The sequence below is a fragment of the Stenotrophomonas sp. STEN240 genome, from assembly GCF_056756175.1.
Genome location: NZ_JBRRBO010000030.1, coordinates 1 through 52,418, shown reverse-complemented (window position 1 = coordinate 52,418; position 52,418 = coordinate 1). Strand labels below are relative to the sequence as shown.

The following is a 52,418-nucleotide window of genomic DNA, read 5'->3' as shown; positions in this document are numbered from 1 at the left end:
CCGGTAAGGCCCCTGCCGAGCATGGCTCGGCACTACAAAGGCGCTCTATCGGTAAGGCCCCTTGCCGAGCATGGCTCGGCACTACAAAGGCGCTCTGCTGGTAAGGCCCCTGCCGAGCATGGCTCGGCACTACAGGACGCCTGTTCAGCGATCCAGGGCTTCGCGCAGCGGCTTGAGGAACGTTGCGGCTGCAGCCACTGGATCGGCCGTCTCAGCCATTGCCGAGACCAGCGCACTCCCCACCACTACGCCGTCGGCGTCCACCGCCATTGCCGCCGCGCTGGCTGCGTCCTTGATGCCGAACCCGGCCACCACTGGCGCATTGGAACGGCTGCGCAGCAGTCGCAGGCGTTCGCCGGCCGCGCTGCTGTCCAGGCGCTCGGAGGCGCCTGTCACACCGGCAAAGCTGACGTAATACAGATAGCCCTGCGCGGCCTGGCACAGGCTGTCCAGGCGGGCATCACTGCTGGTCGGCGAGGCCAGCAGGATCAAGGCCAGCCCGGCGGCTGCAAACGCCGCGCGCGGCTCATCGGCCTCTTCCGGTGGCAGATCGACCAGCAGCACGCCGTCCACGCCCGCCGCCACGGCCTCTTCGGCAAAGCGCGCATAGCCACGGATCTCGACCGGGTTCAGATAGCCCATCAGCACCACCGGCGTGGTGGCATCGGTCTGCCGGAAACGCGCCACGGTATCCAGCACGTATTGCCGCCCTGCCCCGCGCGCCAAGGCCCGCTCGGAACTGCGCTGGATGGTCGGGCCATCGGCCATCGGGTCTGAAAACGGCACACCAAGCTCAATCACATCCGCGCCGGCCTGGACCAGGGCATGCATCACCGGCACGGTCGCCTCCAGCGACGGATCGCCTGCGGTGATGAAAGGAATCAGCGCCTTGCGGCCGGTGGCGCGCAGGCGTGCAAAACATTCGTCAATTCGGGCAACAGCCATCTCAGGCACATCCTTCAATCAGTTCGACTGCATCGGGCTGGCCCCAGTAAATGGAGGTGATCAGGCCGTCGAGTGTTTCCAGGCGCAAGGCCAGCTTGGCTGCCTTGTCCGTCCAGGTCAGGTATTCGCCATTGGGCGAGTTGTAGGCATGCGGACTGGTGACCACGCCGGCCGGCAGGCGTTGCTTGGCCTCGTCGACCGTCATACCCACCCACAGGCCATACGGCAATGCGGCGGCACCGGCCGGCGGTGCGGTGACGCGAACACCGGGGTCGCCGGCGACATCCACCTCGAAACGGGCAATGCGGTCGGCGATCACCATCATCGCCATGCCGTCGGGCAGGCTGCCCTTGTCGTAGTACTCGCAATCACCTTCCATCGCCTCGCGCATGCCGGCCGAGACGAAGGCCTTGTCGCCCGGTGCCTTGCCGAATGGCGCGCCGATGCGCAGCGTGCCGACCTGGCTCAGGTCGGTGCCGGTACTGGCAACCGCTGCAGGGACAGGCGTCGCGGCTGGCGCAACGACGGCCAATTCCGGTGCCGCCTGCGGGGCAGCGACGGGGGCGGGAGCCGTTGTTTCCGGTGCAGGCGCAGATGGCGCACATGCCGACAACGCCGCCACCAGACCCAGTAGAACAGGGATACGCAGCCGGCCGGTCATTACAGCACCAGCCCTTCGCGCGCGGCGATGGTGTGCACGTCCTTGTCGCCACGACCGGACAGATTGCACAGCACCAGCGCGTCCTTGGGCAGCTCGCGCGCCAGCTTGATCGCATGGGCGACCGCGTGGCTGGATTCCAGCGCCGGCAGGATGCCCTCGATGCGGGTCAGGCGGTGGAAGGCCGCCAATGCCTCCTCATCGGTGATGCCCACGTACTGGGCGCGGCCGCTATCGGACAGGAAGGAATGCTCCGGGCCGACACCGGGGTAGTCCAGACCGGCGGAAATGGAATGGGTTTCAGTGATCTGGCCGTCGTCATCGCACAGCACATAGGTGCGGTTGCCATGCAGCACACCCGGGCGTCCGGCTGAGATCGAGGCGGCGTGGCGTCCGGTATGGATGCCCTCGCCTGCTGCTTCGGCGCCGTAGATCTTGACCTGGCGGTCATTGAGGAAGGCGTGGAACAAGCCGATCGCATTGGAGCCGCCGCCGACGCAGGCAGTGATCGCATCCGGCAGCCGGCCGTAGTCCTCCAGCATCTGTGCACGCGCTTCGCGACCGACGATGGCATTGAAGTCACGCACCATGCGCGGATACGGATCCGGGCCGGCAACGGTGCCGATGATGTAGAAGGTGTCGCGCACATTGGTGACCCAGTCACGCATCGCCTCGTTGAGCGCGTCCTTGAGCGTGGCCGAGCCACTGTTGACCGGCACCACGGTGGCACCAAGCAACTTCATCCGGTAGACATTGATTTTCTGCCGCTCGATGTCGGTGGCGCCCATGTACACCACGCACTCCAGGCCCAAGCGCGCCGCCACCGTGGCCGAGGCCACGCCGTGCTGGCCGGCACCGGTCTCGGCGATGATGCGGGTCTTGCCCATGCGCGCGGCCAGCAGGGCCTGGCCGATGGTGTTGTTCACCTTGTGCGCGCCGGTGTGGTTCAGGTCCTCGCGCTTGAGCAGGATCTGCGCACCGCCCACGTCCTTGCTCAGGCGCTCGGCGTGGTAGATCGGGCTGGGGCGGCCGACGTAATGTTTCAGGTCTTTGTCGTAGGCGGCGATGAAGGACGGATCGATGCGTGCCTGATCGTAGGCAGCTGCCAGTTCCTGCAAGGGCCCGACCAGGGTCTCAGCGACAAAGCTGCCACCAAAGCGGCCAAAGTGGCCCCGCGCATCGGGATAGGCATGGAAATCGGAGATCGACGGGTCAGTCATGGGGGTAACAGCCACAAGGAACAGGCCATCACTCTAACGCAGGGCTGATGACTAAAAAATGGATAATTCAGCGGCAACATGTTAGAAAAACTCACATGATCCCCCGCCAGCCCCTGCCTTCACTCAATGCCCTGCGTGCGTTTGAAGCCGCTGCGCGTCTGCGCAGCGTCAGCCAGGCTGCGGCCGAACTGCATGTCACCCACGGCGCGGTGAGCCGGCAGCTGCGTGCACTGGAGGAGGAACTGGGGCTGAGCCTGTTTGAACGCGATGGGCGCGGCATCCGCCCCACCGCCGCCGGCCACCGCCTGCTGGAAGCAACTTCCGGAGCGTTCTCGCAACTGCGCGATTGCATTTCTGCCCTGCGCCGCCCGCAGCGCGATGACGCCTTCGTGCTGGGCTGCCCGGGCAGCCTGCTGGCCCGCTGGATGATCCCGCGCCTGCAGGACCTGCAACGCGATCTGCCCGGCCTGACCCTGCACCTGGCCGCACAGGATGGCGATTTCGCCCCGCGCCTGGACGGCATGGATGCGGCGCTGATGCTGGGCCAGGCACCGTGGCCGGTCGGCTGGCAGGTACACACGCTTGCTGCTGAGCGGATCGGACCGGTGTTCAGCCCCTCGATGCATGGCGCGCACGTATTGGCCCATCAACCGATCACTGCCGTGCTTGGACATGCACTGCTGCATACGCGCTCACGCCCACAGGCGTGGCCGGCCTGGGCCGCGCGCAATGACATCGATGCCGACAAGCTGAGCTACGGCACCGGCTTGGAACATCTGTATTACATGCTGGAAGCCGCAGTTGCCGGCCTGGGCATTGCAATTGCCCCGGAACCGCTGGTCGCCGATGATCTGGTCAACGGCCGCCTGATCGCGCCGTGGGGTTTTGTTGAAACCGATGGCTGCTGGGCGCTGTGCACTGCGGGTGATCAGCAGGACCCGCGTGTGACTGCATTGGCGGATTGGCTGCGCAAGCAGCTGTTGTGAGGCTTTGCAGGCTTTTGTGGGAGCGGCGTTAGCCGCGAAGCTGGCAAAGCTTGAAAGGCCTAAGAGCCTAACCCCCTCTCCAAGCCTCCCCTTGCCTTCGGCAAAGGGAGGGGGCTATAGCGCTGGATCCTGCTGCATCTGCAGTTTCGCGGCTCACGCCGCTCCTACAACTGTGCCGCTCCTAGGCTGCGCTTCCCTGCGTCGGCTGCGCCAAGCGCTGCTGCACGTCTTCGCGCAGGCGGGCGAGCTCGACCTCGGCCTGCTGGCGCTGCTGCATGCCTTCGCGATGGATGCTGCGCACTTCTTCCACCGTGGCGATCAACTGCTCATGCACATGGCGCAGGGTTGCGACGTCGATCACCGCACGCTGGTTGGCCTTCGCCGTTTCCACCGAGGTCTGGCGCATCAAGTCGGCATTGCGACGCATCAGCTCATTGGTAGCGTCATCGATAGCATTGGACAGATCCACCGCGTTCTTCTGCTCACCCAGCGACAGCTGGATGGCGAACTGGCGCTTCCACGACGGGATGGTGATGTCGCGTACGGCGTTGAATTTCTCGATCAGCTGGATCGCATTGGCCTGGATCAAACGGATCATCGGCAGCGACTGGTCGGCCGCATGCTGCATCACCGTCAGGTCACCCACGCGCTTGTCGAGCAGGCGGATCGCGTTGTCGATCTCGCCACGGCGGATGCGCGATTGCGGGTCTTCCAATCCAACCAGCGCATGCAGTTCGTTGTTGAGCTCGGCCAAGCGCTGCTTGCCCGCCGCAATGTGCAGACCAAGACTCTGGCGCTCGTCACGAACGATGGCATGCATGCGATCAAACTCGCCGACACGCTGGCCCATCTGCGCCTGCTGAGTGCCAACATCCCGTAGCAAGCTCTCGATCTGTTGATTGGTGTCGCTGAACTTCTGCACCAGCTCGCCCTTGGAGGCGCGCATGCGATCTATGAGCCCGCCGATCACCGGCATCTTGGAGCGCTCGTTCAAGCCATCGAGCTTCAGCGAGCGGGCGATACGCACCACTTCGCCCAGCTTTTCGCCGGAGGCATCCAGGTCGCGGTTCCGCACATGGTCGAGCAACTGGCTGGAGAACGCCGCACTCTTGCCCGCAGCCTCGCGACCAAACACGTGCAGGTTGCCCGGGCTGATGTCGTCCAGCGTACGTACGATCTGTGCGATCTGCGGGCGGTCCGCTTCGCTCAAACCGAGCGCAACCAGGGTGGTGCCATCAACATCGGCAGAAGGGCCGGCCGGCAGCGGCAACGAATCCTGGGTCATCAGCAGTTCTCCTTGAGCAAGAGGCGCGCCGTGGCGCGCGAGCAATCATGTGCAGGGTGGTTTCAGCGCAGTCTAGCCTGCATGGCCGTCACCTCGTCGAGGATCCGCGCCTGGGCATCGGCAGCCTGCGCCAGCGTAGCCGGCATCCGCGCCGCCTGGTTCGCCAGCAACTGCTGCCGCCACAGCGGCAACAGCACGTCGCGGATGCGCTGGTAACGCTCGATCAGTTCCACGGCCTGGGCGTGCAACAGGCGCAACTGCCCAGCCTCGGTCTGGCGCAGCCGCGCAAGCCCGCGCAGATGCTGCAGCCGCCGCTGCAGGGCCGCCTGCGCCAACGTATCGGCGGGTGCCGGGACCGCTTCGCCGGCTGCGGCCCAGTCATCGATGGCCGCTACTGCCGCTTCCACCCGCACGAGTTGCAGCAGATGTTGGGCAAGCTCGTGTTGCAGCTCCTGCAGGCTGCCATCGGCGCGCAGCAGGCAGATATCCAGCTGGCGTGCCAGTTGCTCTGCCTGCAGCTGCGCCTCGACATCGCGGCCAAGCAAGCGGCCGAACAGGCCGGCCGAACGACGAATCTGCCGCGCATCGCGCGCCGACATCGCCTGGCGGATATTGTCCATCTCCGCCACCAGCCGCTGCGCAGCGCCTGTGGCCGCTGGCGCGGCGAGCAGGCGTTCCACCGCCAGCAGCAGCGGCGCACCGTAGCCGGCAACAGCCAAGGCATCGTCAGCCTGCAGCGCGGGCTGCGGCGGTGCCGGCAACAACGATGGCGTCGTATCAGGCATCGTCGGCAACGTCATTCCCACGACTACCCTGCTGCCCAGGCACCACCACATTGCCGCCGTAGAAATGGCGCATCAAGGCTTCATCCAGCGCCTTTTCTTCGGGCGTGCGCGCGCGTCGCACGCGTGGTGCCGGCTTGCTGCTGCCACTGTCCTTGGACAGCCAGTCCTGCAACTGCGCAGCCAAACCCGCCAGCGCGTCACCAATCTGCCCTTCGCGCTGATGCCCCGCCGCCAAGGCCTGCAACAACGGTGTCAGGTCCTGTGCCGGCGCTGCCGCTGCTGGCGCGGCAGCCGGCGGCGCTGGCGGCGTCATCACGGCGGCAGGGCGGTCAGCCAGCGCCTGCAACAAGGCAAGAATCTGTTCCCACGGCGCCTGCGCCTGCTCGGCCACCGGCGCAACCGGTGCGGGCTCGTCAGCGCGCAAGCCCTGCAGCCCGCTGGCGATATCGGCCAACTGCGCCACCATCCGCGCACCGGTATCGGCGTCGTCGCCGCCCATGGCCTTGTCGCGCATGAAATCGCGCTTGATCTGCTCCCAGCGCGCCAGCTGCGGTGCATCCAGCGCCTCACGCAACTCACCGAGCTTGAGCAGGTTTTCTTCCGAACCGCTGGTCAGCAGCTGCGATTCGCCCAGATAGTGATCGGTTACCAGCTGCTGCAGCTCGGCGGCATTCATCACCGGCGAAATCTTTTCCGACAGCTTGTTCATGTTGCGGTAGCTGCCCTGCAGCCGGAACGGCGGTTCGACGCGGTATTTGTCGGCCTGCGCGGCACTAGCGATGTACTGCTGGTTGACCCGGTAGACCACATCGCGGACCTGCATCAAGCGCTGCAAAGTTGCGACGATCTCGTTGATCTCCGCGCCACTGTAAGCATGGCTGAGTGTATTGGTGGACACCTCCTTGCCTGCGGCCTTGTCGACCAACAGGTAGAGATCGGCCAGGTCGCGGGTCGCCATCGGCGCCAGCACCTGGCTGGAGGTCAGGCTGTTCTCGATGTAGCTGAGCTTGAAGGCCTCGTCCATGCCACCCAGCACATCGCCCAGGTTGTAGATGTCGGCACGGTTGGCCAGCATGTCCGGCACCTTGAAGACTTCGCCGGATTCGGTGTACGGGTTGCCCGCCATCACCACGCAGAACTTCTTGCCGCGCAGGTCATAGGTCTTGGTGCGCCCCTTCCAGACACCTTCAATGCGGCGGGTGCCATCGCACAGCGAGATGAACTTCTGCAGGAACTCGGGATGGGTGTGCTGGATGTCATCGACATACAGCATGGTGTTGTTGCCCATCTCCAGCGCCAGGTTGAGCTTGTGCAGCTCCTGCCGCGAGGTGGCGTCCGGCGCCTGCTCCGGGTCCAGCGAGCGCACCTCATGGCCGAGCGCCGGGCCGTTGATCTTCATGAAGACCAGGCCCAGACGATTGGCCACGTATTCCATCAAGGTGGTTTTGCCGTAGCCGGGCGGGCTGATCATCATCAGCAGACCCATCAGGTCGCTGCGCTTGTTCTCGCCCACCGTGCCCATCTGCTTGGCGAGGTTGTCACCGATGATGGGCAGGTAGACATCATTGATCAGCTTGTTGCGCACGAACGAACTGAGCGGACGGGCCTGGAATTCACTCAGCCGCAGGGCGTCGCGCTCGCGCGCACTGATGCGGTGGCGCAAGGCCTGGTAGCGTTCGAAGCCGGGTTGGAACTGGCGACGATGCGACTGCCAGCGCTGCAGGAAATCATCTACCGCCAGCTGCAGGTGACCCCGGGCGATGCGCGGGTGTTCACCGAGCAGGCCGCCGATGTCGGCAATCAAGGTCACCTCGCGTACCTGGCTGCGCAGCGCACGCTCGCCCAGCAACATCGCCGCCGCTTCGGGTACGTAACCGCACATGGCAGCGAACTTCGGCTGCCCACACATGGCCTGCAGCCATTGCACGGCCTGCCCCCATTGCAGGGCCAAGCGCGTATTCAAACGCTGCATGCTGCGATCAAAGGCATCGGCCTGGCCGGCGGCCTGCAGCTGTTCGCGCAGGGCTGTCAGCAACTGCCGGGCGTAACCACTGAAGGCGAAGGTCGGTTCGCCGTTGGCCAGCTCGGCCAACAGATATTCGGCCGCCAATGCCGGCATGCCGGTGTCGAACGGGAGCGTGTTTTCCTGCTGGAACGCCGCCAAGGCGAGCGCGATTTCAGCGCGCAAGGCTTCAAGACCGTCGCGCACATTGAACAGCCGGGCGATGGCGAACGCACCGGCAGCGCGCTCGATCCACTGGCTCACGTCCTCGCGCTTGCCTTCGCGTGCCCAGAACAGCAGCGCCAGCGCACGCGGGCCTGCGCCATGCACCAGCGAACCGCCAGCCTGGTACAGCGGCAACAGCGCCTGCAGGATCAGACTGGCGTCGTGATCGTGGATGCCCTTTTCATAGCCTTCGCGATAACGCGGTGCGGCGAAGTCGCTGACCCGCTTGCCGAGTACCTCGGCCTGTGCCGCATCGCGCAGCAGTACGTCCAGGCTCAGCCCATCACGCCCGTTGATTGCCGCGTCCAGGATCAAGCCTGCCAGGTATTCGCCGCGATACAGCGCCGGCGCTTCCGAATCCAGCGTCACCGGCCAGTAGTCACGCAGTTCCTCCAGCTCCGGGTCGACGATGGACTCGTAGTAGTCGGTGCCGGTCAGATGCACCGCCAAGCCATCGCCGCGCGGCAGGATGGTCAGGTCCAGCGGCTGGGTGTTGACACTGAAACGATGCCGGCCCAGGCGGATGATGTTGCCACCGCCCTCGAACAGATCACTGCGATCGCGCAGCGCCCGCACGGCCTGGTCACGCACGCCCTTGAGCCGCGCTTCCACATCATCGGCCTTGACGCTGTCCTTGTAGTCGCGCAGACGATCAGCCAGCTCACGCAGCTTCAGGATCAGCGGGTCACCAGCGAAGAAAGCATTGAGTTCATCGACGGTGGTGAAGCGTTCTGTACGTTTGGCCAGACCATCAAGAATGCGATTGGCCGCATCCAGCACCGACTGCGCCTTGCGCTGGCGGGCATCCAGCAACGTCTGCTTGTGCGACTCGAAGGTATCGAGCAGCTCCTCGCGCTTGTTGAGGATGTCGCCGAGAAACTGTTCGTGTTCGCCGAACTGGCTCTCCAGCTCTTCCAGCTGCACCATCAGCCGCGACAGCTGCTCGTCGGCCCGCTCCGGATCGGTGGCCAGGCCCAGGGCGCTGGTGATGGCCTGGCTGAACAAGGAAAACTGCGCGCCGAACTGCGCCACGGCTTCGGCCGAGCCCAGCGAACGGCGACGCTGATCTGCCCGTGCACGCGCCTGGTTGAGCTTGGCATATATCGTGGAAATGGCCTCTACCACGCGCGTGCGCTGCGCGGCATCGTCGACCTTGAGGCTGGCCATCAGCTCGGACAGCATGTCCAGATCGCCCGACATCACCTGCATCTGCGCGATCTGCTCGGACAGCTGCTTGGCGGTCTGCGCGACCTGGGCGGCCGCGTCCAGCTCCTGCAGACGTTCTGCGAAGGGTTGCAGCGACTTGTCGCTGCCCAGGAATTCGCCCGCCGCCGAACCGACGCGGTCGTGCGCCTCCTGCAGCGATACATTCATCGTATCGATGGCGGCGATGTCCACATAGCGGAAATCGCGCACGGTCAGCAGGCGGCCACGCAGCTTGCCGATGTCACCGAGTGATTCGACGAATTCGCCGATCTTCGTCCAGTTCTGCGGCTGCAGCCGCCCCAACAAAAGTTTGTGCGCGCTGGTGACATCGGCCATCGCCTGCGCCGACTGCTTGCGGATGCTCTCCACTTTCTCGTATTCGTCGAGCATCGACTCGCCGGTCGCACTGATCTCGCGCAGCAGCGTGGCGGCACCATCACAGTTGGCATCGTCCAACCAGTGGTGTGCGTCGAACAGGCGACGCGCGTTGTGGGTCAGCAACTCGTAACGCGGCAGCGACACCTCACGACTGTCAATCTCGCGACCAAGATCAAGCAGGTTGGAAATACCACGCACCAGCTCGGCATTGCCGATACGGGCCATGAAACTGGTGCCCGTGGGCGTGTGTGCGGCGAATTCGTCGCTGCTGAACGGCGTCTGCCAGACCTGCATCGGATGGACGCGGGTGGGCTCTTCGTTCTCGGCATTGAACAGCACCATGCGGCCATCGCGCATGAAGGCGTAGCCCAGGCCGAACACCGGATTCTGCAGCACCCGCTGGATGCTGTTGTAGACAAACAGCGCCGACTTGCCGGCCTCGCGTTCGTAGAAGATGTACAGCATGTCTTCGCCGTTGGGCGAGCGGATCGAGCGCTTGTAGCGCATGCCCTGCATCGAGGCGTCGAAGGCCTTGTGTTCGCCATTCTGCAGGTAATAGCCACCGGGGAAGATGACGCCATGGTCATCGGGCAGCTGCACGCAGGCCTGGACGATGGCGTCATTGCGCACCACCTTGCCGGTCAGCGTGTTGTAGATCAGGCCGCGCCAGGTGCTCTCCTGATACGGCAGAATCTTCAGCAGGATCAGCGAGCCCACCTTGGCAAAATCGATGGTGGCATCGTCCACCGACTGGGTACTGTCCTCGACTGGCTCGCTGTATACCCCTTGGCCGGTCTCGGTGTTGTTCTCGACCTTGATGGTCAGGTCGCCACCGGTGGTCTCCACGAAGATCGTATCGAGGATGTTCAGGTGCGGGAAACGCCCGCTGATCATCATGTCGCGACCGGCGCGGGTCCATTCGAAGTCGAACGGCGGTGGCAGCGCGATATCGCGCTCACCGCGCGCATCGATATAGGTCAGCTCGCCACTGGGCGCCATGGCCCAGCGGAACACGCGTACGTCGCTGCTGCGCTCGCCTATCTGGAACGCCGCCAGCAACTTGCCGTCGCGCACGATCAGCTGCAGCAGGCGTGCATTCTTGTAATAGGCGTACAGCTCACCGAAATCATGGACGAAGCCGGGCTGGGCGAGGAAGCTGGTCTTCAGGTCGACCGGGTTGACGTCGTAGCCCTCGGCACCTTCCACCAGCCGGTACAGCCCGAACACATCCTCCACCCGGGTCTGCGTTTTCAGGCCGATGAAGACGTTGTAGCCAAACAGCAGCAGGTCATCACCCACCTGCACCACGTCGCGGCCGACGCAGTTGTTTTCACTGCGGATACGGAAACGCCCGATCACTTCCATCCGGCTGTCGCCGAATTCCTGCAGGCGGCGCTGGTTGAGTGCGTCCACCACCTGCCGCAGGCGTACGCCCTGATCGCTCAGCCGCTTGCGCAGCACCTCATAGGCGCCACCCTGCGCGACCGCCTGGTCGGCGAGAGTGCCGGCCTGCGCGGCAGCAGCTGCGTCCTGGTTCATATCGGCCATCGCTTGTTCCCTGCTCCGACATCGGCAGGCATCGCCCCAGGGACGATGCCGCTGACGCCTTCATCTTCGTATGCCGCTGGCTCCCGGCCATGCGGCGCGCCCACACCCTGCGCGGTGCTACCGCACAGGGTGCGTTTTCGCTCAGCCTGCGTCCGACTGCACCGCCGGCACATCGGCGGCGCGACGCGACGGCAGGCCACGCGCGGACATGTCCACGCCCAGATAGCGCTGCATCAGGTCCTGCACGATCGGGCTCTTGTCAGTCAGGCCTTCAATCGACTTGCCCAGCGATACCGCCTTGACCAGGTTCTCGAACATGCCACCGTCGCCGCCGACCATGTCGATCTTGGCGTTGCGCAGTGCGCTGGCAATCATCTCGGCATTGTCCTTGGTCACTTCCTTGCCGGCGTCGATTGCCGCCAAGGCCTGGCGCAGACCTGTTTCCAGCGTCATGCGGAACTCTTCGTGGCCGCGTGCGGTATCGCCCAGCGAATCGATCGCCTGGAACTTGCGGGTCAGACCATCGGCCTCGGCAAACAGCTTCTTCTCGATGACGGTGGCTTCGGCCACGCCCAGCGTTTCGGTGGCGGTAGCCTTGGCGCGGCCCATCTGTTCCTCGCCCTGGGCGCGCGCAGCCAGCTGTTCGGCCAGCACCTTGGCTTCCGCAGTGCCCTGCTTCAGGTTGGCATCGGCCATCGCATCAACTACGCGGGCTTCGGCAATGCCTACCTTTTCAATGGCCAGCGCACCGGCTTCCTTGACCTGCGCATCGGCCAGACCCGGTGCCGCGCGCTCGGCACGCAGACCTTCTGCCAGTGCTTTCTTCGCTTCGGCCTGCTTGCTGGCCGCATCAAACTCGGCCTGTGCCAACGTGGTGATCTCCACCGCGCGGTGCTTGGCCGCTGCCTCGCTGGCCTCGGCTTCCTTGACCTGCTTGAGCATGGCTTCCTGCGCCTCAGCCTCGGCTTCCAGGATGGCGACCTGCTTCAAGCGATCAGCCTCGGACACCTGCCGCACTTCCTTGATGCGTTCTTCTTCCTGCGCCACGGTCTTGTCGATGGAAATACGCTCGCGGGTGATGTTGGCCACATCCATCAGGCCCTGCTCGACCACCTTGTCGCGCTCCACGCCCTGCAGCTGCACTTCGCGATCAGTGGTGACCTGCTCCAGCTGGCGCGCACGTGTGACCCGCTCGATTTCGATGGCAACGGCGCGCTGACGGTTCTGCTCGGCCACTTCCACTTCACGCAGACGGTTCTGGTCGCGGATGTCGATCAGCTGCTGCGCTTCGATGCGCGCGTTCTCGGACAGCTGGCGCTGTTCTTCCTGCACCTTCAGGGTTTCAGCCTGTTCGCGGGCACGGATGGTTTCCACCTCGCGGCGCTGGCGTGCTTCCGCCTCGGCCTGCTGGCGTTCCAGCGCCAGCGTGGCTTCCTTGGCTTCAACGTTCTTCTTGGTGATGGCCAGGCGCTCGTTCTGCGCCAATTCGTTGGTGATCACGTTCTGCGCGGCGGTCAGCTCGGTGATCTTGCGGATGCCTTCGGCATCGAGAATATTGCTTGGATCCAGCAGCGACTTGGGCGTCTGTTCCAGGTAATCGATGGCCACGTCTTCCAGCGCATAGCCATTGAGGTCATTGCCGATCACCGCAATGATTTCGTCGCGGAATTCCTGGCGCTTTTCGAACAGCTGGGTGAAATCGAACTTCTTGCCAACGGTCTTCAGTGCTTCGGAGAACTTGGCATTGAACAGATCATCCACCGCGTTCTTGTCCGAGGCACGGTCGGCGCCGATGGCCTTGGCCACGCGCAGCACGTCAGCCTGGGTTTCATTGACCCGCAGATAGAAGGCCACGGTGATGTCGGCACGCATGTTGTCGCGGCAGATCAGGCCTTCCTTGCCACGGCGATCCACCTGCAGGGTGATCAGGCTGATCTTCATATGCTCGGCGCGGTACAGCACCGGGATGATCAACGCACCGGTGAAGTGGACCTTGGGCTGCGCACTCATGTCGTTGACGATCAGTGCGGTGCCCTGATCGACCTTTTTATAGAACGCCTTGAACAAACCGGCCAGGCCAAGGAAAAAAACCAGCAGGGCAACTACCCCGATAATAAAAGGGGCCAGAGCAGCAGTACTCATCAGTGGATCTCCTTGTCGCCTGATACATCAGAAGGGAAAACGTCCAGACCCGGCAGGTCGTTGTCGGCGACCACCAGGTAATGATTCTTGTCGTGCAGGTATTCCACCAGCCTTACCCGCTGGCCGCGCGCGAGCCGGCTGCCATCACGCATGCGCACATGCAGGATCAAGCCAGCGCCGCCGTCATCAAAGCTTGCATAGCCCTGCTCGGCAGTGACCTCCGGCGAGGTGATCAGTGCAACCCTGCCGAGAATGGATTCCTGCGCCACCGGGCGCAGTTTGAGCAACAGCCTACGGATCGGCCGCAATACCCAGGCCGAGACCACCGCACCGGGAATCAACGCCGCAACCGCCACCGCAGTGCCGATGCCCCAACGCAACACGGCCGGCAAGGACTGCAGGAAAAAGAGCTGTACCAGATAGGTGATGGTCCAGCCGAAGAAGGCCAGCAGCAGCACCACCAGCATGGTCGGTGCACCGCCGAGCCCGAGCCGGGCAAACATCGCGGAAATACCGCTGGCACCGTGCTCGCCACCATGGGAATGAAAATCCGCCCCATCGCCGCTACCGATGCCACCGTCGTCGTCAACAATGCCAGTGGCGGCAAGCATCCAGTAGATGACCGCAAAGCAAAGCACGACGCTGTAAGGCAACGTCGGAAACGATAGCGCTACTTCCAGAAACTCCGCCATGCACACTTTCCTTGTGGCGCCCAGCTGCCTTTGCGGGATCCGCCCCAGCCCTGAGGCCGGTGCAGTTACATCCCCGACCCGCAGGCATCCGTGCTTGTCGCCGAGATCCCCATCATAAGGGAATCAACCCTGACATGACCGGCCGGCAACGTCCCAAATGTGCCGCACGTCGCCCTGATAGCGGCTGCAACACGCAAATACGTGCGGCAGGCGTATTCAGTCCTGCTCGGGCTGGGTGTCGGCGCGGCGCACCTCTTCCACGAACTGGCGCATCTTGTAGCCGTCCTTGAGCCCGGGCGCGGCCTCGATGCCACTGGACACATCCACGCCCCAGGGCTGGGTGGCCAGAATGGCGTCGTGCACGTTTTCCGGGCGGATACCACCGGCCAAGAGATAGGGGCGGTGCACGCCGGGTGGAATCTGCGCCCAGTCGAACGCAACACCGGTGCCGCCGCTGCCCCCGGCCACATGGCTGTCGAATAGAAAGCCGGCGGCATGCGGGTACATCTGCTGCAAGCCACGGGCGGTGACCTCGGTGCGCCCGCCCATCGCGATCGCCTTCAGATAAGGCATGTTGAAACTGCGGCAGAACGCATCGTCCTCGTCGCCATGGAACTGCAGCAGGGTTGGCCGTACCGCGCGCAACACCTCGCGCACTTCCTCGCGATTGTTCTGCTGGAACAAGGCCACAACCTCGACCATGGGTGGAATTGCCTGGCGCATGGCACGCGCCTCGGAGGGCGCCACCCGGCGCGCACTGCCCTTGGCAAAGATGAAACCAATGGCGTCCACGCCCAGCTCGCTGGCAAGACGGATGTCACCGGCACGGGTCATGCCGCAGAACTTGATGCGGGTACGAAACAGCGTACGGCTCACAGTGTCACCTCGTCCGGCAGTTTCCAGCTGCCAGCATACAGCGGACCGACGAATACCAGCCCCTGCGGCGGCGCAGTTGGACCGGCCAGATTGCGATCACGCCCTGCCAGCAACTCCCCGATCCAGCTTTCAGGCTTCTCCCCTGCTCCCACCATCAGCAGCGAGCCAACGATGTTGCGCACCATGTGATGCAGGAAGGCATTGGCCTGGACCTCGACCTCAACCACTTCGCCCTGCCGATGGATGGCAATGGACTGCAGCTCGCGGCGTGCATGCAGGGCCTGGCACTGCGCACTGCGGAAGGCGCCGAAATCGTTCTCGCCCCGCAGGGCCTGCGCGGCCCGGTGCATCGCATCGGCGTCCAGCGGACGCCTGTCCCAGCTCAGGATCTGCCGGTACAACGCCGGCCGCACCTGGCGGTTGAGGATGCGATAACGATAGCGCCGTGCCCTGGCCGAAAAGCGCGCATGGAAATCGTCCGCCACCGGCACACACCAACGCACGCAGACCGAGGCTGGCAACCGCGTGGTGGTGCCCAGCACCCAGCTGCGCGGGCTGCGCTCGACATCACTGTCAAAGTGCACCACCTGGCATTCGCCATGCACACCGGCGTCGGTACGCCCGGCGCAGACCACGCTGATCGGGGTGTCAGCTACCGAGGACAATGCGTCCTGCAAGGTGGCCTGGACACTGGCGCAGCCGCTTTCACCGAGCTGCTGCCAGCCCTTGAACTCGCTGCCGTCGTATTCCACGCCCAGCGCGTAACGCATGTTTGAACCTCTTGATTTGTTGGGCCGCCGGGTCCGGCAACCACTCAGTCGTGGTCGCGCTCGGACCACACGGCCAGTTCATTGCCACCGGGCTCGATGAACTGGAAGCGGCGGCCACCCGGGAAGGTGAAGATCGGCTTGACCACGTCGCCGCCGTGCGCGGCAACCACGGCCAACACGGGCTCCAGCTGTGCGGCATACAGCACGATCAACGGCGCGCCGGCACTTGCGGTCAGCGGGGTCCCACGGAAAAACCCACCCTGCAGCTCGCCATCGTCAAACGCGGTGTAGTCGGGGCCGTAGTCTTCGAACTGCCAGCCAAATACCTGCTCGAAGAACCCGCGGCTGGCCGCCGGGTCACGCGAGGCGAATTCCACATAGTCAATCCGGCGCTCGCGCTTCATCTTTGCCGTCTCCCTCAAGCCATGCGGCCAAGTAGTTCCAATGCTTCGTTGCGCGCCAGCGGATCTGCGCTGGCGGCCACTTCATTGAGCAGGGTGCGCGCGGTTTCGGCATCACCCAGGTCCAGATAGGCGATGGCCAGCTCCAGCCGCTCGCGGCCGGCAGGCGCCGGATTCAAGGGCGTCACCGCTGCCATGTCACCGGCCAACCAGCTGGCCTCGTCCGCTGCCGCAGGCTCAGGCCGAGTCGCGGCCGGCTCGGGCAGCACATCGTTCTGACGCGAGGCTTCGAACAACAGCACCGGCTTGTGCTCGACCTTGGGGGCGACAACCGGGACGACCGGTTCGACACGTGCCGGTGGGCTGGATTTGAGCCAGGCCGGCATCGGCTCTTCGTAGGCTTGCGGCTGTGCCGCTGGCATGGTGTCTTCAGCCAGGGCATGTGGCTCGGCCAGGTCGCTGGTTTCCTCGGCGGCCTCCGTCTCCCACGGCCCCTGCACGGCCGCAACGCCCATCACCGGCATCGTCGCGGCAAGATTTTCCGCCACCGAATCACTGCGCGGTGCCGGCGGCAACGGCTTGCGGCGGCGGCTCAGCCACCAACCAAGCGCACCCAGCAGCACCAGCGCCAAACCCAACCACACCCAGCCGAACGAGCCTGCGCCATCACGCTTGGCGGCCTCGCCCAGACGCTGCTGGGCGGCAGCCAGGTCCGAATCCTTCATCGCAATCAGCGTCTGCTGTTGCTTCTGCAGATTTTCCAGTTCGCCAACGCGATCGCGCAGCTCCTGCAGCTCCGCATCACGCGTGGCCAGTTCTTCCTTGGCTTGCTGCAGCTGTTCGTTGGCCAACATGTCACCCTCGCCACCGGCATCGAGGCCGGTCGTCATTCCTGCGGTCTGTTGCGCACCGGCCACGGCCGGGGCGATTTCCAAGCGTGCGCCACTTGCGCCGGCCGCAGTTGCAGCCGGGCGTGCGGCCGCGGCAGGCGCAGCTGCCGCCGCATCCGCCACCGCCGGCTGTGGAATCGGCGCGCGTGCCTGCCGCCACTGTGCAGTCTGGTCACGCACGATGGCGCGCGCCTCGGCGGCATCTACCCGTGCCAGCTCTTCCTGTGCCGGGGTACGCAGCACCGCCCCTTGCTTGAGCAGGTTGATGTTGCCGCGGATGAAGGCTTCCGGATTGGCGCGCATCAGCGCGACCATGGTCTGGTTCAACGAGGCGCCGCTGTCACGCGACAGCTCGCGGGCAATCTGCGACAGGCTCTGCCCGCGCTGTACCGGCGCCAGCTGGCCATCAGCCTGCATCACTGGCGCGGACCGCGGCGCCGACGCTACCGGCGCCGGCTGTGCCGCTGCCGGCGCTGCACGGGGAGCAGCGGCTGGCGGCGCCTCCGGAAGCTGTTCGGGCTGCTGTTGCGGTTCGCGTACGATCAGATTGGACTGTGCCGCTGCCGGCGCTTCGATCATCGGCTCGGCGACCACGGTTGCGGCCTCCGGCGCGGCAACCAAGGCGGAATATTCACGCACCAGGCGGCCCTGGCCCCAATCCACTTCGATCAGGAAGCCTACCGATGCCACCTGCACCGGCTGTGCGCTGGTGACGCGGATCACTGCGCGCCCATCGCGGTCCTGCACGAACTGGAACTGCAGCTCACCGACCAGGCCGGTGGGGGCCGCCAGCCCAACACGTTCGAACGTGGCCGCGGAGGCCAGGCCGGCCTTGGCGTTGTCCAGTTCGCCAGGATCACTGGTGATGACCGGGATTTCAGCCACCAACGGCTGCCCCGGCTTGGACAGGACGCGGATATTGCCCAGCCCCAATGCCATCGCTGCGCTACTGAACAGCGCCAGGCCGAGGACCAGCACGCCTTGTAATGAGCGCATCGCGCCCCTGCCCCATAGTTTCATGGCGGCCAATATAACGGCTGGCCCGGCTTTCGAATACCGCTGTACCGCCCAGATACGACGACGCCGGCATCAAGCCGGCGTCGTTGGGACCATCAGCCGCCGTTGGCGACCAGTTCGGCGACCTGCACGGCGTTCAGTGCGGCGCCCTTGCGGATGTTGTCAGCCACCACCCACATGTTCAGGCCACGCGGGTGCGAGATGTCCTCGCGGATGCGGCCGACGTAGACCGGGTCGGTGCCCGAGGCATGGGTGACCGGGGTCGGATAGCCACCGGCCTTGCGCTCGTCCACCACCTTCACACCCGGCGACGCAGCCAGCAGCTCGCGCGCCTGTTCGGTGGTGATCTTCTTCTTGGTCTCGATGTTGACCGCCTCGGAGTGGCCGTAGAACACCGGCACGCGCACCGCGGTGGGGTTCACCAGGATGCTGTCGTCGCCGAGGATCTTGCGGGTTTCCCAGACCAGCTTCATTTCTTCCTTGGTGAAACCGTTGTCGAGGAACTCATCGATATGCGGGATCAGGTTGAAGGCAATCTGCACCGGGAACTTGGTCGGCTCGATCTCCTGGAAGCCCAGCAGCTGCGCGGTCTGCTTGCCAAGCTCTTCCATGCCGGTCTGGCCAGCGCCGGACACCGACTGGTAGGTGGCGATGTTGATGCGCTCGATGCCGTACTCGCGGTGGATCGGCGCCAGCACCGGCATCAGCTGCATGGTCGAGCAGTTCGGGTTGGCGATGATGCCGCGCGGACGGTTCCTGGCGGCTTCCGGGTTGACCTCGGACACCACCAGCGGCACGTCATCGTCGTAACGGAAGGTGGACGAGTTATCGATCACCACCGCGCCGGCAGCGGCGAACTTGGGCGCGAACTCCTTCGAAATACCGCCGCCTGCCGAGAACAGTGCAATCTCGACACCGGCCGGATCGAACGTGGCCAGCTCCTGGATGGTGATCTTCTGGCCTTCGAAATCAACCTGCTGGCCGGCCGAACGCTCGGAGGCGAGCAGGGTCAGCTTGCTGATCGGGAACTTGCGCTCGGCCAGGATGGACAGCATGGTCTGGCCGACAGCGCCGGTGGCGCCAACAACGGCTACATGGAAACGACGGGCTTCATTGCTCATGGAGATACTCGAAAGAATAAGAGGGGGGAGACACACATCGATCCAGGTTCGGGGAACCTCCAGCACACGGCCTGGGAGGCTCCCTATCGTTTTTTGTCGTCGATTTTCTTGCCGGCCGCGGCAATGCGCGCGGCGCCATCGCCGAGCAGCTCGGCATTGATGGCATTGGCTGGCTTGCCTGCATCCGGGCCGATGCCCAGGCCAGCCAGCAGGTTGTCCACCGCCACCTGCACCATCGCCCGGCGCGTGGCCAGCGACGCGCTGCCGATATGCGGGGTCAGCACGATGTTGCGCAGGGCCAGCAGCTCCGGGCGCACGTTCGGCTCGTTCTCGTATACGTCCAGTGCCGCCGATGCCAGCCGGCCATGGGCCAGCGCGTCGGCCAGCGCCAGCTCATCGACGATGCCGCCACGGGCGATGTTCACCAGCGTGGCGGTCGGCTTCATCCGTGCCAGTGCAGCGGCGTTGATGATGTGATGGTTCTGCGCGGTATACGGCAACACCAGAATCAGGTGATCGACGCCGGCCAGCAGCTCGTCGAAGCCGACATAACGGGCACCCACCGCCTGCTCCTGCTCCGCAGGCAGCTGTGATCGATTGTGGTACAGCACCTTCATGCCGAAGCCATGGTGGCCGCGCCGCGCGATGGCTTGGCCGATGCGGCCCATGCCCAGGATGCCCAGGGTGCTGCCGTGCAGATCGGCACCGAGCATGGTGGTAAAAGACCACTGCCCCCAGTTGCCGTCGCGCAGCCAACGATCAGATTCGACGATGCGACGCGCGGCTGCCATCAACAACGAGAAGCCGAGGTCGGCGGTGGTTTCGGTCAATACGTCCGGGGTATTGCTGGCAACGATACCGGCCGCGCTCAGCGCGCCGATATCCAGATTGTTATAGCCGACGCCGACATTGGCGATCATCTTCAACGCCAGCGCGTTGGTGATTTCCGCAGCGCCGATACGGTCGTTGAGGGTGACCAGCGCGCCATCGACCTCGGCCAGCTGCGCGGCAAGCTCGGCCGCACTGTGGGCGCTGACCTGTTCGGTGGCAACCACGTCGCAGTACGCCGCCAGCTGCGCGACGGTATCGTCGAACAGGGGCTGCGATATCCAGACGCGGGGCCGCCGATCAGCCATCGAGCTGACCGGGAATGCGCGGGCTCATGTCGCCGACATCACCGCACTGGCCGCGATGGCGCATGGCCTGGTCCATCAGCACCAGTGCCAGCATCGCCTCGGCGATGGGAGTGGCGCGGATGCCGACACAGGGATCGTGACGCCCGGTGGTGATCACATCCACCGCGTTGCCCGCCGTATCCACCGTGGCGCCCGGCAGGCGCAGGCTGGAGGTGGGCTTGAGCACCATCGCCGCGACGATCTGCTGACCGGTGGAGATACCACCGAGGATGCCGCCGGCGTGGTTGGACTGGAAGCCTTGCGGCGTGATCAGGTCACGGTGCTCGGTGCCCTTCTGTGCAGCGCTGGCAAAGCCATCACCAATTTCAACGCCCTTGACCGCGTTGATGCTCATCAGCGCGGCGGCGATGTCGCCATCGAGCTTGCCGTAGATCGGCTCACCCCAGCCCGGCGGCACGCCATCGGCCACCACGGTCACGCGCGCACCGACCGAATCACCGGACTTGCGCAGCGCATCCATATACGTTTCCAGCGCCGGCACCTGGGCGGCATCGGGCCAGAAGAAGGGGTTCTCTTCGACCGCGCTCCAGTCGAAACCGGCCGGGGTGATTTCGCCCAGCTGCGACAGGTAACCGCGCACGCTGACGCCGTGGCGCTGCTGCAGCCACTTCTTGGCGACGACGCCAGCGGCCACGCGCATGGTGGTTTCACGCGCCGAGGAACGGCCACCGCCGCGCGGATCGCGGATGCCGTACTTCTGCCAGTAGCTGTAGTCGGCATGGCCCGGCCGGAACTGCTGGGCGATGTTGCTGTAATCCTTGCTGCGCTGATCGGTGTTGCGGATCAGCAGTGCGATCGGCGTGCCGGTGGTACGGCCTTCGTACACACCGGACAGGATCTCGACCTCGTCGGCCTCACGACGGGCCGAGGTATGGCGGCTCTTGCCGGTGGCGCGGCGCTGCAGGTCGTGGGCGAATTCTTCGGGCGAGATTTCCAGGCCGGGCGGGCACCCATCGATCACGCAGCCGATGGCCGGCCCGTGGGATTCACCGAAGGTGGTGACGCGAAGAAGTTGTCCGAATGTATTCAATGCCGTTGTGCTCTTGCAGTTGCGCTGGCCGTTGCCGTCACCCTGCCTGGGCGGAGTGACGGCGTAAGCATGAGTCAGGGACGTGCGGCAGCCAGCTCGGCGATGCGTGCATGGTGTGCACGCAGCTCGGCCGCTTCGACAGCGAAGATACCCATCTGCCCGACCTTGAACTCGACCCAGGACATGTAGACCTCCGGCAGCAGCTTCTCCAGGTGCTGCTGGGAATCGCCTACTTCGCAGATCAGCAGGCCGTCTTCGCTCAGATGGTCCGGCGCGTCGCGCAGGATTTTCAGCACCAGGTCCAGGCCGTCGTCGCCGGCACGCAGCGCCAGGTCCGGCTCGTGCTGGTATTCCTTCGGCAGCGCGTCGGTCTCGTCATTGGTGACGTAAGGCGGATTGGTCACGATCAGGTCGTAGACGCGGCCCTGCAGCCCGGTGAACAGGTCACTCTTGACCAGCTCGACGTTGTGGGCGAGCAGGCGCTCCTTGTTCTCGACCGCCAGCGACAGCGCGGCGTCATTGACGTCGCTGCCATCCACCTGCCAGTTCGGGTAGTAATGGCCCATGGCGATGGCGATGCAGCCCGAGCCGGTGCACAGGTCCAGCGCGTGGGTGACGTCGCGACCGGCCAGCCACGGCTCGAAGCCATTGAGGATCAGCTCGGCAATCGGCGAACGCGGCACCAGCGCGCGCGCGTCGCTCTTGAAGCTCAAGCCCGCGAACCAGGCCTCACCGGTCAGGTAGGCAGCCGGCTGACGCTCGTCGATGCGGCGCTGGAACAGCGCCAGCACCTGCTGCCGTTCTTCCAGCAGCACCCGCGCCGTGCCATAGGCCGGGCCCAGGTCCGGTGGCAGGTGCAGGCTGTGCAGGGTCAGCTGGGTCGCCTCGTCCAGGGCATTGTCATAGCTGTGGCCAAAGCTCAGGCCAGCAGCATTGAAACGGCTTGCGCCGTAGCGGATCAGATCGACGATCGTTTTGAGTTCAGCGGCCGCTTCGGCAGTCATGGCAATACGGAAATACTTGAAAGGTCTGCGATTATAGGCACCTGACCGGTATATTGATTGTCCAGTTGCAGCCGAAACTTCGGCAATGGCCCGCAAACGGCGGCCAAACACCGGCCAGTTGGCGGGGTATACGCCTGCAATCCCCTACACTCCCGTATCCCGCCCACGGCTGACGCCCCGTCCAGCCGCAGTACCCGAACGGAAGCCCGCGCTCATGTTCAATCGAAATACCGGCATCATCCTGGCCATCGCCCTGGCCGCCGGCCTGGGCCTGTTGTTGGCGCAGAAGGTCTTCGGGCCGTCCGCCAAGGGCAGCCAGGAGGCCAGCAGCATCCTGTTCTACGGCACCCCGCGCACCCTGCCTGAGTTCGATCTGGCCCAGTCCGACGGCACCCGCCTGATCCCCGGTGAGCTGCGCGGCCACTGGACCCTGGTATTCCTGGGTTTCACCTCCTGCCCGGACGTCTGCCCCACCACCCTGACCGAGCTGGCCCAGGCCCAGAAGCAGTGGGAAGCCATCCCCGACAGCCTGCGCCCGCGCGTGGTACTGGTGTCGGTGGACCCCGAGCGTGACACCCCGAACCGCCTGGGCGAGTACGCCCATGCCTTCCACAAGGACACCCTCGCCGCCACCGCCGATGTGCCGTCGCTGGAGCGTTTTGCCACCTCGCTGGGCATGGTGTTCCAGAAAGCCCCCGGCAAGCACTTCGAGCAGAACCCCGACGACTACAGCATGGATCACTCCGCCAGCATCGCCGTGCTCGACCCGCAGGGGCGCCTGGCCGGCCTGATGCGTCCCCCGTTCAACCCGCAGGCAATTGCCAGCGACCTGATCAAGCTGACCGAGAAATCCGCACCATGAGTCTGGTTACACGCCTCACCTACGTATTGCCGCACCGCCTGCTGTCGTCGATGGCCCGCTCGCTGGCCTATTCGCAGAACCCGCGCATCTCGCGCTGGCTGATCGACACCGTGTCGCGCAAGTTCAATGTCAATCTTGGCGAAGCGGCCAACCCGGACCCGCGCAGCTACCCCAGCTTCAATGCCTTCTTCACCCGCGCCTTGAAGCCGGGCGCGCGCGTACCCGCCGCCGATCCGCGCACCCTGACCATGCCGGCCGATGGCCGCATCAGCCAGTTGGGGCCGATTGAAGATGGCCGCATCTTCCAGGCCAAGGGCCAGTCATTCACCGCCGCCGAGCTGCTCGGCGATGCTGCCGATGCACTGCCGTTCAACGACGGCCTGTTCGCCACCGTCTACCTGTCACCGCGCGACTATCACCGCGTGCACATGGCCTGGACCGGCACCCTGCGCGAAACCGTGCATGTACCCGGCCGCCTGTTCAGCGTAGGCACCGATGCGGTGGCCAACGTCCCGCGCCTGTTCGCCCGCAACGAACGCCTGGTCTGCCATTTCGACACCGATTTCGGGCCGATGGTGCAGGTGATGGTCGGCGCGCTGCTGGTCAGCGGCGTGGAGACGGTGTGGAGTGGCGAGGAAATCCCGGCGTACGGCGACCGCATCACCCGCAAGGACTGGCGCGGCAAGGGCATCACCCTGGAACGCTTTGCCGAGATGGCGCGTTTCAACTACGGCTCCACGGTGATCGTGCTGCTGCCGCCGGGGGTGGCCGATTTTGATCCGTCATTGAAGGCCGAAAGCCCGGTGCAACTGGGCCAGCCGCTGGCGAAGCTGCGCTGAGAAGCAGGACTGATCGCAGGAGCGGCGCCCTCCTGTAGGAGCGGCGTAAGCCGCGAAGCCCGGATCGCACCAGCGCCCCGGGCTTGTGCAATCTGATGACCCATCTGCTTCGCGGCTAACGCCGCTCCCACAGGCAACCCGGCTTTTGTAGGAGCGACGTCAGTCGCGAAGCTGGTATTTCCTCCGCGAGCGACAACGCTGCGATCTGGCGATCCATCTGCTTCGCGGCTTACGCTGCTCCCACAAGCAACCCGGCTTTTGTGGGAGCGACGTCAGTCGCGAAGCTGGGGTTTCTTCTGCGAGCGGCAGTGCTGGGATCTGATGACCCCACTGCTTCGCGGCTCACGCCGCTCCCACAGGCAACCTGGCTTTTGTAGGAGCGACGGCAGTCGCGAAGCTGGTGTTTCTTCCGCTAGCGACAACGTTGGGGTCTGATGCTCCATCTGCTTCGCGGCTTACGCCGCTCCTACAGGCAACCTGGCTTTTGTGGGAGCGACGTGAGCCGCGAAGCTGGTATTTCCTCCGCGAGCGGCAGTGTTGGGATCTGATGACCCCTCTACTTCGCGGCTCACGCCGCTCCCACAGGCAACCTGGGTTTTGTAGGAGCGACGTCAGTCGCGAAGCTGGCATTTCCTCCGCGAGCGGCAGCGTTGGGATCTGGCGATCCATCTGCTTCGCGGCTTACGCCGCTCCTACAAGGCGGGTGCTATTGCTGGGATCTGGCGATCCACCTGCTTCGCGGCTTACGCCGCTCCCACAAAAAACACAGCGCGCGCATACAAGAAGGGCGCCTTGCGGCGCCCTTCTTGTTCAACGGCCGCAGCCTTCCAGCTTCAGGCTTTGCCCGGGCTTGAGTGCATACGCGGGTGCACGCAGACCATTGGCGCGCGCCAACGCCGGCAGTTCGCATTGGAAGCGGTTGGCGATGCCGCCGAGGGTGTCGCCTCTGGCAACCTTGTAGCTGCGCGCGGCACGTCGTGCAGGCGTCGCCGGCCGCGGCGCAGCCACCGGAGCGGTTACCGGCGCGACGGCCTGCGCAGCCTGCATCGCCTGCACATCACCCACCGCCACGCTGCCGGTAAAGCTCGCCGCCGAGGGCCGCTTGATCGCGGCATTCAGGTCGGCGGTGATCAACGCACGCGCCAGATCGGCACGCGGGCCGCTCACGCAGTAGCGGTTGTACAGGCCGGCAATGCGGGTGGTGGCATTGATGGTGGTGCCCGACGGGATCCAACCATCGGCTTCATAGCGCGGGTTGAGGTTGCGCAGCGCGCGCATGTAACCGTCGCGGGTGCCGGTGCTGCCCAGGCAGATGGTCAGCTCATAGATGGTGGTGGATTTGGCCAGGCGGATCGTCGCCGGTTGCGCGTTGATCTTCGGGAACTCCACGCCGTACTGCTGCGGGTGCAGGAAGATCCACGCCGCGGCGATCACCATCGGCACGTAGTCCTTGGTTTCGCCTGGGAATTGGTTGTACGAGGTGTCGGTCCAGAAGCTCTGGCCGCCGGTCTCGCGGTAGATGCGCGCGGCGCGACCTTCGCCCCCGTTATAGGCGGCCAAGGCGTACTCGATGTTCTTGTTCAGCCCGCGCATGCGCTCGTTCATGTAATCGGCGCTGGCACTGGCGGCACTGCGCGGATCAAAGCGAGTGTCGAAGCCGGTACCATCCGGGCCCAGCCCGAAGCGGCGGCCGGTGGCCGGCATGAACTGCATCAGGCCCGCTGCCCCCACCCGCGACGACGCATGGACGCGGCCGTTGGATTCCTTGGCCATGATGCCGAACAACAACGCCTCAGGCAGCGCGTCCTTTTCCCACTCCGGCCACATCACCGCGCGCAGGTTCATGTAGTTCTCGTAGCTGGTCAGCAGCGAGGGACGCATGTCGGTGAGCCAACGGCGGATGCCGGCCTGGATGGCCGGGTTGTACTCGACCATCTCATCGAAGGCGTGGCGGTGATCATTGAGCAGGGCCGCCGCGCGTGCCGCTTCAGGCACATCGGCTACCAGTGGTGCGATATGGTCGGGATCGGCTTCCAGCGGACCACCATCGTCGCCCTCGGCGCTGTTGCTGGCGTCGGCGCGCTGCTTGAGCAGGCGCTTGTAGGTGGCCAGCAGATTGCTGACCTGGCAACCCTTCTGCGCGATACAGGCGCTGATCACGTCTTCCATGTCTTCCAGCGCGGCATCGCCCTCGCTGGCGCCCTTGGGGTCGGCGTTGGCAACCAGCACCAGCGCGTCGCTGTAACGTTTTTCCGCCACCGTCATCCGCGCCTCGATGGCATCCACCTTGACCTTGTCCCGGGCCGAGATCGCATGGGCGGCCGGAACCACGGTCAACAACGAGGTCGCCAGCAACAACGACCAAGGACGAGCGGATAACAGGGATACGGGCATCAGCAGCACTGCATGACAAAGGTGAGGCAGGGTAGCTGGCAGACAGACCCGGGGGCAACATTGCCACCGCAGCGATACAGTCGGCCGTTAGAATCCCCCCTTCATTCATCAATGAGTGCCTCCATGGACCCGATCCTGCTCGGCAAAGGCGTCACCGACGACATCGCCGTCACCCTGCTCCCGCGCTTCGGCAACCGCCATGGCCTGGTGGCCGGCGCTACCGGCACTGGCAAGACGGTGACGCTGATGACGCTGGCCGAGGGGTTTTCACGGCTGGGCGTGCCGGTATTCATGGCCGATGTGAAGGGCGACGTGGCTGGCCTTGCGGTCGCTGGCGAGGGCGGCGAAAAGCTGGCCCAGCGCGCGGCCGAGATCGGCGTCGATGGTTTTGCGCCAGCGGCCAGCCCGGTGGTGTTCTGGGACCTGTACGGCAAGCTCGGCCACCCGGTGCGCACCACCGTCAGCGAAATGGGCCCTACCCTGCTCGCGCGCATCCTGGAGCTCAATGACACCCAGTCCGGCGTGCTCGACATCGTCTTCAAGCTGGCCGATGACCGTGGCCTGCTGCTGCTCGACCTGGACGACCTGCGCGCCCTGCTCGGCCTGGTGGCCGAGGAGCGCAAGGACATCTCCACCGAATACGGCCTGGTCAGCGCGCAGTCGGTGGCCGCCATCCAGCGCTCGCTGCTGCGCCTGTCGCAGGACGGCGGCGAAGCCTTCTTCGGCGAGCCGGCGCTGGAACTGGCCGACATCATGTGGGTCAATCACGACGGCCGCGGCGTGATCGGCATCCTTGCCGCCGCCCAGCTGATCCTCAAGCCGCGCCTGTATTCCACCTTCCTGTTGTGGCTGCTGTCCGAGCTGTTCGAGCAGCTGCCGGAAGTGGGAGACCTGGAAAAGCCCAAGCTGGTCTTCATTTTCGACGAGGCCCACCTGTTGTTCGACGATGCACCGCCAGCGCTGGTGCAGCGCATCGAGCAGGTAGTGCGATTGATCCGCTCCAAGGGCGTGGGCGTGTACTTCTGCTCGCAGTTCCCGGATGACGTGCCCGGCAACATCCTTGGCCAGCTCGGCAACCGCGTGCAGCACGCCCTGCGTGCCTTCACCCCGCGCGACCAGAAGGCGGTCAAGACGGCGGCAGAGACCTTCGTGCAGAACCCCAAGCTCGATGTAGTCGCCACCCTGTCGCAGCTCGGCACCGGCGAGGCGCTGGTGTCCACGCTGCAGGACAAGGGCATTCCCGCACCGGTGCAGAAGACCCTGATCGCCCCACCGCGCTGCCGCATGGGCTCGATCACCGATGCCGAACGCGCCCAGGTGCGTGCCGGCAGCCCGGTGGGTACCCGCTATGACAACGCCGTGAACCGTGAATCGGCCGCCGAACTGCTGGCGCAGCGTGCGGAGAAGGTCGTCGAGCAGGCAAAAGCGCCTGCCGCTCGCACCCGTCAGCAGGACGAGGAGCAGGAGGGCGGCTTCGGCCAGAGCATCAAGGATGCGATCTTCGGCACCAAGCGCCGTCAGGGCATGATCGAAACCATGGCCAAACAGACCACCCGCACCGTGGGCACCAAGCTGGGCAACCAGATCGTGCGCGGCATCCTCGGCAGCATTTTCGGCGGCAAGCGCTGACTGCCACGCCAGGGCCGGCCCATTGCCGGCCCTGCATCGCAGGCGCCACAATTGGCACCTGACTCTCGGGGGAATGTCATGGAAGACCGCAAGCGCGGCGCGAATGCGCAACGCCCACAACCGTTCTGGCAACGACTGCCGGCCATCACGCTCTATCCGGTACGGGGCTCGGCGCTGTATTCGCTGATCGCGCTCACCCTGTGCACGTTGCTGACCTGGTTGCCGGCCATAGGCTGGCTGCTCGGCATCATCATCTGGGTGGCGATCTACCGCTATTCGTTCGAGATCCTGCGCGAAACCGCCAACGGCCGCATGGCCTCGCCCGAAAACACCCTCAGCAGCAGCGACGGCACCGTCATCCGCTTGCTCGGCCTGATGATCCTGATGGGCGTCTTCGTGGTGACGGTGGCGATCTTCCTCGGCCCGGTGATTGGCCTGCTGACGCTCGGCGCGGTGGTGCTGCTGCAGCCCGGCTGTGTGATCTCGCTGGCGATGGACGGCAGCCTGCGCCATGCCGCCAACCCCGCTACCTCGATCACCATTGCGCTGCGGATTGGCTGGCCCTACCTGGCCGCCTTCCTGCTGCTGTTCGTCATCCAGGCCAGCGCCTTGACCGCCGGCCAGTGGCTGCACACCTTCATGCCGCCGGTGGTAGGCGAGCTGGTGCTCAATTTCTTCAGCATCTGGGGCCTGTTCAGCACCTTCCATCTGCTGGGCTATCTGGTTTATCAGTACCACGAGGCACTGGGCTTTGAACCGGAAGGCGCCTACGACGCGCTGCTGCGGCATGACCCGGACCAGAAGCTGCTCGATGAGGCCGAACATTTCGTCCGCGAAGGCCAGCTTGATGCCGCTTTGGATGCCCTGCGCGGCTCGGTGCGCTCCCGCGCGGTGAGCCTGCAGGTACATGAGCTGTATCAACGCCTGCTTCGGCGCAAGGGTGCATCCGATGCCCTGCGCGAGCACGCCCGCCAGTACATCAACCGCCTGCTGATCGAAAAGCAGGAACGCGAAGCGATGAACGTCCTGCGCGACATGCTGGAAGTGGATGCGGACTTCACCCCCTCCGAACCGCAGCAGGCCGCGCAGCTTGCCGAACGCGCACGTCTGGGCGGCCAGTTGCAGCTGCAGATGGACACCCTGCGAGCGATGTTCAAGGCCTGGCCGCGCGACCCGCAGGCGCCGCAGTGGGCATTGCAGGCAGCTCTGCTGCTGGGCGAGCGCTACAACCGCGACGCCGAAGCACTGCAACTGATCGACGAGGCGCTGCAGCGTTGCGAAGACGAAGAGCAGCGCCGCAAGCTTGAGGCGGCCAAGAACGCACTGCAGGTCAGCCCGGCCTGAGATCCGGCGCGCTTGAGCGGAACCGTATCGTCAACGTAGCCCGGGTAAGCGCAGCGCACCCGGGGCTGTTGGCGAACACTTGAGATTTCCCGTAGATCCCTGCTTCCCGGGTGCGCTGCGCTTACCCGGGCTACGGATAAAAGTCGGCTCTGCAGATTCGATGCGGCACAAAACATGGGCCAATCCGCCCCGGACCTTCGTCTACGCCGAGGTAGACCCCTCAGTCGTTCTCCAGCAGGAACCGCGCCTTGCCGGCCTGCGGGGTCGCCGCAAAACGCTGCTGCAGCAATTCAAGCAGGCGCCGGCGCTGCGCATGGGCATGCGCCTCGCCATGCCGCAAGGCCAGACGAAGCCAGCCCTGCGCCTGCGCTTCACCGGGCAATTTGGTGGCCTGTTCCCAGACCGCCTCGGCTTCCTGCAGCCAGCCGGCTTTGAGGCAGCGCTCAAACGCAGCAGGCGCCAACTCGGCGATTGTGTCCTCCGCAAGCAGCTGTTTGATGATGGCCTGCTGCGCGGCTAGCCCGGCAGTATCGTCGGCCTCCAATCGCAGCACATCGGCAGCGCGCGCACGCATGTCGGCTGACCGGCCTGCGTTGGCGGCAACCCGATAGCGCGCCAGTGCAACATCCAGACGTTGCGGTTGTTCGGTCGCCAACTCCGCCAGCACGCGCTCGGCGGCGGAATTATCCAGGCGCCCCATGTATTGCTGGGCCTGCTGCCAACGCTGATCGTTGACGGCCACTTCGGTTTCATCGGCCATATAGTCATCGCGGGTCTGCCGGGTAAGCACCAGCACGCCACCCAGCACGGCGCCGCAGATCAGGCCACCGGCATGCGCATCAAAACCAATGCCGGCTTCGTCGTTGGTCAGCAGGTTGAATACCTCCCACCCCAACCACAACGGCAACAAGCAGATTGCCGGCGCCCGTACATAGTCGAAGATCACCCCGAACCAATAGAAAAACCGCACCGGGCGCATTCCCCACACCACGCAGAACGCTCCCATCACCGCCGCTATCGCACCGGACGCGCCCAACCCACCGCCCGCTTCGCCCCAGCGCCACAACACACTGGCAACACTGGAGCCAACCGCGCCCAACAGGTACAGCCCCAGGAAACGCCAACCACCCAGCGCCCCTTCCAGCAGCAGACCCAAGACCACCAGGAACAGCATATTGCCCAGCAGATGCATCACGCTGCCGTGCAGGAAGGCCGCCGACAACAGCCGCCACGGCGACCATTCCGAGCTGCGCAGGATATGCCGCAGGGTGAATACCTGGTCCAGCTGCGCCTGGTACTCACGCCGCAAGGGTGCCCACTCTGCCTGCTGTTCTTCCGACTCGAACAGGCCGCCCTGTTGCAGCGCCTTTTGGAAGCTGACATCGCTCAAGGTCGCCATCCCCACATAGCTGCCACGCTCCTCCCCCGGCAGCGCTTCCAACTCGGCCAGCGCATCGCGCTGCGCAGTCAATCGCAGATGTTTTTCGTAGGCCGGCAGCTCGTAGCCGGCCAGACCCGACTGCTGGTACCAGGCCTGCGTCGCCTGCACCTTGTGTTCGTCGTCCACCTGCCAGCCGAAGAATACATAGACATTGACCAGCACCAGCAACATCGTCACCAGCGGCAAGGTGCTCAGGTTCAGCGGCTTGTGCAGCGGCAGGATCAACATCGGCCAAACTTCCTTGTCGGTGAACGCGAAGCTTCAGCCATTGATTGGCCTTGCGCAAGCAAGCCCGGCTACCATGCCGCATCCACGCAATGCATGACCGCAATGAGCCGCTGGCGTCCCCCTGCAGAAAAAAGCACCGCCCTGATCACCGCGCAGGGCCACGCCCGGCTCAAGGCCGAGTTGGATGAGCTGTGGCGGCAGCGGCGGCCGGAAGTGGTCAAGGCGTTGGCGGCGGCAGCTGCCGAAGGCGACCGCTCGGAGAATGCCGAATACACCTACCGCAAGAAGCAGCTGGGCGAGATCGACCGTCGCGTGCGTTACCTGAGCAAACGCCTGGAAGCACTGCGCGTGGTCGACACCACGCCCAGCGACCCGGAAGCGGTGTTCTTTGGCGCGACGGTGGAACTGGAAAACATCGACTCGGGCCAGACCGTCGTCTACCGGATTGTTGGCCCCGACGAAACCGACGCACCGGCCGGCTGGATCAGTATCGATTCGCCGTTGGCGCGGGCGCTGTTGAAGAAGCGCATCGACGATGAGTTCGCGGTGGAGCTGCCCAGCGGCCTGACCCGCTTCGCCATCCTCGACGTCAGCTACGAAGGCTGAGCGCGGCCGGGTACGTTCGGCCCTCGCGCAGCGGGCGGAAGTAGTCGCACGACTGATAGAAGGCCGCATCCTGCGGCGCGTGCCAACCGGGAATGCCGGCCAGCGGCAATGGCCGCAGCTCGGAGGGTTCGGCCAGCAGCTGAGCTTCACCGATTGCCGCAGCGACGCGGGCAACGCAGGCCGCGTCATCCTCGCCAAGCACCACGATGCTTTTGCCCACCAGCAGGCGCCCGGGCAACAAGGCCTGCTCCAGCAAGGCATGGCCGATGAGCGCGCAGATGGCGATATCGCCGCGCTGCCACGAGCGCGGATCGAACAGCGTCGCCCAGTCGTGCCGATCCCATGCCGACAGCAAGTCCGCATCGCGGACACGCACGATCACGCCGGTTTCGTCGAACTGGGTCAGCGCAGCCTGCGCACGGTTGCGCTGCGCAGTTCCCATCGCTGCGATATGCAGACATTGCTGCGCATTGAGCGCGCACTTGATCGCCGGATAGCGCGCCCAGACCAGCGCATTGAACAAGTCATGCCAGTTCTGCGCACGGGTGGCGATGCGCCCTTGGGCGATGCGTTGTTCGTAGTGCAGTCCGTCGCCAAGCAAGGCCTCGTCCTGGATGACGAACTGCTTGCCCTGCACGGCCAGCTGCGCGTTGAGCGCAGCAATACCCGGCCAGTCGGCGCCCTCCAACAGATCGGTGTAGTTGGCAAAGTCGCCAAATATGGGCTGTTCAAAACACTGATGCGCCACCTGCTCGCGCGGTGGCGCCAGAAAACGACGCCGGCCTGAGCCGGCGTCATCAGCGGCAAGTGCGCAGGTCACAGCACCTTGAGATCAAACGGCGCGGCCGCCTTGGCATCGACGATGGCATCGCCAAACAGATCGTGCTCATCGCTGTCGGTGATCTCGACATCGACGAACTGGCCGACCCGCAGCTTGGCCTCATCGGCGTTCTGGATATGCACCAGGCCATCGATTTCCGGCGCATCGGCCTTGGAACGGGCCACCGCGATGCCGTCTTCAATGCCGTCGATCAGGCACTGCTGCACGCTGCCGATCTTGGCTTCGAGCTTCGCGGCGGAAATGGCGGCCTGCTTTTCCATGAAACGGGCCAGACGCTCCTGCTTCACTTCTTCGGGAACCGGGTCCGGCAGCTGGTTGGCGGTGGCACCGTCTACCGGCGAATAGGCGAAGGCGCCAACGCGGTCGAGCTGGGCGGTATCCAGGAAGTCGAGCAGCTGCTCGAACTCGGCATCGGTTTCGCCCGGGAAGCCGACGATGAAGGTGGAACGCACGGTGATGTCCGGCGCGATCTCGCGCCAGCGCAACACGCGCTCCAGGGTTTTGTCGACCGCACCCGGGCGCTTCATCAGCTTGAGGATGCGCGGGCTTGCGTGCTGGAACGGGATGTCCAGGTACGGCAGGATCTTGCCCTCGGCCATCAGCGGCACCACGTCATCGACGTGCGGGTACGGATAGACATAGTGCAGACGGGTCCAGGCATCGAGCTCGGACAGCCCCTCGCACAGCGCCTTCATGCGCGTTGCGTACTCCTTGCCGCGCCAGGTGCCCGGCGCGTACTTGCGGTCCACGCCGTAGGCCGAGGTGTCCTGCGATACCACCAGCAACTCACGCACACCACCCTTCACCAAGCGCTCGGCCTCACGCAGCACTTCATCGACCGGGCGCGACACCAGATCGCCACGCATCGAGGGAATGATGCAGAAGCTGCAACGGTGGTTGCAGCCTTCGGAAATCTTCAGATAGGCGTAGTGGCGCGGGGTCAGCTTGATGCCGTAATCCGGCACCAGGTCCACGAATGGATTGTGCTTGGGCGGTAGCGCTGCGTGCACCGCTTCCATCACCGTGGTGTAGTCCTGCGGGCCGGACACCGATAGCACATCCGGGTAATGCTCGCGGATCATGTCGCCCTTCTTGCCCAGGCAGCCGGTGACGATGACCTTGCCGTTCTCGTTCATCGCCTCGCCGATGGCGTCCAGCGATTCGGCAACGGCCGAGTCGATGAAGCCGCAGGTATTGACCACCACCACGTCGGCCGAGTCGTAGGACGGCACGATGTCGTAGCCTTCCACCCGCAGCTGGGTGAGGATGCGCTCGGAATCGACAAGGGCTTTCGGGCAGCCAAGGCTGACGAAGCCGACTTTGGGGTTCAGCTGGGACATGATCTGGAAATCCTGGGGCCGGGCCGGAATGGCAGCAGGGCCGGAAAGCCGGCCAGTATACCGGGCCTGCGCAGCCTCGCCCTGCGGCTGGCTTAATACGTGAGAGAGCTGATAATCAGTCTCATCGCGGGAATGACTGACTAGAGCCCCTCTCCCGTTTACGGGAGAGGGGTTGGGGTGAGGGGAGGCTCTAGCAAGCAAAACCCTTCGCTCCAAAAGCTCCCCCCATCCGCCCTTCGGGCACCTTCCCCCGCAAGCGGGAGAAGGAACACCGCTTTTCGCCCTTCAATCCGGAGCCCACCATGCCCAACTGGATCACCCTCCCCACCCCACTCGGCGCCGTCCGCGCCTGGCAGGCCCTGCCTGCAGGCACCCCTCGCGCCGGGCTGGTGGTGATACAGGAAATCTTCGGCGCCAACGCGCATATCCGCCATGTCGCCGAACAGTACGCTGCCGAGGGCTACGCGGTGCTGGCGCCGTCCTTCTTCGACCTGATCGAGCCGGACCTGCAGCTGGACTACGACACTGCCGGCGTCAGTCGCGGCAAGGCACTGGTCGACGAACTGGGCGTGGACCGCGCGGTTACCGTTGTGGAAAGCGCCGCCGCGACCCTGGCGCAATACGGCATGGTCGGCACCGTCGGCTATTGCTGGGGCGGCACCATCGCCATGCTGGCCGCGCAGCGCCTGGGCCTGCCGTCGGCCAGCTACTACGGCGCGCGCAATGTGTCGTTCCTGGATACACCGTTCAAGGCGCCGGCGATCTTCCACTTCGGCGACCAGGACGCCTCCATCCCGGCCGCCGCCGTTGCAGCGCACCGTGAAAAGCAACCCGACTTGCCTGTATATGTGTATCCAGCCGATCACGCGTTCAACCGCGAGGTCGGCATGCACTACCACGCACCCAGCGCCGACTTGGCGCGCGAACGCACCTTGGCCTTCTTCAGCGAGAACCTGCGATGACCGAAGTTGTGACGTCCGATTTCGTACTTGATACCCGCCTTGCCGCCGACAGCGTTCTGATCGCCGACGGCCCCCTGTCGCAGATCCGCCTGATGAATGACGACCGCTTTCCGTGGGTTGTACTGGTGCCGCGCGTGCCTGAGGCCAGCGAGTGGATCGACCTGGACGGGGCCCAGCAACGGCTGCTGCTGGCCGAAATCAACCAGATCTCCCAGCACCTGAAGCACAAGCCCAATGTCAGCAAGATCAATATCGGCGCCCTGGGCAATATCGTGCGCCAGCTGCATGTGCATCTGATTGGCCGCAACGAAAACGATGCCGCATGGCCCGGCCCGGTCTGGGGCAATGGCAAGGCCCAGCGCTTCGACCCGGAGGTGCTGGCCGAACGTGTCGAAATCTGGCGCCAGCGGCTACGATAAGCACCTTCTCCCCTTACGGACTCCGCAAGCCGATGCGCTCCAATCTGATCGCCGCCCTGATCCTGATCATCGTTGGCCTGTTCTTCCTGGCCAAGAACCTTGGCTGGATCAACGGCAACATCGGCACCATGCTCGCCACCTGGTGGCCGGCCATTCTGGTTGCCGTCGGTATCGGCATGTTGTTCGGGCGCGGCAAGTAAGCCGCTGCGCCGGATCCTGCATAAAGAAAAGGCGCCTGACGGCGCCTTTTTCATTCCAGCCCGCAGCACTCAGGTACGCGGCAAGGTAACGCCGGTCTGGCCCTGGTACTTGCCACCGCGATCCTTGTACGAGGTTTCGCAGACATCGTCCTTGTCGGCCTGGAAGAACAGCATCTGCGCCACGCCTTCGTTGGCATAGATGCGGGCCGGCAGTGGCGTGGTGTTGGAGAACTCCAGCGTCACATGACCTTCCCACTCCGGCTCCAGCGGGGTGACGTTGACGATGATGCCGCACCGCGCATAGGTACTCTTGCCCAGGCACACCACCAGGGTGTCACGCGGGATGCGGAAGAACTCCACCGTGCGCGCCAGTGCGAACGAATTCGGCGGGATGATGCACTCATCGGCCTCGATATCGACAAAGCTCTTCGGGTCGAAGTGCTTGGGGTCGACAATGGTCGAGTTGATGTTGGTGAACACCTTGAATTCACGCGAGCAACGCACGTCGTAGCCATAGCTGGAAGTGCCGTAACTGACGATGCGCTGGCCGTCCACCTGCTTGACCTGGCCGGCTTCGTACGGCGAGATCATGCCGTGCTGTTCGGACATTTGGCGGATCCAACGGTCGCTCTTGATGCTCATTCAATGGTCCTGTTCACGTTGTGCCGCAGCATGCCTGCGGCCGGGGGTGGTCGATTCTAGCTTAGAGCCGGCGCCGGGCCGTAGCCAATCCTCGCCGCCCACACCTTTCCCACGCCTATATATAAGAAGGGCCCGCATTCGCGGGCCCCATCCCGGCACCTGCCGGTGCCAGATTCACGTCAGCGAGGACAGGATCGGAATGCTGGCGCGTGGGCGCTTGGCCAATTCCTCGGTCATCCGCTGCGCCGCTGCCAGATAGGCCTTCGCAGCTGCCGACTCAGGCTGGGCAACGACGATCGGTGCGCCAACATCGCCCTGCTCACGGATGCCGATGTCCAGCGGCAACGAGCCCAGCAACGGCACCCCGTACTGCTCGGCCATCCGCTGACCGCCGCCTTCGCCGAACAGATGCTCGACATGGCCGCAGTTGCTGCAGGTATGCACCGCCATGTTCTCGATGATTCCCAACACCGGCACTTCAACCTTCTCGAACATATTCAATGCCTTGCGCGCATCCAGCGTGGCAATGTCCTGCGGCGTGGTGACGATCACCGCACCGGCGACCGGGATCTTCTGCGACAGCGTCAGCTGGATGTCGCCCGTACCGGGCGGCAGGTCGATCAACAGGAAATCCAGGTCATCCCACAGCGTGTCGTTGAACAGCTGGGTCAGCGCCGAGGTAGCCATCGGCCCACGCCAGATCATCGGTGAGTCCGGCTCGATCAGGAAACCGATCGACATCGCCTCGACCCCGAATGCCCGCAGCGGCTCGATGGATTTGTTGTCCGGGCTCTCCGGCCGCCCACTCAAACCCAGCATGGCCGGCACGCTGGGCCCATAGATATCGGCATCCAGCACACCCACCCGGGCACCCAACGCTTTCAGCGCCAGGGCCAAATTCACCGCCGTGGTGGACTTGCCCACCCCGCCCTTGCCAGAGCCCACCGCAATGACATTGCGGATACGTGAATGGGGGGATAGCCCCTTCTGCACTTTGTGGGCACCGCCCAATGTGATCGAACCGCCCACCATGACTCCCGCATTCCCAGACTAGGCCGGAACTATAGCGTCAAGCAGAAAGCCACGGTCAGGGACGGCTTTGCTGAATTCGCCGCGGCACTTTACTGAAATTGGTATTTCATTTTGCATTTCAAGCACTTATGAGCAGGAGCTTAACCGTTGACTAAAAATGTTAACCGTGTGTTAATCCAAAGTTATCGGCAGATGAAACTTTTTTGAAACCAGGATGAAGGCCCTGTTTTTGCCGAGCCAAGGCCGACAACAACGACTCCATGAGGGAGATTCAATGGCAAATCACAAGTCGCTCAGCCGTCACCCGCTGAGCCTGGCGCTGACATCAGCACTTTTCGTAGCCGTGGCCGGACCCGCCTTCGCGCAGGACACTCCCGCAGCGGAGGCCGCAAAGACTGCTGAAGACAAGGAGGCCACCCAGCTTGACCGGATCACGGTCACCGGCTCGCGCATTTACCGCGCAGGCTTCGACACGCTTGAGCCCGCCGCTGTTGTAAACCGCGAGACCATGGAGGCCTATGGCCAGACCAACCTGATCGACGCGCTGACGACGGTGCCTGGCATTTCCGCCGGTGTCAGCTCGCGTGGCGACCAGGCCGGCTTCGGCGCCGGTGTGAACTTTGCCAGCCGCTTCGGCCTGGGCAGCAACCGCCTGTTGACCCTGGTCAACGGCCGCCGTTACGTAACCTCGACCCCGCCGACCATCTTCGGCGCAGGCGGTGGTTCAGGCATCCAGGTTGATATGAATGCGATCCCGAGCATCATGGTCGACCGCATTGAAAACCTGAGCGTCGGCGGTGCTCCAACCTACGGCTCCGACGCCATCTCCGGCGTGACCAACATCATCCTGCGCGAGAAGTTCCAGGGCGCAGAAGTCGAGCTGGGCTACGGCACCACCAGCAAGCACGACAACGACCGTTATTCGTGGGCAGCCATCTTCGGCACCAATTTCGCTGACGACCGCGGCAACATCACGATTGCAGCCGAGCTCGACAACAGCGAAGGCGTCAACGCCCTTCAGCGTGACTTCTACCGCAAGGGCTACAGCCTGCAGGCCAACCCGACCGCCGCCAACGCAGCGCTGTGGCAGCCGGGCCGCACCCCGGGCAGCGACGGCCGCATCGACGGCGGCATTCCGTTCAATACCGGCCCGGCCGACGGCATCGCCGATCAGGTCTGGATCCAGAATCGTCGTATCGCCAGCATGACCTTCGGCGGTCTGATCGTTCCAAATGTCGCCAACTATCAGCGCGACCCGCTTGGCGCCATCGCCGGCTTCGGTCCGCAGAACAAGCTGTGGCAGTTCAACAACTCGGGTAACCTGGTCGAGTTCGACCCGGGTACCAGCTATGCGGGCGGCAATGCCTCCGGTGGCGACGGCCTGAATCTGAACGAGACGTTGCCGCTGATCGCTGATCTTGAGCGCCGTACCGTTTATGCCAACGGCAGCTTCGACTTCACCGACTCCGTGCGCGGCTTCTTCGAACTGTCCCGCTACGAAGCCACCGCACGCGAAACCCTGGACCAGAACGTATACAACGCGATCTCGTTCGGCCGCGCCAACAACAACGGCACCGGCGCCCTGAGCGGCGCCCTGCTGTTCAACGCCAACAACCCGTACCTGAGTGCCGAGTCGCGCAAGATCCTGGCTGACAATGGCATCACCCAGTTCCGCCTGTCGCGCTCCTCGCGCGACCTGAGCATGAACAACTCGAGCACTGAAACCCGTCTGACCCGCGCTGTCATCGGCGCCGACGGCTACTTCGACATCGGCCAGCGCAACTTCAACTGGGAGGCCAGCGTTGTTCATGGCCGCGGTGACTTCGATTACCTCGGCACGGGCCTGATCCAGCAGAATTTCATCAACGCCATCAACGTCAAGCGCGATGCTTCGGGCAACATCGTCTGTGACTCGGCCGCTGCCGGCACCACCGTCGATGCCGCCTGCCGTCCGTTGAACCTGTTCGGTGAAAACCAGGCATCGCGCGAAGCACTGGACTACGTCTCCACCAACACCGTCGCCAAGGCACAGACCCGCCAGACCGTGATCAACGCCTCCATTACCGGCGGCCTGTTCGACCTGCCGGGTGGTGAGTTCGCGGTTGCCGGTGGTTATGAACACCGCCGCGAAGAAGGCTCCTTCACCCCGAGCGAGTACCAGCGCCTGGGCCAGGGCCGTTCGGTGCCGATCCAGTCCGCTCACGGCGAATACAACACCAATGAACTGTTCGCCGAGTTCCTCGCGCCGCTGTTCAACCCGGATTGGGGCCTGCCGGGCCTGCACCGCCTGGACATCACCGGCAAGGTACGTCGCGTCGACAACTCAGTCGCTGGTGGCTTTACCGCATTCACGTACGGCCTGCAGTACGAGCCGTTCGCAGGCATCCAGCTGCGCGGTAACAAGACCCAGTCGATGCGCGCACCGTCGATTGCCGAGCTGTACACCAACCAGCAGCCGGCCTTCTACGCCATTCCGGAAGTCTGCACCCTGGCATCGATCGGCGGCGGCGCCAACCCGACCGTGCGTCGCAACAACTGCAATGCATTCTTCGCTGCCTACCCGAGTGTGAACCCGTCGTCCTTCGTTGCTTCGCCGACGACCACGCTGGGCTCCAGCAACGGCTACACCGGCCTGAAGAACGAAAGGGCGGAGTCGTGGACCGCCGGCATTGTCTTTGCACCGGAATGGCTCAACGGCCTGCGCGTCGCCGCTGACTGGTACGACATCGAAATCACCGATGTCATCACCGCCCTCAGCCCGAACGACATCATCACCGGCTGCTTCGACAACCCGAGCTTCAACGCCAGTGACGTCGCCAATGCAAACCGCTTCTGCAGCCTGGTTACCCGTGACCCGGTCACCGCTGCCGCCACCGACATCAAGACCCAGTACGGCAACGGCCCGGTCCTGATGTTCCGCGGCTGGACCGCCGAAGTGGACTACCGTTTGGAGATGGACCGTTTCGGTCGCCTGGACCTCGGCTTCTACGGCTATATGCCGAAGAACCGTGGTCAGGCCGCCAGTGCGGACGTTCCGTTCGTGGAACAGGTCGGCACCTTCACTGAGCCGAAGCGCCAGTTCCGCTGGACCGCCCAGCACAAGATCGGCAACTGGAGCGCAGGCTTCGCGGCGAACTACACCAGCAGCGCACAGTTCAGTCTGGTCGCCACCCCGGAAAGCCGCCAGTACTTCGTCCGCGACAGCTGGACCACCTGGGATGCAAACGTCAGCTACCGCTTCACCGAGAATGCACGCCTGAACTTGGCGGTCATCAACCTCACTGACGACGTCGGCCCGTTCCCCTACGTGCTCGACTCGCTGGGCCGCCGCTTCATGCTGTCCCTGCGTTACAAGTTCCAGTAAGTAATAGTTGAAAAGCGTTGAAAACAAGGCCCGGCAATCGCCGGGCCTTGTTTTTTTTGGGAATCGCCAGCGAAGGACCCGGCGCGATGCCAGGCGTTTCGAGCCAGCACTCGTGCTCGGTTGGGCTGCAGACAAAGCGCGCGGATCACCTGCTCGTATCACCTTCCCTGATTTGATCCCGGCGATAGTACGGGCCCTCGAATAATCGGTTCTCTCACAGCAGAAGATGCATCCCGGGGAGATCAATCTGCCGCCTTGGATCCCGGCACTCCGCCGCGAACCCTTGCCAACTGCGCCAGCCCGGTGAAAACCGTCGCAACCAGCCACCTCACACCATCTCTCAAATGCTCTCGAATTTGAGGATGGCTGAATGTCTACCAGGGTTGAATGCGCGCGGCCGCCTTGAAAACTCACAGGGCGCCACCGCCCCCCCCCCCCCTCTACATCATTTCAATTGACTGATTTTTACAAAATTGGTGCACAGACGTAATTAGTTCGTTAAAGTCAGGTTACGTTCATGGCAAAAACACCTTCAGTTCTTGTCCGATGTCAACAAGACAACTCCTGAAGCACTGCCGGGGCTACAACTTCCAGATTGAGTAGGGGACATACTTCAGTGAAGACGTACAAGCGCAGTTCCATCAAACGCAGCGCGCTCACCAGCGCCTTGTTGACCGCAGTTTTGATCCCGGCCGCCGCGATGGCCCAGGATGAAGCGCGCAGTGCCAAGACCTTGGACAAGGTCACGGTCACCGGCTCGCTCATCCCCCAGACTCAGATCGAGACCGCGACCCCCGTCACGGTCATCACTGCTGAAGACATCAAGTCGCGTGGTTTCAGCTCGGTCACCGAAGTTCTTCAGAAAAATTCAATGTCGACCGGTGGCGTGCAGGGTGCACAGACCTCCGCCTCGTTTACCCAGGGTGCGGAGACAGTCAGCTTGTTCGGCTTGCCGCCGGGCTACGTCAAGTACCTGATCGATGGCCGGCCGATGTCCAACTATCCGGCCCTCTACAACGGCAGCGATACGTTCAACAACATCAGCGGCATTCCTGTTGACTTGATCGAACGCATCGAGATCCTCCCGGGCGGACAGTCCTCTCTCTACGGCTCAGATGCGATTGCCGGCGTCATCAACGTCATCCTGAAAAAGAGCATGGATGGCACGGTGATGACCATCCGCGGTGGTGGATATGCTGAGGGTGGCGGTGGAAGCTTCCGCGCCAGCATTGCCGATGGATGGACTTCGGCTGATGGTCGCGTGAACATCTTGGGCGGCATCCAGCACGAAGAGCGTAAGCCGATCTGGGGCTACCAGCGCGATCTGACCAAGCAGTTCAATCCGGACGGTTATTCTCCCGCGCTGGCCAGTCGAGATTTCGTGGTTCTTGGCTACGAAACCAGCTATCGATTCCCTGATCCAAACAACTGCGAAAACCTGAAGGGCTTGTTTGGCGGCACCGAGGGTCTGCAGCAGCGGCCCGGTTTCGGCGACGAATATTACTGTGGTTCATTCAACACAGCAGGCTACCGCACGCTGATGAACGAGAAGACTTCCACGCAGGCGTATCTGCATGGCACCTTCGACGTAAACGACAACCTGCAGCTTTATGGCGATGTTCTTTATAGCCACGATCAGACCAAATATCACTCTGGATCCGGCTATCTGTGGTGGGGCACGGGTGCAGATTTCGGCTACTACTATGACCCGAGTCTTGGCGATCTGGTGAACCTGCAGCGCGCGTTCGCACCGGAAGAAATGGGCCCGGGCGGTTTCAACAATACAATGTCGCGAGACACGGGCGAATCCGTCCGAGTGACCTTTGGCGCCAAAGGCGTATTTGGAGGCACCAACTGGGACTACGACTTCGGCGGCACCTACACCAAGTACGAATTGGACGAGAACAGCTTCGTCCGTTACGCAGACAAGGTTGATCAGTTCTTCATTGATCGAGTCCTCGGCGCTGAACAGGGCCTAGACCCGCTATATGGTGCTTACCCGGTATACACGCCCAACTACGCCGCATTCTTCTCGCCGATCACGCCGGAAGAATTCGCCAGCTTTACCGGCCGTGCTTCCAGCAAGAGCAAGACCTCCGACGCGATGCTGCGTGCACAGGTAACCAATGGATCCCTGTTCACGCTGCCCGGCGGCGATGCCGGCATCGCCGTTGTCGCCGAGTTCGGCAAGCAGAAGTGGGACTACACCCCTGATGCGGGCTACATGGATGGCTCGATCTGGGGACAGACGGCTGTCGCCGGTGGCGGTGATCGTGACCGCTATGCGGTCACCTCCGAATTGCGTCTTCCGTTGTGGGAGCCGCTGACGATTTCGCTGTCAGGCCGTTACGATGCTTTCAAGGCAGGTAGCCAGACCATCGACAAACCGACCTACGCGGTCAGTCTGGAGTATCGCCCGATCGACTCGCTGCTATTCCGCGGCAAGTATGGCACCGCATTCCGCGCCCCAACCCTGTCAGATCTCTACCAAGGCGAGAGTGGCTACTACAGCCGCGTCATTGACTACTATCAGTGCTCGCAGCGCGGCTTCGGCCCAGGCGATATTGATAACTGCCCCACCGCCTACTCCAATCGCCAGTTCTTCGGCACCCAGGTTGGCAGCACTGAACTGAAGCCGATCAATGCAGACGTCTGGAGTGCAGGCTTTGTCTGGTCTCCGCTTGATCGGATGGCGTTGACCGTTGACTACTTTAACTGGGATATCTCGGACGAGGTCACCCAGCAGAGCGCCAACCAACTGTCGATGCAGGACTACCGCTGCCGCACTGGCGTCGACGATGTCAACTCGCCGCTCTGCCAGATCACCATGGATCAGGTGACGCGTAACTCCGCAGGTAACATCACAGAGATTTTCACCCCGAAGGTGAATGTCTCCAATCAGCAACTCAAGGCGATCAACGCTTCATTCAACTACGGCTACGATTTCGGCAACTGGGGCGACCTAAGTGTTCGTGCCAGCTACACGCAGAAGCTGAGCCACAAGTACCAGCAGTATCCGGAAGACAGCTACATTGACCTGCTGAACGACCCCTATTGGAGCTCGGATCCGAAGCGTAAGGCCGACGGATCTCTGACCTGGGCAAAGGGCAACTTCTCTGCAACTTGGTACGTGAACTGGATCGACTCCACCCCCAACTATGCTGCCACGATCAGCGACCTTGGCTATGCAAGCAATCGCGCAGCGAAGTTCGGCTCTTATAGCAAGCACAACGCCAGCATCTCCTACCAGCTGTTTGAGGGCATGGATGTGTCGTTCATGGTGAACAACGTGTTCAACAAGATGCCGCCGTACGATTTCTCGTACCCTGGCACCTCGAACGCGCCGTACAACTCGTACAACTTCGACGTATACGGACGTGCTTACTACATCGAAGCACGCTACGCATTCGGCAAGAAATGATTGCCAGCTGAACCCTGGCGATTGAAAGACAAAGGCCCCGTCGTTATGACGGGGCCTTTTTGAATTCCCATTTATAGAAATCACCGACGTCGAGTCGCCACATTGCCTACCCGCCGTCGAACTCAGCGGAATCAGCCCGTTATTCACCAGCTTGACCGAACAAGCTGGCAAGATAGCTCCAGGCAGCAGATGCGCTACCTGGGTGGGCAGTCGACCGGCGCGACCGCGGTGTACCGCGGTGACCTGCCACCTCTGGGGAATGCTGCGGACGGTCTGTCGGACCGTCAGCGAGAAGCATGCTTCCCGATCACACGCTGGAACCGCTCTCCCCGGTCAACAGCTGCGCAAGGGGATCGACGGCTGCACCATATCGCTTCCAGCGCCCGATGTAATCCCTGGTCACCTTTGATCGAACCTGAACGACACTGGCTGTCGCAACGGGCGCGGCATTCTCCTCAAAACGAAGGCACGCGTCATTCCATTCCAAACCGCAGAATTCAATGATTCTCCGGGTCTGACCTTCTTGATCGTCAACAAGATCTTCATAGTTGACTATCAGGATGCGGTCACCCAACCGATCACACCAATAGCGCATCAGCCGATCAAACATCTGGTAATAGCGCCCTGTATCGAGTAGATCGAACGAATAGTCGTAGACGGAAGATGTCAATGAAAACAGCTGCCTGAAGTTGCTCAGACATGTATCCATGCTGTCACGCCGTAGAAGCACGATCCGCGCAGCAGGCAACGCCATGGCGATGTGCCCGAGATACAAAAAATTATGCGGTAGCTTGTCAACGAAGCGCGAGCAACCAGCCGTACCGGGCCGGGTTGACTCTACATAGGCCTCACCAAGCGCCTTCCAGTCTATCCCATGCAATGCGATCATCGTCTCGATATCGGTCACCGCATTGGTACGCGTGCCGGAAAAGCGCTTGACAGTCACCGGAAAGTTCTCAAGCTCGCCAGCCGAATGAACGTCAGGATGACTGGAAACGATGCGCTCAACTAGGGTAGTGCCACTTCGTGGCATTCCCACAACGAAAATGGGCTCTTCGCTAGCCGCTCCTGGCGAAACATCGCCCACGCCATCGAAGGCTTCGCGCAAGCCCTCAAACAAGATTAAGTCTTTTTCAGACTGATAATTACGCAGCGATTTTTGCGAATCCTTGGCCTTGGTATAACTCGCGAAAGCTGAAGGGTAATCGCCTACATCCTCCAGCTCTTTCGCCAGTGCGAGATTGACGTACAGGCACCCTTCGGAACTCTGACCAGCCAACTCAAGTGCCTGCGCATAGAGCGCGACATTGTTCTCATCACTCCGCCAGCGACGCAGATTGGCCAGCGACGTATAGGCCCTCCAATAGGTTGGCGCCAGCTCCAGACATCGACGATAAGCTGACTCCGCATCTGCAATTCGACCGGAGAACAGCAGCGACGTTGCATGGTTGTAATGAAAAACCGCTTCACCAGGCAATTTGCCAACAGCGGCCGTGAATGCTTCCAACGCACGGACGTGTTCATTGAGCCGGGTAAAAACCACGCCAAGTGTATCCAGCGTGTGCGCATCCTCGGGCTCAAGCGCTGCCGCTGCCTCGGCATACTGGAATGCTTCCTGCGGCGCGCGCAACGCGACAAGGAGGCGCGCCATCTGGGTTGCGTAATCCGCACGCTCGGGACTGATTCGCGTGGCCATGCGCAGATGCACAATTGCCGCTTTCATATGCCCCAACTCCATCGCCGCCACACCTGCGACAAAGTGGACCCCGCCATGTTCCACGCCAGACTCAAGCAAGTGCTGCGCTACGGCCCAAGCTTCACGCCATTGTTTGCGGTTCAGCGCTTCCACCGCTCGAGCGTAGAGTTGCATCACCTGCTGGCTCATCAAAGCACCTGACACTTATTTGGAAATGCGGGTTCCTATCGTATCCGACAAGCTCAACTTCGCGAGCAGGAGGTCAGGAATTCTCAAGCAACACGCGCGCCGCGTTATGCCCAGGCGCCCCCGTAACCCCACCGCCCGGATGCGTGCCCGAACCGCATAGATAGAGTCCGGGCAACGCCCCCTTGTAGCCAGCCTGCCCCAGCATCGGCCGTGCGTTGAACAGCTGATTCAAGCTCAACGCGCCGTGGAAGATATCGCCGCCGATCAGGCCGAACGTGCGCTCAAGATCCAACGGACTCATGATCTGCCGGCCCAGCACGGAAGCTGCAAAGCCCGGCGCATGCTTGTCGACGGTGGCGATCATCAGATCTGCGACTTCTTCGCGGTGATCGTCCCAGCTGCGTCCATCCGGTAGCTGCGGGGCTACGTGCTGGCAGAACAGACTCGCAACATGCTGCCCGGCTGGCGCCAATGAATCATCCAAGGTGCTGGGAATCAGCATCTCGACGATCGGTTCGCGTGACCAACCATATTGACGCGCATCCAGATAGGCGCGGTCCATGTAGTCCAGGCTGGGCGCGATGATTATCCCTGCGGTCAAATGATCACCGCCCCCCGGCAGGTCGCTGAAATCAGGTAACCGCGACAGCGCCACGTTCATGCGGAACGTGCCCGAGCCGCAACGCCAATTGGCCATGCGCTCCAACGTGGCCGCAGGTACATCGGCAGGATCGAACAGACGCTCGTAAAGCAGCTTCGGATTGACGTTGGCAACGATGGCCGAGCCACGCAGCACTTCGCCACCCGCCAGTGCAACGCCGACTGCACGCCCCTGCTCTACCAGCACCTTCTCGACGGCGGCATCGGTACGAATCTCGGCACCAGCTTCGACCGCCGCACGTCCCATCGCCTGGGTGATCGCGCCCATGCCGCCGATTGCGTGCCCCCAGGCACCTTTGACGCCGTTGCTTTCGCCAAACACGTGATGCAACAGCACATAGGCGGTGCCGGGCGCATACGGGCTGGCGTAGTTGCCGACGATGCCGTCGAAGCCGAACAAGGCCTTGATCGGCGCGCTTTCAAACCAGCGGTCCAGGTATTCGGCCGCGGAGATGGTGAATAGATCCATCAGCTCCTGTTGAAGCGCCGGATCCAGGCGCTGCAGCTGCCGGCCCAACTGCCCTGCTTTCCACAGCTCGGGCAATGCGCGCAACCAGCTCGCGCCGCTGATATTGGGCGGCGCCTGCAGTGCCTGCGCACGCAACACATCTGCGAATATCTCCAGCCGCTGTTCGTACTCCGGCAAGCGCGCTGCATCACGCGCCGAAAAGCGTGCGACCTGCTCGGCGGTACGCCCGGCACCTGCCAGCAGGTACTCGCCATTGCCCAAGGGCAGGAAGTTGTTGAGTTTGCGCGACACCACCCGCAGGCCATGCCGCTCCAGCTCCAGCTCGGCTATCACCTTGGGCTGCAGCAGCGACACCGTATAAGAGGCCACCGAATTGCGGAACCCGGGGTGGAATTCCTCGGTTACCGCTGCGCCGCCCACCACACCGCGTCGCTCCAGTACCAATACGCGCTTGCCGGCCTTGGCCAGGTAGGCCGCACACACCAGCCCGTTATGGCCGCCGCCGATCAGGATCGCGTCCCACTGCTTGGTCGATGTCTTGGTCATTGCAGCTGTATAGCATCGGCCCGCCATCACCGCCCATAGGAATAAGCCGGCGGCCACCCATTACCTTCTACACCCCTTCCGCATCGGTTTCAGGCGTATCTTCCTGCTTCGGCCCCGGATTCCGAGGCCCCACTCATGCTTCGAAACCGGCCCGGAGGCCTTTCCCGTGATCGTTCGCAAACCCCAGATTCTCCTGCTGTCGCTGGCCGTCGCCGCCGCGCTGACCGGCTGCCCCAAGCAGGAAGAGCAGTCCCCGCCGGCGGCCACCGCCGCTGCCCCGGCCGCCCCTGCTGCCAATGAGCTGAAGCTGGACGAGTCCAAGCTGCCGGCCTACAACGCCTTCACTGCCGCCGACCTGGACGCCAGCAAGGACGCGTGTACCGATTTCAACGGTTACGTGAACGAAAAGTGGCTCAACGCCAATGAAATTCCGGCCGACCGCACCAGCTGGGGCGCCTTCACCATCCTCGACGAACGCTCGGTTGCCGTGCAGCACCAGCTGGCCGAGCAGGCCGCGGCGATGAAGAACGCCACCGGCATCGAGAAGATCGTCGGTGACTTCTGGGCCGCCGGCATGGACGAGGCCAAGATCAATAGCCTCGGCATCACCCCGCTGAAGGCCGACCTGGCCGCCATCGACGGCCTGCAGAACACCGCCGCGCTGGCCGATTACCTGCGCACCACCGCCGCCAAGGGCGAGAATTTCCTGTTCGGCTTCGGCCCGGAAGCGGACTTCAAGAACTCGGCCATGAACATGGCCTACGCCAGCCAGGGCGGCCTGGGCCTGCCGGACACCACTTATTACACCGACGCCAGCAAGGCCGACAAGCTCAACGCCTACAAGGCCCACGTGGCCAAGGTGCTGGAACTCAGCGGCGTGCCCGCAGCTGATGCCGCCAAGCAGGCCGAGGACGTGATCAAGTTCGAAACCCGCCTGGCCAAGGCTTCCAAGTCCAGCGTCGAGCTCTCGCGCGACGTTTCGCTGTACTACAACCCGGTCACCGTGGCCGATGCCGACAAGCTGACCCCGAACTTCAGCTGGGCTGCCTTCTTCCAGGCGCAGGGCGTTGCTGCACCGGAGAAGTTCTCGCTGGCCATGCCCGCCTTCCACGCGGAAGTGAGCAAGATGCTGGCCGATACCGACCCAGCTGCATGGCGCGCCTACCTGCGCTTCCACACCGTGGACGGCGCCGCCCCCTACCTGAGCAATGAGTTCGTGCAGGAGAACTACGCGTTCTACGGCAAGGAACTGAACGGCCAGAAGGAAATCAAGCCGCGCTGGAAGCAGGTACTGGGCACGATTGAAAGCGATGCCGGTGACGCCTTCGGCCAGATGTACGTCAAGGTCGCCTTCTCGCCGGAGTCCAAGGCCAAGATGGAAGAGCTGGTCAAGAACCTGGCCGGCGCCCTGAAGGACCGTATCCAAGGCCTGGCCTGGATGAGCGACGAAACCAAGGCCAAGGCCATCGCCAAGTGGGAAACCTTCACCCCGAAGATCGGCTACCCGGACAAGTGGCGTGACTGGAGCGGCCTGAGCACCACCCACGACGACTACCTGGGCAATGTGCGCGCTGCCAATGCCTTCAACTACAAGTGGGCGCTGGCCAAGATCGGCCAGCCGGTGGACAAGACCGAGTGGGGCATGACCCCGCAAACGGTCAACGCCTATTACAACCCGCTGCAGAACGAGATCGTGTTCCCGGCCGCCATCCTGCAGCCGCCGTTCTTCGATCCGAACGCCGACGACGCGCTGAACTACGGCGGCATCGGTGCCGTCATCGGCCATGAAATGACCCACGGTTACGACGACCAGGGCAGCCGCTTCGGCCCGACCGGCAACTTCGAAAACTGGTGGACCCCGGCGGATTCGAAGGGCTTCGCAGGCCTGACCGGCAAGCTGGTCAACCAGTTCAACGAGTACAAGGTGGGCGACCAGAGCGTCAACGGCTCGCTGACCCTGGGCGAGAACATCGCCGACCTGGGTGGCCTGGCCACCGCCTACGACGCGCTGCAGAAGGCGTCGACCGGCAAGGAAGACGCCAAGGTTGACGGCTTCACCCGTGACCAGCGCTTCTTCTTCAACTGGGCCACCGTGTGGCGCACCAAGTACACCGCCGAGAACGCCAAGGTCCGCCTGGCGACCGATCCGCACGCCCCGGCGCAGTTCCGCGCCATGGGTGCGCCGTCGAACCTGCCGACCTTCGCAGCTGCGTTCCAGTGCAAGGCCGGCTCGCCGATGGTCCGTGCTGGCGACAAGCAGGTGGTGATCTGGTAATCGCTGCCCCGCAGTGAGACCCAAACAAGGCCCGGCATTGCCGGGCCTTGTTTTTTGCCAGCTGCCAAAGGCGGTTGTGGGAGCGGCGTCAGCCGCGAAGCTGACCCAGCCAAAGCGCCCCGAATAAACGTAATCCCGGCAGTGCCAACCTCATCGTTTGCGTTTGCTTCGCGGCTGACGCCGCTCCCACAAACTCCGGGGCTAGCAACTCTCACAGTATCGGATAGCGAACCTGGCCCTCGCTCCAGCACGCAATCCCGGCTATGCCGCCTGCCTCATCTGCTGTGGCTTCGCGGCTTACGCCGCTCCTACAAGAATCCCGGCTTCGCTTGTGGGAACGGCGTCAGCCGTGAAGCTCAGGCACCGCCAGCTTCGCGGCTTGCGCCGCTCCTACAACCGCCGGTTTTGATGCAGTACCCAAATCCGTGCCCTGCCCCGGCACCAATCCCGCGCCAGCTTGTTAAACTCCGCCCACTTTGTCCTTCTGCGGATATGCACCACATGCCAAACGTTCGCCCACTTACCCTGGCCCTGGCCTTCTCTCTGGTGACGGTACTGTCCACCAACGATGCGCAGGCCGCCCGCAAAAAACCTGCGGCCCGGGCACCGGCAGTGAGCGCGGCCTGTACGGACTTCTACGAAACCACCAACGGCAACTGGCTCAAGGCCAACCCGGTGCCGCAGACCGGCGCGGTCAGCGCCTTGGGCACCCTGGCAGACAATGCCCGCACCCAGCAGCGTCAGCTGCTTGATCGCGCGATGACCGCCCCGCAGGGCAACGTACAGAAGCTGCTGGGCGACTTCTGGGCCAGTGGCCTGGATGAGGCCGCCGTGGAAGCCGACGGCTCCAAGCCGATCGCACCACTGCTGACCCGCATCAACGCGATCAAGAAGGCCAAGGACATCCCGGCCTCGATTGCCGCGCTGCACCAGGTCGGCATCCCGGTGGCGTTCAACTTCGCCCCGGACGTGGACCTGAAGGCGCTGGACCGCCACATCGGCTACTTCATGCAGGGCGGCACCGGCCTGCCGGACCCGGCGTTCTATACCCGCACCGATGCCGACACCGTTGCGCTGATGGGCCGTTACCGCGCCTATGTGAAGCAGATCCTGGCGCTGACCGGCACCCCGGCCGCGCAGCTTGATGCCGAATCGGCGCTGGTCATCCAGCTGGAAACCGAACTGGCGCGCAGCGCGCACTCGGTCGCCGACATCAACAACCCGTTCAACAACTACGCGCCGGTCTCCACCAAGGACTTGAACAGCCGTTACCGCAACCTGCAGCTGGACGCCTTCCTCAAGGCCCAGGGCGTGAACGACGACCTGGTGTCGTTGGCCGATCCGGCCCTGTTCCAGCAGCTCAACAGCATGGTCAGCCGCCTGCCGGCCAACCAGTGGAAGGCCTACCTGCGCTGGCGCGTGGGTGACTCGATGTCGCCGTACCTGTCCAAGGCCTACCGCGATGCCGAGTTTGAGTTCCGTGGCCGCGTGCTGCGTGGCCAGACCATCGCCCCGGCGCGTCCGGAAGCCGTGCTTGACGCCATCAACGTGGCCGCCGGCCCGATGCTGGGCCACGAGTACGCCAACACCTACCTGAACCGCGACACCCGCCGCCAGGCCGGCATCATGGTCGACCAGATCCGCGAAGCGCAGATCGCCGCGGTCAAGCGCAGCACCTGGCTCAGCGCCGAGGCCAAGACCGAGGCCGAAGCCAAGCTGGCAGCGATGAAGATCGAGATCGGCACGCCGCTGCGTGACCTGGACTACACCGTGCAGCCGATGGGCCGTGGCAGCTTTGGTGGCAACATGCTGATCGCCTCCACCTGGCGCCACGCCCAGGAAATGAAGCGCATCGGCAAGGGCAATGCCGACCGCCGCTGGGACGTGCTGCCGCAGCAGCCGTCCATCGCCTACGACATCGCCCAGAACCGTCTGATCGTCACCGCTGCCGCACTGCAGGGTCCGATCTTTGCCGGCAACGCCAGCAATGCCGAGAAGTTCGGTGCCTTCGGTGGCCTGGTCGCGCACGAAGTCAGCCGTGCCATCGACGTCAAGGGCGCCATGATCGACGCCAAGGGCGAGCTGCGCAGCTGGTGGACGCCGGCCGACAAGAGTGCCTGGACGCTGCTGGGCAACCGCGTCGCCGCGCAGTACAGCGGCTACCCGTTCCCGGGCGTCAAGGACGCCAAGGTCAATGGCGAATTGACCCGCGACGAAAACATGGCCGATATCTCGGGCATGGAGATCGCCTTCGAGGCCTTCAGCGCTGCCCAGTCTGACGCCAAGCCGGCCGACAAGCAGGACTTCTTCAAGGGTTGGGCCAGCTTGTGGGCGCAGCAGCTGTCGCCGAACGAAGCCGTGCAGCGTCTGCGCACCGACGTACGTGCACCGGGCCGCTGGCGCAGCAACGCCCCGCTGTCCAACCTGCCGGCATTCGGCGCCAGCTTCAGCTGCAAGCCGGGCCAGCCGATGCAGCGCACCGACGCCGAGCAGATCAAGATCTGGCGTTGATGCGGTTGCGGTATTGAAGAAAGCAGAAAGGCGCGGATTCCGCGCCTTTCTGCGTTTTGGTCGTTTGCTTTCTGTAGTGCCGAGCCCAGCACGGCGGGTGCGGTTCCGGGGGTTCCACATTCCGGGCCATG

At 63.7% G+C, this 52,418-nt stretch carries 37 protein-coding genes; 13 read left to right on the top strand and 24 right to left on the bottom strand.

Going from position 1 to position 52,418, the window contains the following annotated elements:
- Positions 1-144: 144 nt before the first annotated feature.
- From trpA to trpB, 3 genes are read right to left on the bottom strand one after another with little or no spacing between them, the layout of a single operon-like run.
- Positions 145-945, bottom strand: a complete 801-nt coding sequence (gene trpA, locus ACVOKO_RS13400; RefSeq protein WP_346499399.1) for a tryptophan synthase subunit alpha — start codon at positions 943-945, stop codon at positions 145-147.
- Position 946: 1 nt separating this feature from the next.
- Entirely contained in the window at positions 947-1,606 is a 660-nt protein-coding gene (locus ACVOKO_RS13395) for a hypothetical protein (protein WP_346499398.1), read from the bottom strand.
- Complete coding sequence (trpB, locus tag ACVOKO_RS13390; protein WP_346499397.1) at positions 1,606-2,823, bottom strand: tryptophan synthase subunit beta; 1,218 nt, start codon at positions 2,821-2,823, stop codon at positions 1,606-1,608. The genes ACVOKO_RS13395 and trpB overlap by 1 nt, the downstream gene beginning before the upstream one ends.
- A 95-nt stretch (positions 2,824-2,918) precedes the next feature.
- Between trpB and ACVOKO_RS13385 the strand changes: the two genes are divergently transcribed.
- Positions 2,919-3,809: a LysR family transcriptional regulator gene (locus ACVOKO_RS13385; RefSeq protein WP_430980781.1), complete on the top strand. Its 891-nt coding sequence runs from the start codon at positions 2,919-2,921 to the stop codon at positions 3,807-3,809.
- Positions 3,810-3,990: 181 nt separating this feature from the next.
- Here the strand turns inward: ACVOKO_RS13385 and ACVOKO_RS13380 are convergent, their stop codons facing one another.
- From ACVOKO_RS13380 to prmB, 13 genes are all read right to left on the bottom strand, one after another.
- A complete protein-coding gene (locus ACVOKO_RS13380) occupies positions 3,991-5,094 on the bottom strand; it encodes a toxic anion resistance protein (protein ID WP_346499396.1) in 1,104 nt (367 codons plus the stop codon).
- A 62-nt stretch (positions 5,095-5,156) separates the two neighbouring features.
- Complete coding sequence (locus ACVOKO_RS13375) at positions 5,157-5,879, bottom strand: hypothetical protein (RefSeq protein WP_346499395.1); 723 nt, start codon at positions 5,877-5,879, stop codon at positions 5,157-5,159.
- On the bottom strand, positions 5,872-11,238 hold the full coding sequence (locus ACVOKO_RS13370; RefSeq protein WP_346499394.1) for a DNA repair ATPase: 5,367 nt from the start codon (positions 11,236-11,238) through the stop codon (positions 5,872-5,874). Before ACVOKO_RS13370 ends, ACVOKO_RS13375 begins: the two co-directional genes overlap by 8 nt.
- A gap of 141 nt (positions 11,239-11,379) precedes the next feature.
- The gene (locus tag ACVOKO_RS13365; protein WP_346499393.1) at positions 11,380-13,380 is read right to left on the bottom strand and encodes a flotillin family protein; all 2,001 of its coding nucleotides are present in this window, start codon (positions 13,378-13,380) and stop codon (positions 11,380-11,382) included.
- Positions 13,380-14,072 (bottom strand): hypothetical protein, encoded by a 693-nt coding sequence (locus tag ACVOKO_RS13360; protein WP_346499392.1) that lies wholly within the window; start codon positions 14,070-14,072, stop codon positions 13,380-13,382. Before ACVOKO_RS13360 ends, ACVOKO_RS13365 begins: the two co-directional genes overlap by 1 nt.
- 216 nt (positions 14,073-14,288) lie before the next feature.
- Positions 14,289-14,948: a phosphoribosylanthranilate isomerase gene (locus tag ACVOKO_RS13355; RefSeq protein ID WP_346499391.1), complete on the bottom strand. Its 660-nt coding sequence runs from the start codon at positions 14,946-14,948 to the stop codon at positions 14,289-14,291.
- Positions 14,945-15,718 carry a tRNA pseudouridine(38-40) synthase TruA gene (gene truA, locus ACVOKO_RS13350; protein WP_346499390.1) on the bottom strand — a complete coding sequence of 258 codons (774 nt, stop codon included), beginning with the start codon at positions 15,716-15,718 and terminating at the stop codon, positions 14,945-14,947. Before truA ends, ACVOKO_RS13355 begins: the two co-directional genes overlap by 4 nt.
- Positions 15,719-15,762: 44 nt before the next feature.
- On the bottom strand, positions 15,763-16,122 hold the full coding sequence (locus ACVOKO_RS13345; protein WP_346499389.1) for a VOC family protein: 360 nt from the start codon (positions 16,120-16,122) through the stop codon (positions 15,763-15,765).
- 14 nt (positions 16,123-16,136) lie between these two features.
- Complete coding sequence (locus ACVOKO_RS13340; RefSeq protein ID WP_346499388.1) at positions 16,137-18,005, bottom strand: FimV/HubP family polar landmark protein; 1,869 nt, start codon at positions 18,003-18,005, stop codon at positions 16,137-16,139.
- Between the two features lie 116 nt (positions 18,006-18,121).
- On the bottom strand, positions 18,122-19,147 hold the full coding sequence (locus ACVOKO_RS13335) for an aspartate-semialdehyde dehydrogenase (protein WP_346499387.1): 1,026 nt from the start codon (positions 19,145-19,147) through the stop codon (positions 18,122-18,124).
- An 83-nt stretch (positions 19,148-19,230) separates the two neighbouring features.
- Complete coding sequence (locus tag ACVOKO_RS13330; RefSeq protein ID WP_346499386.1) at positions 19,231-20,283, bottom strand: 2-hydroxyacid dehydrogenase; 1,053 nt, start codon at positions 20,281-20,283, stop codon at positions 19,231-19,233.
- Positions 20,276-21,373, bottom strand: a complete 1,098-nt coding sequence (gene aroC, locus ACVOKO_RS13325; protein ID WP_346499385.1) for a chorismate synthase — start codon at positions 21,371-21,373, stop codon at positions 20,276-20,278. Before aroC ends, ACVOKO_RS13330 begins: the two co-directional genes overlap by 8 nt.
- Before the next feature lie 74 nt (positions 21,374-21,447).
- Positions 21,448-22,377: a 50S ribosomal protein L3 N(5)-glutamine methyltransferase gene (gene prmB / locus ACVOKO_RS13320; RefSeq protein ID WP_346499384.1), complete on the bottom strand. Its 930-nt coding sequence runs from the start codon at positions 22,375-22,377 to the stop codon at positions 21,448-21,450.
- Between the two features lie 214 nt (positions 22,378-22,591).
- On the opposite strand from prmB, the gene ACVOKO_RS13315 reads away from it, so the two are divergent.
- Together ACVOKO_RS13315 and asd are read left to right on the top strand one after the other, a co-directional pair.
- The gene (locus tag ACVOKO_RS13315) at positions 22,592-23,239 is read left to right on the top strand and encodes an SCO family protein (RefSeq protein WP_346499383.1); all 648 of its coding nucleotides are present in this window, start codon (positions 22,592-22,594) and stop codon (positions 23,237-23,239) included.
- Positions 23,236-24,078, top strand: coding sequence for an archaetidylserine decarboxylase (gene asd, locus ACVOKO_RS13310; RefSeq protein ID WP_346499382.1), 843 nt, complete (start codon positions 23,236-23,238; stop codon positions 24,076-24,078). The genes ACVOKO_RS13315 and asd overlap by 4 nt, the downstream gene beginning before the upstream one ends.
- 810 nt (positions 24,079-24,888) lie before the next feature.
- Here the strand turns inward: asd and ACVOKO_RS13305 are convergent.
- Positions 24,889-26,472, bottom strand: coding sequence for a transglycosylase SLT domain-containing protein (locus ACVOKO_RS13305; protein WP_346499381.1), 1,584 nt, complete (start codon positions 26,470-26,472; stop codon positions 24,889-24,891).
- A gap of 123 nt (positions 26,473-26,595) precedes the next feature.
- On the opposite strand from ACVOKO_RS13305, the gene ACVOKO_RS13300 reads away from it, so the two are divergent.
- Together ACVOKO_RS13300 and ACVOKO_RS13295 are read left to right on the top strand one after the other, a co-directional pair.
- Positions 26,596-28,101 carry a helicase HerA-like domain-containing protein gene (locus ACVOKO_RS13300; protein WP_346499402.1) on the top strand — a complete coding sequence of 502 codons (1,506 nt, stop codon included), beginning with the start codon at positions 26,596-26,598 and terminating at the stop codon, positions 28,099-28,101.
- Positions 28,102-28,179: 78 nt separating this feature from the next.
- Complete coding sequence (locus tag ACVOKO_RS13295; RefSeq protein ID WP_346499380.1) at positions 28,180-29,445, top strand: hypothetical protein; 1,266 nt, start codon at positions 28,180-28,182, stop codon at positions 29,443-29,445.
- Between the two features lie 220 nt (positions 29,446-29,665).
- Here ACVOKO_RS13295 and ACVOKO_RS13290 read toward each other — a convergent pair whose 3' ends face one another.
- A complete protein-coding gene (locus tag ACVOKO_RS13290) occupies positions 29,666-31,114 on the bottom strand; it encodes a rhomboid family intramembrane serine protease (protein ID WP_346499379.1) in 1,449 nt (482 codons plus the stop codon).
- Between the two features lie 102 nt (positions 31,115-31,216).
- On the opposite strand from ACVOKO_RS13290, the gene greB reads away from it, so the two are divergent.
- Positions 31,217-31,720 carry a transcription elongation factor GreB gene (greB, locus tag ACVOKO_RS13285; protein ID WP_346499378.1) on the top strand — a complete coding sequence of 168 codons (504 nt, stop codon included), beginning with the start codon at positions 31,217-31,219 and terminating at the stop codon, positions 31,718-31,720.
- On the opposite strand, the gene ACVOKO_RS13280 is transcribed toward greB, so the two are convergent.
- Both ACVOKO_RS13280 and rimO read right to left on the bottom strand, forming a co-directional pair.
- Positions 31,704-32,540: a DUF3025 domain-containing protein gene (locus ACVOKO_RS13280; protein WP_346499377.1), complete on the bottom strand. Its 837-nt coding sequence runs from the start codon at positions 32,538-32,540 to the stop codon at positions 31,704-31,706. The two genes, greB and ACVOKO_RS13280, sit on opposite strands and share 17 nt — an antisense overlap.
- Positions 32,537-33,901 carry a 30S ribosomal protein S12 methylthiotransferase RimO gene (gene rimO, locus ACVOKO_RS13275; protein ID WP_057630849.1) on the bottom strand — a complete coding sequence of 455 codons (1,365 nt, stop codon included), beginning with the start codon at positions 33,899-33,901 and terminating at the stop codon, positions 32,537-32,539. Before rimO ends, ACVOKO_RS13280 begins: the two co-directional genes overlap by 4 nt.
- 302 nt (positions 33,902-34,203) lie before the next feature.
- On the opposite strand from rimO, the gene ACVOKO_RS13270 reads away from it, so the two are divergent.
- From ACVOKO_RS13270 to ACVOKO_RS13260, 3 genes are read left to right on the top strand one after another with little or no spacing between them, the layout of a single operon-like run.
- Positions 34,204-34,863, top strand: a complete 660-nt coding sequence (locus tag ACVOKO_RS13270; RefSeq protein WP_346499376.1) for a dienelactone hydrolase family protein — start codon at positions 34,204-34,206, stop codon at positions 34,861-34,863.
- Positions 34,860-35,282 (top strand): HIT family protein, encoded by a 423-nt coding sequence (locus ACVOKO_RS13265; protein ID WP_346499375.1) that lies wholly within the window; start codon positions 34,860-34,862, stop codon positions 35,280-35,282. Before ACVOKO_RS13270 ends, ACVOKO_RS13265 begins: the two co-directional genes overlap by 4 nt.
- A 32-nt stretch (positions 35,283-35,314) precedes the next feature.
- Positions 35,315-35,482, top strand: a complete 168-nt coding sequence (locus ACVOKO_RS13260; protein ID WP_170183049.1) for a LiaI-LiaF-like domain-containing protein — start codon at positions 35,315-35,317, stop codon at positions 35,480-35,482.
- A 69-nt stretch (positions 35,483-35,551) separates the two neighbouring features.
- On the opposite strand, the gene dcd is transcribed toward ACVOKO_RS13260, so the two are convergent.
- Positions 35,552-36,124, bottom strand: coding sequence for a dCTP deaminase (dcd, locus tag ACVOKO_RS13255; RefSeq protein ID WP_346499374.1), 573 nt, complete (start codon positions 36,122-36,124; stop codon positions 35,552-35,554).
- Positions 36,125-36,298: 174 nt separating this feature from the next.
- Entirely contained in the window at positions 36,299-37,156 is an 858-nt protein-coding gene (apbC, locus tag ACVOKO_RS13250; RefSeq protein ID WP_346499373.1) for an iron-sulfur cluster carrier protein ApbC, read from the bottom strand.
- A gap of 274 nt (positions 37,157-37,430) precedes the next feature.
- Between apbC and ACVOKO_RS13245 the strand changes: the two genes are divergently transcribed.
- Together ACVOKO_RS13245 and ACVOKO_RS13240 are read left to right on the top strand one after the other, a co-directional pair.
- A complete protein-coding gene (locus ACVOKO_RS13245) occupies positions 37,431-40,520 on the top strand; it encodes a TonB-dependent receptor domain-containing protein (protein WP_346499372.1) in 3,090 nt (1,029 codons plus the stop codon).
- A 700-nt stretch (positions 40,521-41,220) separates the two neighbouring features.
- Positions 41,221-43,941 carry a TonB-dependent receptor domain-containing protein gene (locus tag ACVOKO_RS13240; RefSeq protein WP_346499401.1) on the top strand — a complete coding sequence of 907 codons (2,721 nt, stop codon included), beginning with the start codon at positions 41,221-41,223 and terminating at the stop codon, positions 43,939-43,941.
- A 307-nt stretch (positions 43,942-44,248) separates the two neighbouring features.
- On the opposite strand, the gene ACVOKO_RS13235 is transcribed toward ACVOKO_RS13240, so the two are convergent.
- Entirely contained in the window at positions 44,249-45,826 is a 1,578-nt protein-coding gene (locus ACVOKO_RS13235) for a tetratricopeptide repeat-containing sulfotransferase family protein (protein ID WP_346499371.1), read from the bottom strand.
- A 73-nt stretch (positions 45,827-45,899) separates the two neighbouring features.
- Complete coding sequence (locus tag ACVOKO_RS13230; protein ID WP_346499370.1) at positions 45,900-47,501, bottom strand: phytoene desaturase family protein; 1,602 nt, start codon at positions 47,499-47,501, stop codon at positions 45,900-45,902.
- A gap of 169 nt (positions 47,502-47,670) precedes the next feature.
- Here ACVOKO_RS13230 and ACVOKO_RS13225 point away from each other — a divergent pair, with 169 nt between their 5' ends.
- Together ACVOKO_RS13225 and ACVOKO_RS13220 are read left to right on the top strand one after the other, a co-directional pair.
- On the top strand, positions 47,671-49,776 hold the full coding sequence (locus ACVOKO_RS13225) for a M13 family metallopeptidase (protein ID WP_346499400.1): 2,106 nt from the start codon (positions 47,671-47,673) through the stop codon (positions 49,774-49,776).
- A gap of 501 nt (positions 49,777-50,277) precedes the next feature.
- Positions 50,278-52,287, top strand: a complete 2,010-nt coding sequence (locus ACVOKO_RS13220; RefSeq protein WP_346499369.1) for a M13 family metallopeptidase — start codon at positions 50,278-50,280, stop codon at positions 52,285-52,287.
- The last annotated feature ends 131 nt before the right edge of the window (positions 52,288-52,418 follow it).

What these genes read in the sequence shown, in the direction of transcription:
- ACVOKO_RS13385 (WP_430980781.1), top strand. Translation starts at nt 2,919, where the DNA reads ATGATCCCCCGCCAGCCCCTGCCTTCACTCAATGCCCTGCGTGCGTTT.
- ACVOKO_RS13230 (WP_346499370.1), bottom strand. Translation starts at nt 47,501, where the DNA reads ATGACCAAGACATCGACCAAGCAGTGGGACGCGATCCTGATCGGCGGC.
- ACVOKO_RS13370 (WP_346499394.1), bottom strand. Translation starts at nt 11,238, where the DNA reads ATGGCCGATATGAACCAGGACGCAGCTGCTGCCGCGCAGGCCGGCACT.
- ACVOKO_RS13270 (WP_346499376.1), top strand. Translation starts at nt 34,204, where the DNA reads ATGCCCAACTGGATCACCCTCCCCACCCCACTCGGCGCCGTCCGCGCC.
- ACVOKO_RS13315 (WP_346499383.1), top strand. Translation starts at nt 22,592, where the DNA reads ATGTTCAATCGAAATACCGGCATCATCCTGGCCATCGCCCTGGCCGCC.
- ACVOKO_RS13345 (WP_346499389.1), bottom strand. Translation starts at nt 16,122, where the DNA reads ATGAAGCGCGAGCGCCGGATTGACTATGTGGAATTCGCCTCGCGTGAC.
- ACVOKO_RS13380 (WP_346499396.1), bottom strand. Translation starts at nt 5,094, where the DNA reads ATGACCCAGGATTCGTTGCCGCTGCCGGCCGGCCCTTCTGCCGATGTT.
- ACVOKO_RS13335 (WP_346499387.1), bottom strand. Translation starts at nt 19,147, where the DNA reads ATGAGCAATGAAGCCCGTCGTTTCCATGTAGCCGTTGTTGGCGCCACC.
- ACVOKO_RS13305 (WP_346499381.1), bottom strand. Translation starts at nt 26,472, where the DNA reads ATGCCCGTATCCCTGTTATCCGCTCGTCCTTGGTCGTTGTTGCTGGCG.
- greB (WP_346499378.1), top strand. Translation starts at nt 31,217, where the DNA reads ATGAGCCGCTGGCGTCCCCCTGCAGAAAAAAGCACCGCCCTGATCACC.
- ACVOKO_RS13260 (WP_170183049.1), top strand. Translation starts at nt 35,315, where the DNA reads ATGCGCTCCAATCTGATCGCCGCCCTGATCCTGATCATCGTTGGCCTG.
- ACVOKO_RS13365 (WP_346499393.1), bottom strand. Translation starts at nt 13,380, where the DNA reads ATGAGTACTGCTGCTCTGGCCCCTTTTATTATCGGGGTAGTTGCCCTG.
- ACVOKO_RS13330 (WP_346499386.1), bottom strand. Translation starts at nt 20,283, where the DNA reads ATGGCTGATCGGCGGCCCCGCGTCTGGATATCGCAGCCCCTGTTCGAC.
- apbC (WP_346499373.1), bottom strand. Translation starts at nt 37,156, where the DNA reads ATGGTGGGCGGTTCGATCACATTGGGCGGTGCCCACAAAGTGCAGAAG.
- trpB (WP_346499397.1), bottom strand. Translation starts at nt 2,823, where the DNA reads ATGACTGACCCGTCGATCTCCGATTTCCATGCCTATCCCGATGCGCGG.
- ACVOKO_RS13295 (WP_346499380.1), top strand. Translation starts at nt 28,180, where the DNA reads ATGGAAGACCGCAAGCGCGGCGCGAATGCGCAACGCCCACAACCGTTC.
- ACVOKO_RS13375 (WP_346499395.1), bottom strand. Translation starts at nt 5,879, where the DNA reads ATGCCTGATACGACGCCATCGTTGTTGCCGGCACCGCCGCAGCCCGCG.
- ACVOKO_RS13360 (WP_346499392.1), bottom strand. Translation starts at nt 14,072, where the DNA reads ATGGCGGAGTTTCTGGAAGTAGCGCTATCGTTTCCGACGTTGCCTTAC.
- trpA (WP_346499399.1), bottom strand. Translation starts at nt 945, where the DNA reads ATGGCTGTTGCCCGAATTGACGAATGTTTTGCACGCCTGCGCGCCACC.
- ACVOKO_RS13245 (WP_346499372.1), top strand. Translation starts at nt 37,431, where the DNA reads ATGGCAAATCACAAGTCGCTCAGCCGTCACCCGCTGAGCCTGGCGCTG.
- rimO (WP_057630849.1), bottom strand. Translation starts at nt 33,901, where the DNA reads ATGTCCCAGCTGAACCCCAAAGTCGGCTTCGTCAGCCTTGGCTGCCCG.
- truA (WP_346499390.1), bottom strand. Translation starts at nt 15,718, where the DNA reads ATGCGTTACGCGCTGGGCGTGGAATACGACGGCAGCGAGTTCAAGGGC.
- ACVOKO_RS13340 (WP_346499388.1), bottom strand. Translation starts at nt 18,005, where the DNA reads ATGCGCTCATTACAAGGCGTGCTGGTCCTCGGCCTGGCGCTGTTCAGT.
- ACVOKO_RS13265 (WP_346499375.1), top strand. Translation starts at nt 34,860, where the DNA reads ATGACCGAAGTTGTGACGTCCGATTTCGTACTTGATACCCGCCTTGCC.
- ACVOKO_RS13290 (WP_346499379.1), bottom strand. Translation starts at nt 31,114, where the DNA reads ATGTTGATCCTGCCGCTGCACAAGCCGCTGAACCTGAGCACCTTGCCG.
- asd (WP_346499382.1), top strand. Translation starts at nt 23,236, where the DNA reads ATGAGTCTGGTTACACGCCTCACCTACGTATTGCCGCACCGCCTGCTG.
- ACVOKO_RS13235 (WP_346499371.1), bottom strand. Translation starts at nt 45,826, where the DNA reads ATGAGCCAGCAGGTGATGCAACTCTACGCTCGAGCGGTGGAAGCGCTG.
- ACVOKO_RS13220 (WP_346499369.1), top strand. Translation starts at nt 50,278, where the DNA reads ATGCCAAACGTTCGCCCACTTACCCTGGCCCTGGCCTTCTCTCTGGTG.
- ACVOKO_RS13240 (WP_346499401.1), top strand. Translation starts at nt 41,221, where the DNA reads ATGGCCCAGGATGAAGCGCGCAGTGCCAAGACCTTGGACAAGGTCACG.
- prmB (WP_346499384.1), bottom strand. Translation starts at nt 22,377, where the DNA reads ATGACTGCCGAAGCGGCCGCTGAACTCAAAACGATCGTCGATCTGATC.
- ACVOKO_RS13300 (WP_346499402.1), top strand. Translation starts at nt 26,596, where the DNA reads ATGGACCCGATCCTGCTCGGCAAAGGCGTCACCGACGACATCGCCGTC.
- ACVOKO_RS13395 (WP_346499398.1), bottom strand. Translation starts at nt 1,606, where the DNA reads ATGACCGGCCGGCTGCGTATCCCTGTTCTACTGGGTCTGGTGGCGGCG.
- dcd (WP_346499374.1), bottom strand. Translation starts at nt 36,124, where the DNA reads ATGAGCATCAAGAGCGACCGTTGGATCCGCCAAATGTCCGAACAGCAC.